The following is a 57,671-nucleotide window of genomic DNA, read 5'->3' as shown; positions in this document are numbered from 1 at the left end:
AGCCGATAACCAATCTCAAAAACAATTAAATGAACCGTTAATAGAACGTAAATTCAACATTAAAGCTTCGGTGGGAACACCTCCTGAAACCGAAAGTTTCAGTATGTACTCTAGATCGTAATTAATCGTAAAAGATAAAAGATCCTATAGAGAGTGACTGAAGCCTTGTCAGTGAAGGCTTTCAAACATGCACATTGACAGTGTATGGGAATTTATTCTGATGTCATTGACAGAGAATGGGCATTTTACGACACAGGTTGGGAAATTTAATGACATCTTTTGGGAATTTTAGAAAGGACATATTGGAAGTAATGGCAATCAAAAAAAACAATGAGCAAACAGTGGTAAAGAAAGTGGAATTGCCAGAAGTAGACTCATTTGAATTGAGAACGACTCAGAAGTATGAATCTAAAAAGGTCATCTCACCGACAAACTTCAAACTTAAAAATGAGTGGGTTTTTGCTGATTATAATTTATCCGCCTCAGCACTGAGGTTGCTCTACTTCTCAGCAGCGCACTTTGATGACGAAGTGTTTTATGCTGATAAAGAAGTGCGTAAAAAAAAAGGAAAATTCAGTAAAGTAAGCCAAAAAATCCATTCAACTATTTATAAAAAAAGTGATTCAAGAACTATTTTAATTCCCGCTACCGTTCTAATGAAGGCGATCCGAGGCAGTCGCAGTCAAGTAAAATCGAATAACTATAAACAGCTAAATGATGCCATCCTTGAACTTAACTCAGCTAAGGTCACACTGAACTCGAAAAAATACGGTAAGTCGACATCAAAAACGATTCCAATTTTTGACAAAGTTGAGATGTTTAGACTACACGAAGTTGGAATCAGTAAGAAAATTTTTGTCAAGCTGACTTTTAGTATCAAGTTCATGCCTTTAGTAATTGCTTGCTCTGCTTTTACGACTGTTTCATTCGATACCATAACAAACTTAAGTAGCTCTTATGCGATGCGTTACTACCACTGGTGCCTTTATGAACTCAAAAAAGGAGCATCTGGAAGGTTCTCTGTTTCTGTTAGTGAAATCCGAAAGCGTTTCAAGATTGCTGATGACGAGTTTCGACATCACTTTGACTCCCGATTGATTCAAAAGCCCATTGATGACGTGATGGCGAATACAGATCTTGAGATATACATAGAAGAATTGCAGCGAGCAAGCAAAACAAAACGTCGAGCAAGGATTGAGGTAGCTAGCTTCAATGTAACTCGACTACCCGAGGGGATTTAATCTAATTGATCACTTTAAGTTCAAACCATCCCCCATATTCAAAGCAACTGAAGTTGCCGATGCTGATGCATTGGCAACGATGAAAGAGATAAAGAAAATTGCTTGCTGCCATGCAGTTTAAATTCCCATCAAAGTTGTTATCCTTATAACAAAACACTTATGGAAAACATTCCTTTCTCTAGAAAAAATAATCCTTTCTCATATGAAGCTCTTGATAATGAAGCTAAAGAAAAATACCACAATCTGAGAGTTGAGGATTTGGTGATTGAACACTGCATCGAAACAGGATTCATTACATCAACCGACGTCACCAACAAGACAAGGAAGTTCTTAGTTCTCAAAGAGGCTATAGAAACGACTCTTAATGCATTCAAATTGGTTGATGACTTCGATGACACGAATATCACTATAGACAACCTTGACGCTTGTATCGAGTACAAAAAGAAGCTAAAACGGCGTGTCATAAAGGTAATATCGGATAAGTTACTGGCTGGTTTACCTAACTTCCGGCGCTAGAAATTAATTAACTTATTATAACCCTATACGTTGCATGACGTTTTGACTCTAACGTTAGTGCAACGCATCACATTGATGAGAAGATAAGATGCGCGATGTAGTATCCACAGAGCTGCTTTCAGTATTAGTACAAACTGAGCGATTGAAAGGACAGGGGTACATGATCATGTTTATCAGTGCGTTTTCCGCAACGTTGTCGTATTCGATATTTCCTTTTTTGAATGAATTTTGGTGGTCAAGAGTGATCACAGGCTTGCTTTCAGGTGTGGCTGCGTTCTGTATTTCTGCCCTGTTTTTCACTATTTGGCTGGTTGAGTGGCGCACCGATAAAGCTTTGGCTCGCTTGCAGCCATCAACCAAAGACATTGAAAAGCTATTAAGCACGGGGGTGATTTTCTCATCAGAGCAACGCCGTTCATTTGAACGCTACTTAAAGACGCTAAATTGCTAGTGAGTTACCGCTCTAACGGTGTCATCAAGATGATGCTCTTTGAAAATGTATACATAAAACAAAACCCACATTTGTGTGGGTCTAAAAAGCGAGTTCCAGTTCTTACACATTTTGATTAAGAACTTTGATAGCAATACGCAACTCATCAGCGTTGGCATCAAGCTTTTTAGCCAAGCTCAACAAATTATTTCCATCGAGTTTAGTACACCAACCCAAGCATTCGTGCTTGGTCATTTTTTCCATCTCAAGCATTTTCTCTTCTGCGTAGGCTGTGCCGACATTGTCAGCTAGAACCTCATAAATTGCATTTGCTACATAAATAATTTCTCATTTATTTACCTTGTGAACGTGGTTACCAATTTTTAATAGTTAGCATTCTTGGTGCTGAACCAGTTTATTCTTTTGCTTGCGGCTTTGGGCAGCTTTCTTCGCACCATCTTTTCGATTCTTGGCTTTCTCTTTTTCAAAACGTTGTTTGATGTTATCAAACTTATCCGTCACTGCTGCCATCGAATCTAATGTCGCGTAATCAACCCAACCATACTTGAAAGAACATCCATAACCAATCTCTAAGTAACCCCGTTCAAATAGTTTTTTCCGTTCTGACTTCGAACAATTTAATAATCTCTCAACGTCACATGGGTGAACAGACAAGTAATACCGAGCAGCTTTACTCATAGCTTTGGCAACGTCCTTGCTTTTCGCCGCTTTCAGGATGGCTTCAATCATGTGTTCTTGCTTGCTCATCGCCAATACTGATACATGCATTATTCCTGCATCAACCAGATTCTTTGCAATGTATTTAACTTTGAAAAACGAGGCACTTTTCAGTATCGATGACAGTAGTGCTTTGAAGGTTATTAATTTCATATTTCTCATCTTAATATTTCGGCAAACTGAATGCCGTCCAATACCGTGATGATAGCTCGTCATTTTCATCCGTCAACGTGAAATCTTCATAATAAAAACAAATAAATCAATAACTTACACTAACATAAAAGCAAGTATGAAACATTTCCAACTCCTAAAAAAACATGCGTTTAATAAAATTGAAAACTGACTTTACTTAGTAATTCAGTCTAGTTTTTCATCGAAAAAAACAACCAAGAAGTGAGATGAGCATCACATTTATAGCATGCGTAAATATGTGTTAACTACTTGGCTTCTGACCTACAAATAGCAAAAAGCACCTGTTGTTAATCAGATCTTGGTTGAAGGGCACTAATTGTGACTTGGTTGCCGCCACGCTTAAATCTGTGCAACGGCTCTAGCGTGCTTCGTGTCACTCCTCTTTCTTTAAGTATTCGGTCAAGGCGATCACAGTTGAGTTGAGTTGCTTGATAGATGTTTCCAAGCTCTCGCGCCTCTGCTTCTCTTCGGTTAATGCATCCTGCAAGAGATTTAATTGCCTCTCTAAGCTGTGTGAGGACTTCAGATACCCATGTTGAAGGGCTTTTAGATTGGTCAGTATGGTCGTTAGCATATTGGTTTATTGGTTTTTTATTCTTCTCTTCAATGGCTTTGTGATCTGGCAGTACAACTGAGTCGGGTTGTCTTGCGACCTGACTATTTGATGGCAAGGTTGATATGGATTGATTTCGTATTCTAGTGTCAGATATCGTCCCAATATCACTCCTAATAGTAATACCATCAGACTCAATAGCATGGGGAACAGCCAATGCTGACGGCGCTGCCTTGCTAGGTGCAAGTTGATAGATTTTTCGACGTTGGCGAGCGAGGTGCCGATTTCGCTGTTGAAGTTGTTGTTTGTTTTCTTTAATTCGTTCGTGACGCTGGCGTGCAAAGCTCGCAGTTCTTTCTGCCTGTTTTGCTGCACTGTTTTCAATGCCTTTGTAAGATTTGCCATAGAGTTCGCCTTTGAGGCGTATCGGTTTTGGGTATCCGCCTGCTGTAAAAGAGATGGATGATTTAGTATTACGTGTTACGCTGATGCCCTCGATGTCATTCAGTGCACCAATGACATCTTGTTGGTTGTTTAAGGTTCCACCTACTGCAAGATCAAATAGATAATCATCTATTTGTGCCATCAGCTCACGCCTTGGCCTCGGGTTATCCCCCCATGTAAAGGTTCTAGCCTTAGCTGGATCATTGGGATCGGTAAAGCCAAAAGTGTCGTTAGCAATGCTTTTCCATGCATCAATACGAGCCATATCCCGACTATGTACATAAGGAGTTAATGCTTTTCCTGTGGTCAGCTCCATATTCACGATGTGGAAGTTCAATTCCAATCGACCTTTGTCCCGATGCTCAATCCAAACAATATCGTATTGCTCTGATGTCAATCCGGTCAGCAATGTTCGTTCAAATGACGCCATTAGTTGCTGCTTTTGATGTACCGGAATATCCGACTCTTCAAAGCTCAAGCAACCATACGTAAAAGATTTTGAAAATCGGCTTGCACGCTTGAGCCATTCTCTTGTGACGTCTGGATTTCCTGAGAGCAATACAGGTTTTACTTTGCGCCGTTTAGTACCACCTTCCAAATACTTAAGACCGTTCGCTACTGCTGAATGATCGCCTTTGAAAAATTTCACGATCATGATGTCGGTTTGATCAAGCTACTTAGTAGAGTATTCATTTGAACAAGTTGGGCTTGCACCGCCACTGTATCAACCAAAGAGCCTGCTTTATTTACAGTATTTATATAACGAGCGATTTGGTTAATGTTGTTGCCAATTCGCGCTACCTGTCGCACTAGTGCCGGATCTTGTTTCAATTCTTTATAGACGGTTCGGTGAGGATTGGTGTCGGGTTCAAGAGCGATGGTGCGCAGCCAATCCGAAACATTACCATTGGCATGAGCAAAAATTTGAAATTTTTCTTCTTTGGAAACTCGTAACTGAATGCACTCAGTTCTTTTTATTTTTCCGCTGTGGTTCATCACGTTGGGTTTTGTTTTTGATGCTGCGAGGCAGCTTTAGGGAGGGGATTAAAGGGGTAGGAACGCACCTCTTTGCCAGCGATTTGAGAATGTAAGGAACGTCATGACAAATCTATGCTGGCTAGAAAATCACCTCTTTAAAAACATAATACTTTAATGTAGTAAGTACAAATTGAAAGGCAAAGGGAGGATAGCCATAAGACCCCGTAGGGTCTTTACTAATGCTCATGCTAACAGCTTCATAAACGAGCTATGGGCGGCAAATTCATTGTTGTTGCTTTCTTCTAATGCATCTTCAGTGACAGCATGAATAGCGTCAAGCGTCTCAAAGTTTTTAACTAAAGTGTCCTCATCAACATTCAGATTTGTGTCGGCTAAGGCGACTAAATACTCGCCCGAGTCCTGATTTTCAAAAATTGACAGAGAGAAGCCGTTAATGCTTGTGCTGAAAACATCCTCTACATACAAGTGATCTTCACCGTTGATAACAATTGTTTTTTCATCACGCTTGATTGCTAAAATCCCTTTCATTGCATACTTAACCCAGCTTGGATACTTGCCTGCTCGCTTCCACTTGATCGCCTCTTGTTGGGTGATACCCATACGCTCACAAAATTCATCTTGACTAATATCTAGTGCTTTTAGGCTGTCATCAAATTCTGTGGCTTTAATAAAATACCCAATGCGTTTTTGAATATCACAAAGAACATCATCTGCAACGTCACCAGCGTCTAACTCGTCACCGCCTCTTTTTGACGCATACACGTCAATTGCATCACGTAGATCGGAGCCGTAATCATCATCGCTATCAATCTCACATTGACCTTCATCATTCATAGTCACGTAGATTGTGTGATCTATACCAAGAATAGAGATTTGAGTCTCAAGCTGACCATGCTCCTGTGAATCTGCACCATGGACTGCAAGCGTTTCGATGATCTCTTGCGTTACAGCCTCTGCGCTGATGCCGCCTATTTCGATTACTGTGTCTTGATTAGTAATTTGTTCTTTCATGATCGGTTCCGTTTAAGTTCATATATTTTATCGGCTCTCGCACTTCACGAGTACAACACGGTTAAACCCTGTTTAATGCCTGAGCATTTAATGTCTTCTCGAGCCATTGGTTCTTTTCCATATTTTCTCGTTCTCTAGACGTTGGCGTTCGATAAATTTAACCAAGTCGTCAAAGCTAACAAACCAAGGCGACTTCTGTGAGTTGCCCAAACGGACAACAGGAAACGGTAAGTCTTGCTGAGCAGCTTTTCGTTTGATGGTGGTTGCTGCCATACCGAACAATGATCCGGCAACGTCAACAACGGGGATAAAGGGCTGATGATTGAACTGTTGAGCTAAAAGCGATCTTGTGGTCGGTTCAGAACGTGATGTCATTGTTCTCTTCTATTAACGGCTAACGAATACTTAAGTCATAATGTTACAAGCATTAGAAAGGAATAGAAGTATGGCAAAATACTAGCACACAACCATTAAGAAGCTGTTTAATAAGAACAATATGAATTTTCGAGGATAATTTTTTTTTCAAAACACTCAACAAATGTGACTAAAGTCTCCATTCTTCTTGTTATGGCTAATTATTCAAAAGCAATGCTTTCCAAAACGAAGGTGACGTTACGATTTAGACGTTGAGGCTCAAAAACAGAACGCTGATAATTGCAAATTTATTGATGGGGAATACAATGGAGATCTGAAGGCAAAGACGAATGCAAGGCGATAACTTTCTACCCCTATTTTCCCCTTCTTTTTCACACGATGACTCAAGTTGCTGATTTTAAAAGGTTAAAGTCTGTTATCAGTCCAATCTAACATTGGTGCTACGGAGAGCCTGCAAGAATGAGTCATGATATAAACACCCGTTTTTATGTTGCCAAGGTCGAGCGCAGCAGTACGCTCAAAAAATAAGTCGGGTATTGTATACCCAAGCACCTCTGGGTGCTAGTTTCAGCGAGAATGATTTGGTTGGCTGACTAGCCAAGTGCTTAGGAATACGCAGAAGTAATACGAATCTGTCATTCGTTGATTCATTCTGTGATGATTATTCCGCCTTCACACCACCACCGACTTGCTTTAATTCATGATTTTCGTTTTGATAGTGGGTAAAATGAAGCATTTCTAAACGAACTTCGTATAGAAATGATTTATCATAGAGCACGTCCGATAGTTATGGTGAAAGGTTTGAACCCAACAATCATTGAACAAATTGAAAGTATCTGCGCAGAGCGTGGAGTACGACTGACTCCGCAACGCCGACGCGTATTTGAACTCATTTGTTCTAATCGCCGCGCCTCAAGTGCGTATGAGCTATTGGAGCAACTAAAAGAGAGTGAGCCTCAGGCTAAGCCGCCCACTGTTTATCGAGCATTAGATTTTCTCCTAGAGCAAGGCTTCATCCACCGAGTGGAATCGACAAATAGCTTTATTACTTGTTGTTCTTTCAATACTCAGCAGCACTTTTTCCAATTACTAATTTGCGATAAATGTGGTGATGTCGTTGAACTCGAAGATGAGACGCTGATATCCTTGTTAGCCGAAAACGCCGAGAAGCATGGATTCAAACTGACCAACCAAGTTATTGAAACTCATGGTGAATGCCAGGCCTGTTCCTCCGAGACGAAAGAAAAAGTATAGAAGAACGTTATGCGCGCTGAATTTGTAAACCCGTTTTTAGCTTCTTTAATGAACGTGCTAAAAACTATGGCTTCTCTTGAGCTGAAGCCACAAAAACCGCGAATCAAAAAAGATGAGATCGCACGAGGTGACGTTTCTGGTCTGATTGGTATGGTAGGCCCACAAACTCGTGGTTCAATGTCGATCACCTTTGATGAAGCACTCGCCCTAGAAATCATGCAGAACATGCTTGGTGAACGTCCAAATGGGCTCAATGAAGAAGTGACCGATATGGTGGGTGAGATCACCAACATGGTTACTGGTGGTGCGAAACGCATTCTGGCGGAAAGTGGTTTTGACTTTGATATGGCAACACCGGTTGTGGTTTCGGGCCGAGGTCATACGATTCGCCACAAGTGTGAAGGCTCAATTATTATCATGCCTTTCTCTTCCCAATGGGGAAATGCCTTTATCGAAATTTGCTTCGAATAAAAGAGAAAAAATAGGTTGGCACTGGCCAACCTATTTTGTTTTTGCCTCAGGCAATAAAAAGGTCAGCATTTGCTGACCTTTTCTTTATCTATTCAAACATTAAGCTTTGAACGCTTTAAATGCGTTGATTAGACCATTTGTTGAGCTGTCATGCGAGCTGATTTGAGACTCGTCTGCAAGCTCAGGTAGGATTTGGTTAGCCAGTTGTTTACCTAGCTCCACGCCCCACTGGTCAAAACTGAAGATATTCCAGATAACACCTTGTACGAAAATTTTGTGTTCGTACATTGCGATCAAGTTACCTAGCGTACGAGGCGTGATTTGCTTCACTAGAATAGAGTTTGTTGGACGGTTACCTTCAAACACTTTGAATGGCGCAATCGCTGCCACTTCTTCAGCATTCTTACCTACTTTCACCAACTCTTCTTTCACGGTTTCTTCATTTTTACCAAACGCTAGAGCTTCAGTTTGCGCGAAGAAGTTAGACATCAGTTTTTGGTGATGATCGCTAGCTGGGTTGTGGCTAATTGCAGGTGCAATGAAGTCACATGGGATAAGCTTAGTACCTTGGTGAATTAGCTGGTAGAACGCGTGCTGACCGTTGGTACCTGGTTCACCCCAAATGATTGGGCCAGTTTGGTAAGTTACAGCATTGCCGTCACGGTCAACGTATTTACCGTTTGATTCCATGTTACCTTGCTGGAAGTACGCCGCGAAACGGTGCATGTACTGATCGTAAGGCAGAATAGCTTCTGATTCCGCACCGTGGAAGTTGTTGTACCAAATACCGATAAGCGCAAGGATCACAGGGATGTTGCTTTCTAGATCTGTTGATACAAAGTGCTTGTCCATCTCGTGAGCGCCATCAAGCAGCTCAACGAAGTTGTCGAAACCTACTGCTAGTGCAATTGATAGACCGATCGCAGACCATAGTGAGTAACGGCCACCAACCCAGTCCCAGAATTCAAACATGTTCGCTGTATCGATACCAAATTCAGACACGGCTGTCGCGTTTGTTGAAAGCGCAGCAAAGTGCTTAGCCACATGAGCCTGATCACCCGCCGATTCTAGGAACCAATCACGAGCAGTGTGCGCGTTAGTCATGGTTTCTTGTGTTGTAAACGTCTTAGACGCGATCAAGAATAACGTCGTTTCTGGGTTAACTTTCTTCAACGTTTCAACGATGTGTGTACCATCAACGTTAGATACGAAGTGAAGGTTTAGATGATTTTTGTATGGCGCTAGAGCTTCCGTCACCATGTAAGGGCCAAGGTCAGAACCGCCGATACCGATGTTCACAATATCGGTAATTGCTTTGCCTGTGTAACCTTTCCATTCACCGCCGATAACGCGCTCAGTGAATGATTTCATTTTTTCTAGAACCGCGTTCACTGCTGGCATTACGTCTTCGCCATCTACCATAACTGGAGTATTAGCGCGGTTACGTAGTGCAGTGTGAAGAACAGCGCGACCTTCTGTTTGGTTGATCGCTTCACCACTGAACATCGCTTCAATTGCAGATTTCAGCTCGGTCTCTTTCGCAAGAGCAAACAGGTGCTTCAGAGTTTCCTCATTGATGAGGTTCTTTGAGTAATCGACTAGGATGTCTGAGCCGAAACGTGCAGAGTATTTGTCGAAACGCGCTGCGTCTTGAGCAAACAGCTCTTTAAGATCCATATCTTGTGCAGATTCGAAATGCGCCGTTAGCGCTTTCCAAGCTTGTGTTTGCGTTGGATTGATATTTTTCAACATGGTCTTTATCCCGATGTTACAGTAGGTTCCATTCCTTACAGTCTAGCGAAAACTGTGGAATCCCCGATTTAGCAAATAGAATATAAATTAGATGTTTGGGCAAATTGCCACAAAACAAGTCTTTGTAATTTTTTTTCAGGCGCCAATTATGACCGAGAGCTTTTACACTCACATTGAGTTAGGTCACGTTCCCTGCCCTGAAATTGAACATTCATTTACGATGACAAGAATCATATCATTTACTAATGACAGGCTCTAATTGGAATAGGATAGACGCCAATTTATAAATTTCCAAAGGAACACGTATGTGGGCACAAAAAACACTGCAATTAAAAGCGAGAAGCCGCGGTTTTCACCTGATAACTGATGAAATTGAACAACAATTACCACAAATAAACGAACTTTCAGTAGGTTTATTACACTTATTTATTCAGCACACCTCCGCCAGTTTGACCTTAAATGAGAATGCTGATCCAACCGTGCGTATGGACATGGAAGCGCACTTCAATAAGTTTGTGCCAGAGCGTGCTCCTTATTATCAGCACACCTATGAAGGTGACGACGACATGCCGGCACATATTAAAGCATCACTGCTTGGCAGTAGTGTGACGGTACCAATCCAAAATGGTCGATTAGCTTTAGGAACATGGCAAGGTATTTACTTGGGTGAGCATCGAGACTTTGGTGGCGGCCGCCGCGTTATTGCTACGATTAACGGTGAGTAGATAAAACAAAGGCTAACCTTGGGTTAGCCTTTCGTTGTTTATTTGGAGTATTCCATCTCGACGCGAGGCGTTAGCTTAGTCACGAGTTCATACGCAATCGTACCAATGTGACCCGCCACTTCTTCTACTGGGAGCTCTTTCCCCCAAAGAATCGCTTCGTCGCTGACTTTATCCGTTGCGTCTGGTCCCAAATCGACCGTCAGCATATCCATGGAAACTCGACCTGCAATAGGTACTTTACGGCCATTAACCCACACCGGCGTACCGTTTGGAGCACTTCTTGGGTAACCGTCGCCATACCCTACAGCGATGACCCCAACTTTTGTATCTCGCTCACTGGTCCAAATACCACCATAGCCAACACTTTCGCCCTTCTTCACTTCACGTACCGCAATAAGGTGGGATTTAAGTGTCATGACAGGCTGATACCCAAGATCTTGCGCCGTTTTGTCATCGAATGGCGACACACCATACATGATAATACCCGGACGAACCCAATCTAAATGGCTTTGAGGCCATGCCAATAACCCCGCAGATGCCGCCAGTGAACGTTCCCCTTGGCAACCAGAAGTCAACGATTTAAACAGCTCAATCTGTTGTGGGGTAATATCGCTATCCAGCTCATCTGCACAGCCAAAGTGGCTCATGTAACGCAACGGTTTCGCTACATTTGGACACTCCTTCAGCCGCGTTACAAACTCGTCATATTGTTCAGGACGAACCCCAAGGCGGTGCATGCCACTGTCAATCTTCAGCCACACGACAACCGGAGTTTCAAGGTCTGCTTGCTCCAAGGCGATAAGCTGCTCTTCACAGTGCACCACAGTTTGGATGTTGTTCGTCACAAGAACAGGTAAGTCACCAGGAGAGTAAAAACCTTCTAGCAATAGAATCGGCTTTACTACTCCACAAGCGCGCAGTTGCAATGCTTCTTCAATACGAGCCACACCAAACGCATCCGCATGGTTAGCATGTTTTGCGACATGACGTAATCCGTGACCATAACCATTGGCCTTGACGACAGCCATCACTTTACTTTGTGGCGCTTGAGCTTTTACGCGCTGTAAGTTGTGCTGCAACGCAGACAAATCAATGCACGCCTTGGCCGCTTTCATATAGCTCATGGGATTACTCATCATCAATATCGAATGCAGGACCCGCGTAGTTGTCGAAACGCGAATGTTGACCTTGGAAAGTGAGGCGAACAGAGCCGATAGGACCATTACGCTGTTTACCAATAATGATTTCGGCCGTACCTTTGTACGGACTATCTGGGTGATAAACCTCATCACGGTAGATGAACATGATCAAGTCGGCATCCTGCTCGATGGAACCGGATTCACGCAAGTCCGAGTTTACTGGTCGTTTATCCGCACGTTGCTCTAGGGAACGGTTTAGCTGCGACAGTGCCACAACAGGCACATTTAGCTCTTTTGCCAGCGCCTTAAGAGAGCGAGAGATCTCAGCAATCTCAAGAGTACGGTTATCGGTTAACGAAGGCACGCGCATCAACTGAAGGTAGTCAACCATGATCATCGACAGACCGCCATGTTCACGAGCGATACGGCGAGCGCGCGAACGCACTTCGGTCGGAGTTAGACCAGAGCTATCATCAATGTACATATTCTTCTTCTGCATCAGGATACCCATAGTAGAAGAAATACGCGCCCAATCTTCGTCATCTAGCTGACCCGTACGGATCTTGGTTTGGTCAACACGAGACAAAGAGGCCAACATACGCATCATCAACTGTTCAGCTGGCATCTCTAACGAGAAAATAAGTACGGGCTTTTCTTGTTGCATGGCCGCATTTTCACACAAGTTCATCGCAAAGGTCGTTTTACCCATCGATGGACGCGCTGCGACAATCACCAAATCAGAGCCTTGCAAACCTGCGGTTTTCTTATTGAGATCGGTGAAACCGGTATCGACCCCCGTAACACCATCTTGTGGCGTTTTATACAACAACTCGATACGTTCTAACGTCTTTTCGAGGATGTTGTCGACGTTTTGTGGTCCTTCGTTTTCACTAGTTCGAGACTCGGCGATAGCAAAAACTTTACTCTCCGCCATGTCTATTAAATCTTCAGAACTGCGACCTTGAGGGTCATAGCCCGCGTCCGCAATTTCATTCGCGACACCAATAAGGCCACGAACAATCGCACGCTCAGCGACAATATCAGCATACGCATTGATGTTAGCTGCACTTGGCGTATTCTTCGCCAAGTCAGCGAGGTAAGCAAAACCGCCTACATCTTCTAACAACTCGTGACGCTCTAGATATTCCGATAAAGTAATAAGATCGAGAGGTTTACCCGCTTCAAGAATGGTTTTTACACCTTCAAAAATCAGGCGGTGTGGACGACTATAGAAATCACTGCTCACAACACGTTCGGCAACGGTGTCCCAACGTTCATTATCCAGTAAAAGACCACCAATTACTGATTGCTCGGCTTCTAGTGAGTGAGGTGGCACTTTGATTGCGTCGACCTGACTGTCTGAAGGTTTGCGATTTCTGTTTTCCGCCATGACTTTGCTCGATAACTACTATTGACCCACGATTATAACCTTAACCTAACTGAGATGCTTCCCCGAAGCGACAATTACTTGTTAAGAAATCATCATGTGAACCACCCAGGTAATAGCCTGGTTCTTCCGCCTAGCTCTAATAAAAATTAACCTACCATTGACCCAACCAAATATCTGTATCAGTATCATGCCCCTCCTTTTTGATTACGTTCGAGGTTGATGTGTCCCGATACTGGTTACTTAGCTTTAGCCTACTGTGCGCTAGTGCATCGTATGCTGACGAATCAGTACAGCCAGAGCAAAATATTGATGTACCCGACCCACTAAAAACCGAGGTGGAGTTCGGCTATCAAGCTCACACAGGTAACACGGACTCTCGTTCCCTGAATGCTCGTTTGAGTGCTGAATATACGTCAGGTCGACACCGTTCTAATGGTGAATGGAAGTACTACAACTTGTACAAAGACGGTGAAGAAGACAAACGCTCATCCACCTACTCCCTACAGAGTGACTACAAGTTAGGCCCTAAGACATATTTGTATGGCAGCTTTAAAGGGGTGGATTCTCGCTACAGTGCTTATTTTAAAGACTATACGTTGTCAGGTGGTTTGGGTTACCAGTTCTCCTACACTGAGAACTTCATTTTAGAGGTAGAAGTAGGCCCTGGTTTTCGCTATCAAGAGCCAAACTTAGACGAAATAGATGATGACGATATTGTCTTTCCCGATATCGTTAGAGAAGGCATTTTTCGAGGAAATATCAACACAACTTGGCATGCGTTGGATAATTTAAGTTTCGCAGCTGATATTACGTTGGTAACAGGTAGAAGTAACACACGTACTGATAGTGAACTCAGTGTAACCAATGATATTACTGAAGATATCGCACTGAAACTGGCGCACTCTCGTCAGTATCACGATAAAGTGCCTGAAGGCTTAAGCAAAGCGGACAGCGTATTTTCCGTTAATTTACTTTTCGCTTTTTAACCCTTTTTCTCTCAGTTTTAGAAATAAAAAAAGCACCTCCGAGGAGGTGCTTTTTAGTATTTCGTCTTGATACTGAATTACTCAGCAGCAACAACTTGTAGGTTAACTGTCGCGAAAACTTCAGAGTGAAGTTGAACGCTGATCTCGAACTCACCAGTGTTACGTAGAGCACCTTCAGGAAGGCGAACTTCGCTCTTAGCAACTTCAACGCCTGCAGCTGTGATAGCGTCAGCGATGTCACGAGTACCGATAGAACCGAATAGTTTGCCTTCGTCACCAGCTTTAGAAGCGATAACTACCGCTTCTAGAGCGTTAACTTTCTCTGCGCGAGCTTCTGCAGCAGCTAGTTGCTCAGCAACTTTAGCTTCTAGTTCAGCACGACGAGCTTCAAACATTTCAACGTTAGCTTTAGTTGCCATAACTGCTTTACCTTGTGGGATAAGGAAGTTACGAGCGTAGCCAGATTTAACGTTTGCAGTATCGCCAAGACCACCTAGGTTACCAATTTTATCAAGTAGAATAACTTGCATTGCTTAATCCTCTTTCTTAATAAAATGAACCGATTACTGATGCTTGTCAGTGTACGGTAGTAGAGCTAGGTAGCGTGAACGCTTGATAGCACGTGCTAGTTGACGCTGGTACTTAGCGCTTGTACCAGTGATACGGCTAGGTACGATTTTACCAGCTTCAGTGATGTAGTTTTTAAGAGTTGCTACGTCTTTGTAATCAATCTCTTGTACGCCTTCTGCAGTGAAACGGCAGAATTTACGACGACGGAAGAAACGAGCCATGGGCTATCTCCTGATCTTAAATTTGAGTAATGTTGTCGGCGTGTAACACTAATTTTCCCACGCCATTTCGGCCGGTTTGATAAGTGACAAAACCACTTACCTTAATGTTACTGCCTTGAACTAAATTCTGAGTTAGTGCTTGTGACCCAAGCCCGCTGACGACTACCGGCATACGACAATAAACTTGTCGAGGTAAGTCAGCTTCGATAATAGTAGAGCGATGCTCCAGCCAAAACCGACAGTGTTCAATGCCACCAGGGCTTTTACTACGAATGGGCGGTTTGGCAATGGTGCCGCTCAGCTCCATTCGATTGGCCATAAGAAAACTTACTCAGCAGCTTCTGACTTAGCTTCAGGCTTAGCTTCAGAACGCTCTTCACGACGTGGAGCACGCTCTTCTTTTTGCTTAAGCATGATAGATTGCTCAGTGATCGCTGCTTTAGTACGCATGATCATGTTACGTAGAACTGCATCGTTGAAACGGAAAGCAGTTTCTAGCTCATCAATTACAGCTTGGTCAGCTTCAACGTTCATAAGAACGTAGTGAGCTTTGTGAAGCTTGTTGATTGGGTAAGCCAGTTGACGACGGCCCCAGTCTTCTAGACGGTGGATTTTACCGCCAGCTTCAGTGATTGAACCAGTGTAACGCTCGATCATGCCAGCAACTTGCTCGCTTTGATCTGGGTGCACCATGAATACGATTTCGTAATGACGCATTGGTTGCTCCTTACGGATTATTCAGCTTCCACAAATGGCTCAGTCGTCCAGAGGAAGCAAGGAACTAAAGATAATTGACTGAGTTTAAGGAGCACGAATAGTACAGAAAGGGCGTAAAATAGGCAAGTGATTATTTGCTCAGCGCAGTGGATATTTAATTTCTTCTAATACTAGAAAACACAAAGGCTGCCAACAAGCTGGCAGCCTTTAAAATCAGCGTGTTATTGCGCTGGCTTATCGGTGCTTATTTAACTTCAGCCAGTTCAGCGCGCATTTGATCGATCACTTGTTTGTAATCTGGCTCACCGAAAATCGCCGAGCCTGCAACAAACATGTCTGCGCCCGCTTCTGCAATTTCACGAATGTTGTCAACCTTCACACCGCCATCGATTTCTAAGCGGATATCACGACCAGACTCGTCAATCATCTTACGAACGGCACGCAGTTTATCTAGTGTATGAGGAATGAATGATTGACCACCAAAACCAGGGTTTACCGACATCAGTAGAATCATGTCGACTTTATCCATAATAAATTCAAGACTTGCAAGTGGCGTTGCTGGGTTTAGTACCACACCAGCCTGACAGCCGTGCTCTTTAATTAACTGCAGTGTACGGTCTACATGATCAGAAGCTTCTACATGGAACGTAATCATCGACGCACCCGCTTTTGCGAAATCAGGAATAATACGGTCAACGGGTTTCACCATTAGGTGAACATCGATTGGCGCTGTGATGCCATAATCGCGTAGTGCTTTACACACAGGCGCACCAAAAGTCAGGTTTGGTACATAGTGGTTATCCATAACGTCGAAATGCACCACATCCGCACCCGCTGCGAGTACTTTTTCTACATCTTCACCGAGACGAGCAAAATCTGCCGATAAAATGGATGGAGCAATAAGAAAATCTTTCATACCTGACCTCAGTAGTAATGAGCAAACAATCTGCGCGCAATTCTACCGAAGCCAGTGGGGAGATCCACTATTTAGATATAATAGTGTGAGAATTAAGAGTTTGATTTATCCATGTCTGGGGCATGAAAAAGCGCAAGTAGCTCATCAACTTTATTACGACCGTTACCATTACGGCTAATGGTACGCTTTACTTTTACCACATTAAGATCCGCACCGTGATACAACCGACGTGTCAAGGTAGTGTCGTGGTTAGAAATCAACACAGGAATGCCACGTTCAGTCGCTGTTCTTTCAGCAATGTCGGCTAATGCAGCTTGGTCGTCCAACGTGAAACCATTACCTGCGTATGAGGTGAAATTTGCCGTATTTGAAAGCGGCGCATAAGGTGGATCGCAATACACGACGCTCCCTTTGCGCGCACGACGAAATGTTTCAGGATAACCTTCACAAACGAACGTAGCTTTTTTGGCTTTTTCTGCAAAAAACTCCAGTTCCGCCTCAGGGAAATACGGTTTTTTGTAAGAGCCAAACGGTACATTGAAGCCACCTTTTTTGTTGTAACGGCATAGGCCATTAAAACCAAAGCGGTTCATGTACAAAAACGCTAAAGAGCGGTACATCACGTCATCGGTTTTATTAAATTCAGCGCGAATGTGTAGGTAGGCTTCTTTGCGGTTGTTCTCAGCGACAAACCAACGCTTCGCTTCAGAGATATACTCTTCAGGGCGTTCTTTCAGCAGGTTGTACAGATTGATCAAATCTGGATTGATATCTGCAAGTAGATAATGGTCATAATCGGTATTCAGGAACACTGAGCCCGCACCAACAAAAGGTTCAACTAGCTTTCGAGCCGGCGGCAAATGACGTTGGATGTCTTCAACCAGTCCGTATTTTCCTCCAGCCCATTTAAGAAAGGCTCGTTGCTTTTTCATCTACTGCTCTATCTATCGACCAAAAATTAAGGCTGCGGAATGTAACATATTTTTCAGGGAAGCTCAGGTTTATTTCACTCGTTCAATTTCACGGTGAACCTGACGGAGTGATTTTGCCCAAGGACTCACCGACTTAACCGAATCTGGCAAGCTTGCGACGGCATCACGAGCCATTTGAATTGTCGGATAATCTTGATATGTGATGATATACCACTCGGTGTCATTACGAACGGTAGGATAAATTCGCACTTGATTATTCAGTTGATGCTCATTGAGAAAGGATTGTACATCTTCCATTGAGGTCATAGCTGCGAGTTGTAAAGTATAAGCTCTTGGCGATAGCGCTTTTAGTTCTTCACGAGCAAATGAAAACTTCACAACAGGTTGGTTTGCCTCACCCTCTTCTGACTGAGCAGGTGCTTGCGTCATATCTTGATTCGGTTTTACGACTTTAATCAAAGGGGAGCTAGTTTCATCGGCGGTTTCTGTCTTCTCAGTACCTACGACATCATCAATCGCTTTTGTGTCTGCTGAATCAGCTTTACCTTCAAGCAATGCATCGACCACATTCGACTCAATCACCACTCTTTGTTGATTGTCATCACTGCCTACGCTCGCTACTTCTTCTGTCACAGCTGGCGGTAATGAATCAGAATCATCAACCGCACCAGACTTATCAAGACTGCTAGAGCCATCGGTTACAGGTTGCAGTGAAGACTGCGCTGCACTGACTCCTGACTCTTCAAAAGTTGGAATAGCCGTTTGCTCTAAACTGCCAGCAATTTGCTGCGCTTTATCATCAGGACTTGGTTGACTAAGCATCCACCAATAGCCACCAGCAGCAAGCAACAGTAAGACTAATACCACCAACGCAATATTCAGGGGTGAACCGACAATCGAGCGGATAATGATCCTTTTTTCCACTTTCATCTCTCCTAACGCCATGATGTCACCCGGTACTGGGTCGACTTTTTTAAATGCATCTCGAACCCGTTTCTCAGACTCATCATCGACGTAGCGCGCAACAAGTGACTCAAAGAAACGACGAGCTTCCACTTCGGACAACATATCAATATCAAGCTCAACAGGCTTTATCTCTTGTCCATAACTGAGACGTGCTAGCAAACCGTCTAAACGTCCAGACTGTGTAAACAGTAAGACATTGATGGTCCAATTTGGCTTATGGTGCGCCTCTAAGACCAGCATCCAAAGCTCAGAGATAAGTGTCTCACTCAATAAATGCGCATCATCTACAACAATTGCAATGTCACACGCCTCATCACCTAAAAGCCTTTCAAGGCTATCAAGTAAAGGCTCTTGCTGATTAAACAATGCGTCTGAAACCAGTTGACTCAAAATAAGGACGCGATGCTGCACATCGTCTTGATTAGAATGACAAAGTAACAAACATTGATTCTTGTTACTGGCACCCACTTCAAGGTATCGCTGCGCTAACCAAGATTTCCCGTACCCATCATGACCATTAATCGCAATTAGATTGGAACCAAAGTTAGTCAGTAGACCTAATCTATCAAGCAACTCGATTTGAGAATCTAATTCCAGTACGTGAGCAACACTCATCTAATAACCTTAATACACTACAAGAATGACGCCCAAAGGCGCCATTACAAGGTTAAATATCGCGACCGAAGTCTATTGCCTGTTTGAGTACGTCTTGTGTCGTATCAGCAATTACCTCGGCAGTGCCAATGCCTGTAGGCAAAACCAATCGTAATTGACCAGAGAGGACTTTCTTATCTCGCATCATGTGCTTGATGAAGTCATCGAAATTCATACTGTCTGGAGTATGCACAGGCAGTTTTGCACGACGCAAAATCGCAACAATACGCTCAAATTGCTCTTCCGAGATCAGACCGCGTAGATGCGACGTTTTGGCCGCCATAACAGTGCCGGAAGATACCGCTTCACCATGCAGCCAATTGCCATAGCCAAGTTCCGCTTCAATCGCATGACCAAAGGTGTGACCTAAGTTAAGCAAAGCACGGATGCCCGACTCTTTCTCATCCTGAGCCACCACTTCCGCTTTTATTTCACAGCAACGTGCGATCGCATAAGTTAGTGCTTCTTCATCCAACGCATACAAGCGCTCAAGATTGTCTTCTAACCATACAAAAAAATCTGCATCGTAAATAATGCCGTACTTAATGACTTCGGCGATACCCGCAGCGAACTCACGTTCAGGCAACGTCGACAGGCAGTTGGTATCAATGATCACTGCTTTAGGTTGGTAAAACGCGCCTATCATGTTCTTACCCAACGGATGGTTAACCGCGGTTTTTCCACCAACCGAAGAGTCCACTTGGGATAGTAATGTGGTCGGTATTTGAATAAAGTCGACCCCACGCTGGTAACAGGCAGACGCAAAACCCACAAGATCGCCAATAACACCACCACCTAACGCGATGATCACAACATCACGAGCATAACTCCCTTCCAGTAAGAAGTTCATTACTTGATTAAATACATCCAAGTTTTTGTACTGTTCACCGTCAGGCAATTCTAACAAGGATGCACTACAACCGAGCTGCTCGAGTTGCTTTAAAATTTTGTCTGCATACAAAGGTGCCACTGTGACATTACTGATCACAACAACTTTTTGTTTTGCATTTTTGTTTGAGAGAACTTGAGAGAGGTACGCCGGGTCCTCAAATAACCCGGCGCCAATAGAGATTGGGTAGCTACGCTCAGCTAGGTTGACCGTAATCCGTTCCATCGGTTTGCTCCAATTAAAAAAAAGATAAAGACTTATCTCTCTTCTAGCATTTTTACGATCTGGTTGGCTACCACTTTTGCACTTTGATCGTCAGTGCGAACAGTGTAATCCGCTACTTCTTCATATAAAGGATTACGTTCTTCAGCTAATTGCTCCAGTACTTCGCGAGGGTTATCCGTTTGAAGTAAAGGACGCTTCTTGTCGCGGTTTGTACGCGCAAGTTGCTTTTCAATCGTCGTTTCTAAGTAAACAACAACACCACGTGCCGAAAGACGATTGCGGTTTTCTTTGCTCTTAACAGAGCCACCGCCAGTCGCAAGCACGATGCCTTGCTCTTGTGTTAGGTCTTCAAGTACCGCTTCTTCACGCTTGCGGAAGCCTTCTTCACCTTCTACATCAAAAACCCAAGAGATGTCTGCACCAGTGCGTTCTTCGATCACTGTATCGGAGTCAACAAACTCCATATGCAGTTGCTGTGCTAGATGTCTACCAATTGTACTTTTGCCGGCGCCCATTGGGCCAACAAGGAAAATATTACGTTTCTCAGCCATGTTTAGCAGTAATTTACAACATTGATTCAATAAGATCGCCACAAGAAAACACAGCTAAACTGCTGTTCTACAAGGCTTGTGGCACCAGTTCCTCACAGATAATTCGTGATAAGACCCGAAATTATCCAAGCATGGTGCCACTATTGCAACTTTATTTTTGATTTAATCAGTTTTTCCCGAGACAGAACTACTGAATCACCACCTTAGGCGTGACGAAAATTAACAGCTCACTTTTGCCAACATTTTCATAGCTTCGACGAAAAAGCGCACCTAATAGCGGCAGATCGCCCAACAAAGGCACTTTGTCCACCGAGTTAGTAATGCTGTGCTGAAAAATACCACCAAGAACGACCGTTTCACCATTATTCACTAACACTTGCGTCCCGATACGTTGAGTATCAATCGCAACAGCTTCACCAGTGCCTGTCTTCACGACTTGTCCAGGTCTATCTTGCGTGACACTTAAATCCAACACTAAGCGGTTATCCGGTGTGATTTGCGGGGTCACCTTCAAACTTAATACCGCCTTTTTGAACGTCACCGTCGTTGCACCACTTGATGATGACTCTAGGTAAGGAATCTCTGTACCTTGTTCGATATAGGCTGGTTTCTTATTGGTAGTGATCAAACGTGGGCTCGAGATAATCTCAGCTTTAGACTCTTGTTGCAGCGCAGAAAGTTCCAAATCAAGTAGTGTGTCTGATCCTAACTTCGCAACTTGGAAAGCAAGACTGGTCGCATTCGGGCTGGTTGCAGCTAAGTTTACATTTAGGAAGTCATCGATCCCCACTCCATCACCGTCACCACCGTCGTCGCCCCCTTCTCCATTATAAAGACCGATCGTGGCGAGGTTGTTCTCAATAGAACCGCCCACTGTATTACTGCCATTAATAGATGTAAAACCCCAACGAATCCCTAACTCGTCCATGTTACCTTCATTGATGGTCACAATACGCGCCTCAATTTGAACCTGTTTAACTGGAATATCCAAAGACTCAATAATTTCTCGAATCACCTCGATGTTTTCAGGTAACTCTCTAATCAATAACGAGTTAGTTCGCTCATCAATGGTCATACTGCCGCGCTCTGACAGCATGCTGATATTTCCTTCTCCATTGATCATCTCCGCAATATCTGATGCTTTAGCAAAATTAACTTTGATGATTTCAGATGAAAGCTCTCCCATTTCTTCCGTCAATTTTTGTTTTTCTAACTGCTGCTTCTCACGCAAGTCCAACTCATCAGTCGGAGCAACTAAAATCACGTTGCCATCAACACGCTTATCTAACCCCTTAACTTGCAAAATAATATCCAGCACTTGCTGCCAAGGGACACCATCAAGACGAAGCGTGAGGTTGCCTTCTACAGAGTCGGAGACAACCAAATTGAATTGGTTGTAATCAGCAATAAGCTGCAAGACGTTTCGCACAGGAATATCTTGGAAGTTAATCGAAATAAGCTTACCTTCTCTTTCTAAAATGCTTTTATCTGGGGCTTTCTCATTGGGTTTGATCTTCGCTACTTTGATTTCCAAAAAACGCCCCGTTAAACGGTAATCATGCATGTATTCTTCATTGATGTGCGCAACCAAGCGCGTAGTTGAGGTATAGCGAAACACTTCTACGCTCTCAACCACAGTCGAAAAGTCTTTCACGTCTAGGAGATACAATTGCTCGTCTTTTACTGAAGTGTTAAGCAAATCGATACTTAACCCTTCCTGTACACGCTTGATATCTACAATCGCGGCCGGTGACGCCAATTCGACGACAATCACGGCGTCTTTATCTTTATTAGTTCGAAAGTCGATACTTTTTAGGGCATTGGACGAAACTTCTTCAGCTGCCGCTAAAGGGGCTAAAAATACAAACAACCATAAGGAGAAGAGCCCAGTAAGTATCCTTGGTGTACGTGTTAATCCTTGTCTCATTTTCATTACTCAATATCAAAAATAAATGGGGCTATCTCAAAGCCAACTTAACTTTACGTTTTTGCCAACATCCTAAGCCGTCGGGCAACGTTTCATTAATCAACAAGTAGGAGTGGCTGACATGGGTCACTTTGCCATTATTGCGTCCGAGGTATTGACCCGGCTTAACTTTATAGACGGTGCCATTGGGAGCCTGAACAAGGCCAGAAACCGTGTTATCCATGCCCATGACACCTTTCAAACGTAATTGGCTTAATGGGAATTTTTCTAATTTACCAGTTCGCCTTCTTGAGGGCGGTTGCCAACAATCTTTTCTTGCAACTGGCTGAGTCGCGATAGTGGCTTCTTTGGGTAATTCAAAGGGTGCACGCTGTACTTCCGGTGCGTACGTGACTGCAACATATTTGTCTGCGGGCTTAAGCTTCTCGACCTCTCGACGCGCCTGTGTTTCCACTCCTCGAATAAAATCCGTCAATGATTCATCATTCGCCTGGCAACCCATCAATAGAGAACCCATCAGTACCAGCAACAAAGACTTACTTGTCATTTTTCGTCTCCTCCGGCTTAAACTGATAGGTGTTAGCGCGCACCCGAAAGTGCAGGGTTTCACTCTCTTGGCTGACACGTTGCCAAGTCACATCTTTAAACGTGATGATTCGAGGTAGCGTCGCTATCGCCTGAGAAAAATGGCCGATGTCATGAAAGTCGCCCGTTAACTCTATGTTTAAAGGAAGACGATAAAGGAAGTGCTCTGATTGTTTTTCGCCCCAGTCGATTCGGGTGAAAGTCAGCTTATTGTCGATGCCAAGCTCATTCACTGAAGCGAGCATTGTAGCCAGCTCTTTTTGCGCAGGCAGTTGTTGCAGTAATAACTCGTAACGAGTGGTAAGTTCATCCAATTGAGATTGAAGCTGAGGCAACGCTGCCACTTTGTTCGCTTTGATCTTCAATGCCACCTTGAGTGTCTGCTCCTGCTGGATCAAGTGATTCAACTGTTCTTCTTTCGGTTTAAGGTAAAACCAATAACCTAAGCCTTGAATCGCCATGATCAGAAGCGCGATTACTACAATCTGGGGCAACAATGGCCACTCGGCCATTTCATCTATTTCGAGATCCTGCCAATCAACCACGTTGAGCCTCCAATTTCTTCTCCGTTACTTTGAACATGAAAGACACTTTGAATGTTTGAAACTCTTTCCCAAAACGGGCTTTGCCGTGAACGATGGAATGCATTTCTACGTCGTTCAACTTGGCCGAGCGCTCCATGTTGTCCAGCATCGTGGCAAGTTTTGGAGTGCTATCTGAGATCCCAGAGATCTCAATTTCCAGATCATTCATTTTGATCTTGTCGACATATACACCTTCAGGGATAACGGCAGGCATTAAGTTCATGAACTCGGTCGTTTTGTTTCGTCCGTTTTGTAAACCTTCAACGACCTTTAGACGTTCGAGGATTTTGCTGTGCTCTTGCTCTGCAATTTTCATTGCTTCAATACGCTGGTCGAGTTCGGCAATGTAGTGAGTGAGGTAATCGAGCCGATCCTGTTGTTGATCTTGTTGGTACTCAAAAAACTTTCCAATACCCCACTGGATGCCAACAGCGACCAACATGCCTAATGCGACCAAACTGATGAAACGACGTCGGTGCTCTTCTCTTTGATTCTCTCGCCAAGGAAGTAAATTAATGCGATAAAGCACGGGCGCCTCCTAGCCAATGAATGCCACGAACGGCCAGTCCGGCTGCTGTTGAGAAATGCTGCCAATCCACAGCACGACGCTTACGCTTAGACACCTTCATCTCAAATAGCCCTAGCGGATTTAGCAATTCACACTCTAACGACAATTGTTGAGACAACTCCTCTGCGAGCATGGGAGTGGAGGCCCCTTCCCCTGATAACCAGATACCCTTGATGTTTTGTGAGCCATTGATTGAGGTATAGAGCTGCATCTGGCGCTTTACTCGCTCTATGATTTGACGGTTAAACAGCTCTGTTTTCTCCTGAGCATCATCGGACAGAAAATCGACTGGAGAAGCGCTGTTTGCTCCGCGTGTGCCGTAAGCAAACTCTTTGTGAAACAGTTCACCTTGTTCGGTAAACATGGTGAAGGAGCTCGATAAGGTGCCAATATCGAGTAAGCAGTATTTGTTTTTGTCAGGAAAGCGATCGGCGGTGAGCTTCCAGATATGACCAAGGCTTTGCGAATGCACGTCCACTAAAACAGGTTTTAGTCCGGACTTTTGTAATGCATCGACTCGGCCTTCTACCACATCTTTTCTTGTCGCAAACACTTGATAGCTATCACTGCCACTCTGCCCGCCCTCAGCGCGAAGACGAACGAAGTCTAAACTCAGCTCTTCGACAGGGAATGGCGATTGATGAGAAAAGGCTTGTATCACTGCAAACTCAACTTCACTCTCTTCAAGATTTTGTTCTATTTGCAGTTTCTTGCTAATTACCGAGTTATCAGGAACTGAGATCGCAACTTTTTTAGCGCCAAAAGGCAGTTCTTTTTTTATCTGCTTGAGGGTCTTTACAATTTCTTGATGATTTATGGTGTTATTTTCAGCGACAATACCTTCCTTTAGTAATATTTCTTTGTAACCCAACAGAGCGTAATTGTTGCCTGTGGGTTTAAGTACTACGGCTTTGAGGCTGTTATGGCCTATATCGATGCCGGTAACGATTAGCTTATCCATCTCTTACTCTCGCTCCGAAATTTCTTCGTGCAAAGGTTGTTATTAGCATCCAAATAAGAGTTAATATCTCTTATGTGCTAAATTTTTGACCTAAGAGTACAAGGGTTTGCCGTTACACAGCCTCAACCAATCAGGGATTCTCCGGTGAAGTTCATAAAGCGTTTATTATTTTTAACATTGATTTGCATAATTCTTGGAGTCACCACAATATTTGGCTTCTATCAGTACGTGAAGCCTGAATTGCCAGATGTTGCAACTCTAAAAGACGTTGAATTACAAACACCTATGAAGGTGTTTAGTCAAGACGGGAAGCTGATCGCACAGTTCGGTGAAAAGCGTCGTATTCCTGTTACTTATGACGAAATTCCTCAAGACTTAATTCACGCGCTCATCGCAACCGAAGATAGCCGTTTCTACGAGCATCCTGGTATCGACCCTATCGGCATCACTCGTGCAGCTGTTGTTGTTGCGGTTTCAGGCTCGGCTAAACAGGGTGCAAGTACGATTACGCAACAGCTAGCTCGTAACTTCTTCTTATCTAATGAGAAGAAGATCATGCGTAAGATTAAAGAGATTTTTATTGCTATCCATATTGAGCAGCTTTTAAGTAAGCAAGAAATCATGGAGCTTTATGTCAATAAAATCTTCCTTGGTTACCGCTCATATGGCTTTGGTGCTGCCGCTCAAGTGTATTTTGGCAAGAGCCTTGATGAATTGACGTTAAGTGAGATTGCAACACTCGCTGGTATGCCAAAAGCGCCATCAACCATGAACCCAATTTACTCTCTTGAGCGCGCAACAAAACGCCGTAACGTTGTATTAATGCGAATGCTTGATGAGAAATACATTACACAAGAGCAGTATGACGAAGCACGCAATGAACCTATTGTGGCGCGTTATCATAGCGCTGAAATTGAGCTTTCAGCGCCTTACGTAGCAGAGTTGGCTCGTGCATGGGCAGTAAAAGAGTACGGTGAAGAAGAAGCTTACACCTCTGGCTTGAATATCTACATGACTGTGGATTCTAAACTGCAAGATGCTGCAAATACGTCTGCGGTAAATAACCTCTTGTCATACGATGAACGTCATGGCTACCGTGGTGCAGAAAGTGTGCTTTGGAAAGAAGGGGAAGCAGCCTGGGGCAATGAGCAAATAGAAAAGCACCTGAAGAAACAGCCAACTTATGGTGACCTTTACCCTGCGGTTGTGACGAAAGTCGATGATAAGACGGCGCAAGTATGGGTTAAGAACCATGAAGAGCAAACCATCCCTTGGACTGGAATGCACTGGGCGCGTAAGTACATTACCGATAACCGCCAAGGCTCAACACCAAAGTCAGCGCATGATGTGCTAGCGACAGGTCAACAAGTTTGGGTTCGCGAAGTAAGTGAAACCGATGAAGATGACAACACAACACTGAGCTGGAAACTGAGCCAAGTGCCGACAGCAAACACCGCGTTTGTTGCGATGAACCCAGAAAATGGCGCGATATTGTCGCTGGTTGGTGGTTTCAACTTTGTTCACAGCAAGTTTAACCGTGCAACCATGTCAGTGCGTCAGGTTGGTTCAAGTATCAAGCCTTTCATCTACTCGGCAGCAATTGACAAAGGACTGACTCTAGCCACTTTGATTAACGATGCGCCGATTAACAAGTGGGATGCAGGTTCTGGTTCAGCTTGGCGACCAAAAAACTCACCACCGACTTATGGTGGTCCAACGCGTCTTCGCCTCGGCTTAGCTCAATCAAAAAACGTCATGGCAGTACGTACACTCCGTGAAGTTGGCCTCGAGGAGACACGTCAGTACCTTACTCGTTTCGGTTTTGATATTAACCAAGTACCACGCTCTGAGACCATCGCACTCGGAGCTGGCAGCTTAACACCAATGAAAGTGGCACAAGGTTACTCTGTGTTTGCAAACGGTGGTTATTACGTTGAACCATTCTATGTAGAACGCGTGGAAGATGCATTCGGTGAAGTACTGTTTAAAGCCAATCCAAAGAGTGTTTGTCATAAGGATTGTCCACAAATGAGCGAGCAGCCAGAAAATCGCTACGCTGATGAATTTGGCGAACAAGACGTCGCAATTGACGGCCTTGCAACAGACAATGCCCTTGAAAATGATGAACCTCAATATGCACCGCAAGTTATCTCCGAACAGAATGCATTCTTAATGCGTGAGATGATGTACAGCAACATTTGGGGTGGCGGTAACTGGCGTGAAGGCACAGGTTGGAATGGTACAGGCTGGCGCGCGCAAAAACTTGGTCGTCGTGATATCGGGGGTAAAACGGGTACAACGAATGATTCCAAGGATGCTTGGTACAATGGCTATGGACCTGGTGTCGTTGCGATAGCTTGGGTTGGCTTTGATGATCACTCACGTGCACTTGGCCGCACCACTGTTAACAGCAACCTAGGGCAAGGCCAAATTTCTGGTGCCGAGTCGGGTGCGAAAACCGCAGAGCCTGCTTGGATTGACTTCATGCGTGTTGCGCTAGAAGGGACGCCGGAGCAAGGTAAAAATATTCCAGAGGATATTATTCGAGTTCGTATTGATCGCAACAGCGGTATGCTAACGCACAAGGTAGATAGCACATCAATGTTCGAATACTTTGAAAAAGGCACGGAGCCTACCGAATACGCTGGCGACCGTTTAGAAGATAGTATTTACTCTTCAGGCTCTGGCGCAGAAGAACTGTTCTAAATCACAAAAGCACAAGGGAGAGCATCAAGCTCTCCCTTTTTTATGTCTGCTTCTTATGCTGCAGCATTCAATGATGGATAAGAAGCCAACACCTCTTTAATCTTCGCTGCTAAAGCTTCAAACCTAGCTCGTAATGGTGAGCCCGGACGATATACGAGAACGATATTACGCGAGGGTGTTGGGTTAACAGCTGGTACGTAGCATACGCCATCTTTTTGCTTCTCATTAGGGATAGAAAGCTGAGGCAATAACGTAATCCCCGCACCGGCAGCAACCATATTGCGTAACGTCTCCAAGCTGGTGGCTTTAAAACGCTCATCGTCTTTTGCACCAGCGGCAAAACAAAAACCTAACGCTTGATCTCGCAGACAGTGGCCGTCTCCCAACGCTAAAACGGTTTTACCATTCAGCTCCAACATATCAACATGGTCGAGAGAGGCCCACTCGTGGTCACATGGCACTGCGACACTTAATGGCTCTTGATACACTTCGATCTCTTTAAATGGCGCAGTTTCATCAACCGAAGCTAAAACTAAGCAATCTAGTTTGCCTTCTTCCAATTGACGCACTAATTGATGTGTTTGAGCTTCGTGCAGAAATAGCTCCAGCTCAGGAAATGCTTCTTTTATCTGCGGCAGAATTTTGGGTAGTAGATAAGGCCCAACCGTCGGGATGAAACCAATATGCATCGGTCCAGTCATGGCTCCGCTTTGACCGCTTGCCATATCTCTGAAGGTTTTCACTTCACTTAAGATGCGTTTAGCCTGCTCCACCAGCTGTAACCCTGAATCGGTAAACAAAACACGTCGGCTGCTTCGCTCTAAAAGCGTGGTCCCGAGTTCGTCCTCTAGTTTACGAATTTGCCCACTCAATGTTGGCTGGCTAACAAAACATGCCTCTGCCGCTTTGCGAAAGTGCTTATGTTCCGCAAGTGCAACTAAGTACTCAAAATCTCGAATATTCATACTTCACGCTTCGCTTCTTTAACAATAGCTAATACCTATCAAAACCATAACACCAAACGATTAGAGCTATCAAAGGATTTTTACAATAATGGGCTCAACAAAACGAAACAGAGCGACGAAAAACGCTAAGCTCTATACGCATAATTTAAAATAGTTAAAGGAAATCATTATGTTTGTATCTAAAGAAGGTCAACAAGTCCCTCAAGTTACTTTTCCAGTTCGTCAAGGTGACTCTTGGGTGAATGTAACGACCGATGAGCTATTTAAAGGTAAGACCGTTATCGTATTTAGCTTACCGGGTGCATTTACTCCAACCTGTTCATCAAGCCATCTACCTCGTTACAACGAATTGTTCCCTGTATTTAAAGAGCACGGAGTGGATGAGATTATTTGTATCTCGGTCAATGATACGTTCGTGATGAATGCATGGAAACAAGACCAAGAAGCAGAAAACATTACCTTCATCCCGGATGGTAATGGTGAATTCACCGATGGCATGGGTATGTTAGTGGATAAAAACGACATCGGCTTTGGCAAACGTTCATGGCGTTACAGCATGTTAGTAAAAGATGGTGTAGTGGAAAAAATGTTCATTGAGCCAAACGAACCAGGCGACCCATTCAAGGTGTCAGACGCAGATACGATGCTGAACTACATAGCGCCTGACTACAAAACGCAAGAATCCATCACGGTGTTCACTAAACCAGGCTGCCCTTTCTGTATGAAAGCGAAACAAAATCTGATTGACCACGGTCTTCAATATGAAGAAGTGATTCTGGGTAAAGACGCAACAACAGTTAGTCTACGAGCTATATCTGGTCGCACGACTGTTCCACAAGTCTTTATCGGTGGCAAGCATATCGGCGGTAGCGAAGAGCTAGAAGCGTATCTAGGCTAAGCTGTCCATAGCCTACACCCTCGGTCTCCGGTGCCTTTTGGCTCGGAGGCCAACCCTAAACCACTTCTTCTACTAGTCTAGATAAGTAGTCATCTGCCACTAAGGTGACTACTTATCCAGATTCAACTATCCAATTCACTCTCCAAGCTCAATGTAGCTAGCTTGGCTTAAAACAAAAGCGAGAGTTCACGATGAAACAAGTAAATGTCGACGTAGCGATTATTGGTGGCGGTACGGCTGGTCTTGGTGCTTATCGAGCAGCAAAAGCTCATACCAACAGCGTGGTAATGATTGAGGGCGGTCCCTACGGAACAACCTGTGCTCGTGTCGGATGCATGCCGTCTAAGCTGTTAATTGCGGCAGCAGAAAGTGTTCATCAAATCGAAAAAGCACCTGGATTTGGGATACACCCGCAAGGTGAAGTACGAATTAACGGACGAGAAGTTATGGATCGTGTAAAGCGCGAACGCGATCGTTTTGTTGGCTTTGTGCTTGAAAGTGTCGATGATATTCCCGCTGAAGACAAACTATCGGGCTACGCGAAGTTTGCCGATGACCACACTCTCATCATAGATGATCATACTCAGGTCACCGCACAGCGCATTGTTATTGCGACAGGATCTCGTCCAGCATATCCGGCAGCTTGGAATGAACTGGGTGATCGCCTAGTGATTAACGATGATGTATTTGACTGGGATGACTTACCAGAGTCCGTTGCAGTATTTGGCCCAGGAGTCATCGGCCTTGAATTGGGTCAGGCTTTACACCGCCTAGGAGTAAACGTGAAGCTCTTTGGCCTTGGAGGACAAGTGGGCCCACTGACAGACCCAGAGGTGATGGCGTATGCAGATAAAGCCTTTAAGGAAGAGTTCTACCTAGATGCAGATGTAAAAGTCGAAAGCATGAAACGCATTGCTTCGTCAGACAATGACGGCGAAGACAAGGTCGAAATCCAATTCATCAACCATGATGGTGAATTAGAAACTTTCGTTGTCGATTACGTATTGGCCGCAACGGGTCGTCGTCCAAACGTCGATAAGCTGGCGATCGAGAACACCAATGTGGCTCTCGATGAACGTGGCGTACCAACGGCGGATCACTACACATTGCAAACTTCGGTAGAGAGCATCTTCATCGCAGGTGATGCAAGTAACCAAATTCCACTGCTGCACGAAGCCGCTGACCAAGGCCGTATTGCTGGAGACAACGCAGGCCGTTTCCCAGATATTCGTGCGGGTCTGCGTCGCTCACCAATTTCAGCCGTGTTCTCCGACCCTCAAATTGCTATGGTTGGAGAAACATATAAACAACTAGAAACACGTCTAGGCACATGTGGATGTTTCGCAACCGGTGAAGTCTCGTTTGAAAATCAAGGACGTTCGCGCGTCATGCTTCGTAATAAAGGCATTCTGCATGTCTACGGAGAGCAAGGCACTGGACGTTTTTTAGGTGCAGAAATGATGGGCCCGAATGCAGAGCATCTTGCGCACCTTTTAGCGTGGGCGCACCAAAATAGGATGACGATTTCTGAGATGTTAGATATGCCCTTCTATCACCCAGTGATTGAAGAAGGCGTCCGCACCGCTCTACGTGATTTGAATGCAAAACTACACTTAGGGCCAGAAATAGTGAAACATTGTCTTGACTGCGGCCCAGGCTGCTAACGCTTTCAGGCTTCTATCTAAATATAAAGCAAAGCCTCGTCATCAACGAGGCTTTGCTTTACTACTTTGGCGCAATGAAATCTCTCTTACGCTGCCATCATTGCATAGCGGCTGACCATACAAATCGCGACAACACCGATCATAAAGAACCCACCAGCGATACTCAGCGCAAGTTTCAACTCTGTCGACATCATTATATTTCCTGTTAAAGACTGACAGCGCACCATACATCAATTACGTGCCACAAAGCTTTTACAAAGCTAACTTTCCATTTTTGGTTGTGTCATGGCGATCTAAGCCCGTGTAAGAAACGCTTTCCACCATTTAGTTAGATATATAATCTGAAGCAACACTAATGGTTTGGAAAACACTATGACTTGTCGCCGCTGCGAAGAACATTGGTTTTGGAAAAAACTTGGACGTTGCCAACGATGCTTGGATCAATTGACGGTACTTTCTGTACTGTGTTGGATTGTATGGTGGTTTACGCTCAAAGATGATCCACAAAGCATCGAGTCGATCGCTTTGATCTTTGCCGGCTTCGCTTTCAACGTTTTGTTGTTTTTACACTTATGGATGCGTTTTGTCATCTTGCCTTGGCAGCGTCGACGGGGACAAAAAAAGGCGAATAAAAAAGAGAAAAGTGACAGATAGAAAAAAGCCCCAAAACCAATGTCAGTTCTGGGGCTCTCTTAGATTCTTCTAAGAAAAAGCAGTGGTACTTTAATAGACCGGGCTTCCTCTCAAAGGTTCCAAATTTTTTCGATTTTTTTAGCGAATACTGATGTAAGTAAACAGGAAAATGACTATGTCATTGAATGCTAATAAAATCACTCCACAACTTCAGTTCATGCCACATGCGTTTTTTGGATCACTTGCTCCATTAAATTGATCTCAAGCGCTACCTCATCACATGCATGTTGACGTGGGCACTGATCGCAATCTTTCAGAACTTTCTCCGGCAGTAATGACTTCGATGTCGGTAAAAAGCTTTGCTTCATAAAGAACTCAGGCGTTCGCGTTAGAACAAAGACTTTCTTGATCGCCATCTGGCGCGCTTTCTCAACCAAATAGTTCACAATCGCACTGCCCTGCCCTTGGCCTTGCCAGCCCGCTTCGATACCAAGAGAGCGTATTTCAGCCAACCCTGAGTCATACACATATAGAGAAGCGCAACCCGTCACTTCACCATGATGCTCAGCCACCGCGAAAGAGCCAATATCTCTCACGAGCTCATTACGAGAGCGCGGAAGATTCTCACCAAGGTTCGCCCAGTAAGCAACCATACCTTCCAACGTTTCAATGTCCGTCAAACGTGCAGGACGCACTTTCACCGCCGAGCTGTCACGCTGGCTCAGGCGCTTATCCGCTTGTTCTACCGCGTAAGCGACCTGGTGAGGCGAAACACCCCCCAAAGCACAACGCTTTTCCAAACACGAATCGATAGTCAGAATGTCATACACATCATCTTCAATCACCTCAGAGAAGGCTTTTAGCTCTTGCAGAGACAATTCTTCCAGCGCACAGCCTTTAGCAATAGCACCAACGACCGCGACACCGACGATGTGGTGAGCTTCACGGAATGGGATGCCTTTCGCCACTAGGTAATCAGCCAACTCAGTCGAGTTTGCGTAACCTTGTTTCGCCGCTTCTAGTGTGCGCTCGCCATTCACTTTAATACCGTCAAAACACAGAGCTGCCATTTCCATGCAGTCGTTCCATGTATCTAAAGCGTCAAACAACCCTTCTTTATCTTCCTGCATGTCTTTGTTGTACGCCAATGGCAAGGCTTTAACTGTCATCATCATGCTCGATAATGCGCCATAGACACGCCCTGTCTTACCACGGATCAACTCAAGTGCATCTGGGTTTTTCTTCTGTGGCATTAATGACGAACCAGATGTCACCGTATCCGCTAACTCAATGAAGTTTGACTCGCCTGAATTGTAGAAGATCATATCTTCTGCAAGACGAGAAAGGTGAAGCATAGAAATCGACGCCACCGACATCAGTTCCATCACATGATCACGATCTGAAACCGAATCGAGTGAATTACGCGTAGCACGGTGGAAACCGAGATTATGTGCTAATTGTTCGCGATCAATCGGATAAGCCGTTCCCGCTAACGCACCCGAGCCAAGTGGACAAGTGTCGAGACGCTGTAAGGCATCATTCAGACGAGAGTAGTCACGCTCGAACATTTCAACATAAGCCAAGCACCAGTGAGCAAAGGTTACAGGTTGAGCACGCTGAAGATGAGTATAGCCTGGCAATACGGTGCCTTGGTGCTGTTTAGCAACATGGACCATTTGTGCTTGTAGGCGATCTAAAGCAATCAATAATTGCTGACCTTGCTGACGACACCAAAGTTTCAAGTCTGTGGCGACTTGGTCATTCCGAGAACGCCCAGTGTGGAGTTTTTTACCTAAATCTCCCACTTTACTGATTAGCTGCTGTTCAACCCAAGAGTGGATATCTTCTGCATCAGAGCGAAGAATTTGGTGAGGGTCTTCCATCACTTCTAACTTCAGCTCATTTAAAGCAAGTTCCAGTTTCTGCTGTTCTTCTGCCGATAGCACATCAACAGAAAGCAGAGCTTTAGACCATGCGATTGAACCTACGATGTCTTGCTCAGCCAATCGGTAGTCAAAACGCAACGAATCATTGAACTCTTTAAATCTGGTGTCTGCCGCTTGGGTAAATCTTCCGCCCCATAATGCCATTGCGTCTCTCCTGATGACTATTGCTTACTCTAACGTTCTCGAATGAGTAGTAACCAATTTGATGGTCATTTGCTCACTTTTTCTTATGGGTCAACGTTACGGCAATTTCGATAAAAAATAAAGTATAAATTCAATATTTTTACATATATATTCAAACTAACTTTAGATACCCGCTTTTAGAAACCAAAAGACCCGCCTATAAATGGCGGGTCTTTATTCAATCCGAGATGGATGTTAAGGGATTATTTCTTCTGGCTGTTCAATGCACGAATACGGCTTGATAGCGAGTAAAGACGGATAAACCCACCTGCATGGCTTTGGTCGTAAACTTCATCTTCACCAAAAGTCGCGAACTCTTCTGAATACAAGCTGTTGTCAGAACGTTTTTGCGTCACTGTCGCTTGACCTTTGTAGAGCTTAACAACCACTTCACCGTTAACGTCTTGCGCTAGCTCTTCTGAAGCGGCAAGGATCGATTTACATAGTGGCGTAAACCAACGGCCATCGTATACAAGGTGAGACGCTTTTAGACCTAGCTCCTCACGGAATTCGAATGATGATTTGTCTAGCACAAGCTGCTCTACAGCACGCAGCGCTTCCATCATGATGGTGCCTCCCGGTGTTTCATAACAACCACGAGACTTCATCCCAACAAGACGGTTTTCCACGATATCGATACGGCCAACACCGTGCTTAGCGCCCTTCTCGTTTAGGTAAACCAGTGCGTTGTATGGTGTCATCACTTCACCATCAACTTCGACCACTTCACCTTTTTCTACTTTCAGCGTGACGTATTCCGCTTCATTTGGCGCTTGCTCTGGGTCGACAGTCCACACCCAGCAGTCTTCGTTTGGTGCGTTCCACGTATCTTCTAAAACGCCGCCTTCCGTCGAAATGTGCCATGCGTTTGCATCACGTGAATAGATCTTAGTAAGAGACGCAGAGCAAGGAATATTACGCTCAGCTAGGTAATCCAAACACTCTTCACGGCTCACTAGGTCCCACTCACGCCAAGGTGCAATCACTTGTAAGTCCGGTGCTAGTGCTGCGAATGCGCCTTCAAAACGTACTTGGTCGTTACCTTTACCTGTACAGCCATGACACAGAGCGTCCGCGCCCACTTTACGTGCCACTTCAACCTGCGCTTTGGCAATGATTGGACGCGCCATTGATGTACCTAGCAGGTACTTACCTTCGTAGTACGCGCCGGTTTTTAGCGTTGGGTAAATGTAGTCTGCGACCATTTCTTCTTTCAAGTCAGCGATGTAGCACTCAGAAGCACCAGAGGCTTTTGCTTTCGCTTCAATGCCTTCTAGCTCTTCGGCACCTTGACCAACATCGGCAACGAAAGCCACTACTTCACAGTCGTAGTTCTCTTTTAGCCACGGGATAATTACTGAAGTATCTAGACCGCCTGAGTATGCGACTACCACTTTATTTACGTTCACTTTGCTCATGTTTTTTCTCCAAACTTAACTGGCGCTGCGCTCGGCGGTCAGTGCCAACTACGACTTCCTAATATTGAATTCTTTTGCTGATGCTTATTGAGGCAAGAATTGAGTACCAATACTTTCACCAGCGAATAACTGTGCTAATTTTTCTGGGTAACGCCAGGTCGCGACTTCAATTGGACGGCCAAGATCATTGGCGGCCTCCAAAGCGGCTTTAACTTTGACGATCATGCCATCGGTGATCACATGTCCATCGATCAACGAGTTAGCTTGCTGCTCTGACAGGGTTTTGATCAAATGGCCTTTTCCATCTAATACACCACTCACGTCTGATAACAGGACTAACTCCGCATCTAATGCGCCCGCAACCGCGACTGCTGCTTGATCAGCATTCACATTCATCATCTGGCCATCTTTGGTTAAACCAATTGAACTGATGATCGGCAGTGCACCTGTGTTTAGCACCGCTTGTAATAGTGCTGAGTCACCCGGTGATGCTTTGCCTACCGCGCCGAGTTCTGGGTCAAGTTCTTCAACAAGACACAAACCACCATCCGCAAGGCTAAGGCCCACAGCGTTAAGACCGTCCGCAATCGCTTGACCTTGAAGTAACTTATTCGCAGTGCCTGCAAGCGCGCCTGCAATCACAGGAATTTGATCGTAAGGCGTTACGCGTAAACCGTTTTTCTTTACGGTTTCAAGCTGAAGCTTTGCCATCAACTCATCAACTAGGTAGCCACCGCCATGAACGATGGCGATTTGTCGCTGTGCCGATTTTTGGTAAGCCGCAATGGCACCAAACAGTTGGCTTAAGGTTTGAGTGCATGATAGAGCTGCACCACCTAGCTTAATGACTAAAGGAGCTTGATTGGTTTGCGTCATCGCATTTCCCTCTTTCAACGACTACAGCAACGCTGTCAGTTCTGGGTAACCGTAATGAATATTGAGACATTGCATCGCTTGACTCGATGCACCTTTAAGTAGGTTGTCGATAGCTGAAATCACAATGATGTGTTCGCCTTGTACCTTCCAGCCGATATCGCAGAAAGGGGTATTTTCGACATCCTGAATACGTGGAATACCGTCGCCTTTAAGACGCACCGCAGGCTTGCCTTGATAAGCTTGTTCAAACGCCTGTGCCACTTGTGCTTCTGTCACACCTTGCGCAAGCTTCATGGTGATAGTGGCAAGAATGCCGCGTTTAAAGTTGCCGAGGTGCGGAGTAAAAATCACATCGCAACCCAAGTGCTGAGCAATCTCTGGCTGGTGACGATGGTTAAATACACCATAAGGTTGCAAGCTCACTTCACAGAAGCTGTTAACCATGGAGGCTTTACGCCCTGCACCAGATACACCACTGGTTGCGTTGATCACTGGCCATTGGTTGGTATCAAGCAACGCATGTTCTAATAAAGGTTTGATTGCAAGCTGTGAAGCGGTTGGGTAGCAACCTGCTACTGCAATCAAAGGAGTGGTTTTTATTGATTCTTGGTTCCACTCTGCTAAGCCGTATGCTGCTTTATCTAACCAGTTGTTATGTTGATGTGCGAAGCCATAAAAAGTGTCGTAAAAGCCTTCACTTTTCACACGGAATGCACCCGATAAATCGAATACCTGACAGCCTGTCTCCAAGAAAGTTGGGGCTAAATCATGGCTGACTTCGTGAGCCGTTGCCAAAAACACCACGTCCGATTCTTGAGCGATTTGCAGTGGATCCGTTAGTGGTAAAACTGGCATATCAATGATGCCCGCTAGCTTACCGTGTAGCTGCGCGATGCTCTTTCCCGCATCAACACTGTTGGCGGAAACGTATAAACCTGATAGCGTGAGTTGTGGGTGTTTATTAACCATTAACGCTAACTCTGCGCCGGTGTAACCGCTGGCTCCAATAATCGTGGTTTTTAGCATTGTGTGACATCCATATACTTAAAGGCTCAAATGACTATTCATATTTAATTTTTGCTTTATTTTGATTTTTTATTCATTAAATATGATTTAATATGTGTTTTACATTTTTGTGGTCTGTCTGTCAACAGGAGATTTGAAGAATCCATGCAATTACCAACTTTTCTAGAGGTCTATGAAGGACTCATCAGCACCTCTTCTATCAGCTCCACGGATCCGAGCTGGGATCAGGGCAATGCAAAAGTCATCGAAAAACTCGCATCTTGGTTTAAAGATCTGGGTTTTAGCGTTGAAGTGATCGAAGTCGAGCCAGGCAAGCACAATATGATCGCACGTATGGGAGAGGGAGAAGGTGGCCTTTTACTTGCTGGCCATAGTGATACCGTGCCATTCGATCAAGGGCGATGGAATTTTGATCCGCATAAACTGACGGAAAAAGACAACCGCTTCTACGGTTTAGGCACAGCAGACATGAAAGGCTTTTTCGCCTTTATTTATGAAGCAGTGAAGAAAGTCGATTGGAGCAAGCAGAGCAAACCACTTTACGTATTAGCCACTTGTGACGAAGAGACCACCATGTTGGGCGCGCGACATTTCACAGCAAACGCCCCATTTAAGCCGGATTACTGCATCATTGGTGAACCCACCAGCCTTGTACCAATTCGAGGTCATAAAGGGCATGTGGCAAATGCCATTCGCGTAACAGGCAAGTCCGGTCACTCATCGGACCCAGCGCTTGGCGTTAACGCTATTGAGATCATGCATGAAGTCATGTTCGCCATGATGCAACTGCGTGACAAATTGATTAAAGAATATCACCATCCGGGTTTTGCCATTCCAAGCCCAACCCTAAATCTTGGACACATTCATGGTGGTGACAGCGCTAACCGTATTTGTGGTTGCTGCGAACTGCATTACGACGTGCGTCCTCTTCCCGGCATTAGCCTTGATGGTTTAGAGAACATGTTGCGCGGAGCATTAAAAGAAGTCGAAGCGAAATGGCCTGGGAGACTGGAGATTATTCCATTGCATGAGCCTATTCCGGGTTACGAATGCCAACATGACCACCCATTTATTGGTGGTGTTGAAGAGATCTGCCAAACCAGTTCAGAAACCGTGAACTACTGTACTGAAGCACCATTTCTACAGCAGTTGTGTCCAACCTTGGTGCTCGGCCCTGGGTCAATCGACCAAGCCCATCAACCGGATGAGTTTCTATCCTTCGACTTTATCGACCCCACAATTGATGTGCTTTCAAAGGCGATGGTCAAGTACTGCTGTTAATACGCGTTTAAGCTCAAAAGTCTGTGCAGCTCGATTGAGCTGCATCTTTTTATCTTCACAATTTAGCGCTAGTCTTAACACTTATTTAACTTGTTATTTTGTAATTAATTTTCACTTCTTACTCTATGGCTGCCGTAAATTTGCTCTAAATCAGGAGACAGCGGAATAATTGCAAACTTAGTCTGCTTTATTTGACTATAACTGGTGCTTTTCGCTAGATTGGAGTCTTAACAAGGACAATGGATGTAGTTTTTTTACGAGGCAGGACGACAATGAACGAGAAATACGCCGCACTCAAAAGTAATGTGCGCATGTTAGGCCACTTATTGGGTAACACCATTCGCGATGCCCATGGCGAAGAAATCTTCGAGAAAGTGGAAACCATTCGTAAATTATCCAAATCAGCTCAAGCAGGGAATCAAGCAGACAGGGACAGCTTGATCGAAGAAATCAAACATCTACCTGATGAGCAGCTAACGCCCGTTACTCGCGCGTTTAACCAATTTCTAAACCTCACCAATATCGCTGAGCAATACCACACGATTTCACGCCATTGTGAAGAGCACATTTGTGAACCAGACGCGATTAACTCGCTGTTTTCTAAACTGGTACAAAACGATGTGAGCAAACTGGACACTGCCCAAGCGGTTCGTGATCTAAATATTGAATTGGTATTGACGGCTCACCCAACAGAAATTACGCGCCGTACGATGATCAACAAACTGGTCAAGATAAACGAGTGCTTATCAAAGTTGGAGCTAAGCGATCTTTCTTCTAAAGAGCGCAGAAAAACCGAACGCCGCCTAGAGCAACTGATTGCCCAAGGCTGGCATTCAGACGTGATTCGACAACAACGCCCTACTCCGTTGGATGAAGCAAAGTGGGGCTTTGCGGTCGTTGAAAACTCGCTATGGGAAGCGGTACCGGACTTCCTACGTGAGATGAATGACCGTCTAAAATCTTACCTTGGAGAAGGTTTACCCATTGATGCTCGCCCAGTGCACTTCTCCTCTTGGATGGGCGGTGACCGTGACGGTAACCCGTTTGTTACTCACAACGTTACGCGTGAAGTCTTACTATTGTCTCGTTGGAAAGCCGCCGATCTTTATCTCAATGACATCAACGAGTTGATCAGCGAGCTGTCAATGACAGTTTCAAACGATCAAGTCCGTGAACTTGCTGGCGAAGATCAGCACGAACCATACCGTGCGATCCTGAAGCAATTACGCACTCTGCTCAATGAAACCAAAGATATTCTCGATGCTAAGATCCACGGTCAAAAGCTGGCTGTTAAAGCACCACTGCAAAAAGTCGAGCAACTTTGGGAACCGCTGTATGCCTGCTACCAGTCACTAAACGAATGTGGCATGGGTGTAATAGCCAACGGCTCACTACTGGATACACTACGCCGCGTAAAAGCATTTGGTATCCATCTTGTACGTCTTGATATCCGCCAGGAGAGCACGCGTCACTCAGACGTCTTGTCTGAACTGACTCGCTACTTAGGTATTGGTGATTACGAACAATGGAGTGAGCAAGATAAGATTGCTTTTCTAACTAACGAGCTGGCATCTAAACGTCCGCTTCTCCCTCGTGATTGGGAACCGTCTGAACCCGTCAAAGAGGTTTTGGATACCTGCAAGATTGTTGCAGCACAACCGCGTGAAGCGTTTGGCGCTTACGTTATTTCAATGGCACGTACCGCCTCTGACGTACTAGCCGTTCATCTACTGCTACAAGAAGCTGGTTGCCCTTACCGCATGGATGTGTGTCCTCTGTTCGAAACGCTAGACGATTTGAACAACGCGGAATCGGTCATCAAGCAGCTTATGGGGATTGACCTTTACCGTGGTTTTATCCAAAACCACCAGATGGTCATGATTGGTTACTCTGACTCAGCGAAAGATGCAGGTGTTATGTCTGCAGGTTGGGCTCAGTATCATGCGATGGAATCGTTAGTTAAAGTGGCTGAAGAAGAAGGCGTTGAGCTAACTCTATTCCATGGTCGTGGGGGCACAGTCGGTCGCGGTGGCGCACCTGCGCATGCTGCGCTTTTGTCGCAACCACCAAAAAGCTTGAAAGGCGGTTTACGTGTAACAGAGCAAGGCGAGATGATCCGCTTTAAACTGGGTCTCCCAGATGTCGCAGTAAACAGCTTTAACCTATACGCAAGTGCGATTCTGGAAGCCAACTTGTTACCGCCACCGGAGCCAAAACAAGAATGGCGCGACTTGATGGAAGTGCTATCAGAAGTAAGCTGTGAGTCTTACCGAAATGTGGTTCGTGGCGAGCCAGATTTCGTGCCTTACTTCCGCCAAGCAACACCAGAACTCGAACTCGGTAAGTTGCCACTTGGTTCTCGTCCTGCAAAACGCAACCCTAAGGGCGGAGTAGAAAGCTTACGTGCAATCCCGTGGATCTTCTCATGGAGTCAAAACCGTTTGGTACTTCCTGCATGGCTAGGCGCAGGTGAAGCGATTCAATACTCGATCGATAAAGGCCACCAAGCATTGCTCGAAGAGATGTGCCGCGAATGGCCGTTTTTCTCTACTCGTCTCGGCATGCTAGAGATGGTGTACTCGAAGTGTAATATTGATATCTCTCGCTACTACGATGAGCGATTGGTGGATGAGTCGCTCCGTCCACTCGGTGAAAAACTTCGTGCTCAGCTTCAAGAAGACATCAAAGCGGTACTGAATGTAGAGAACAATGAAAACTTGATGCAGCATGACCCTTGGGGACTCGAGTCGATTCGCTTACGCAATATCTACGTTGAGCCATTGAATATGCTACAGGCAGAGCTACTATACCGCACGCGTCAAACCGAAGAAGCTTCTGCAAACTTGGAAGAAGCGTTGATGGTGACGATTGCTGGTATTGCTGCTGGTATGCGCAACACAGGCTAATCGTTTCATTTTTAATAAAAAGCTGGGCAAATGCTCAGCTTTTTTTTATCACAGGATAATCGCACCAAAACAAAGGCAGTTAAATATACCACTATAGACCCAAAAAATACCAAAATAAAAGAATAAAAAACCACAAGTTAACACTATTGATTATTATGTTAGTTTTTTAGGGTAATTTTGTCCTACTATTCCACTTCATGCTTATTATTTATATACTACTTGCCTGCTGAGAGCTCATAAATCCAATCATACCTGCTCCAGCCTTGATGGGACTCCCCATCTCTCTAGGTGATAAACGGCTTTAAGGTGACAGGACCAACATTGTTGGTGCTACTTATACATTAAAAAACTCAAGTGCCAGTAAGAGCGCAGCTGAAAGTATAAGTAGCTTGTTTACAAGTTTATTGACCATTTGGATTGAAGACATGTCATTACCACACGTAATCTTAACTGTTCTTAGCACTCGCGACGCAACCGGTTACGATATCACTAAAGAATTCTCTGCTAGCATCGGTTACTTCTGGAAAGCAAGCCACCAACAGGTGTACCGTGAACTCAACAAAATGGCTGAGAAAGAACTGGTTACTTGCGTATTAGAACCCCAAGAAGGCAAACCAGACCGCAAGGTTTACTCCATTACAGACGCTGGTCGCAGCGCTTTAGGAGAGTGGTTTGATCAACCAACTGCACACCCAACAGTTCGTGATGAGTTTTCAGCGAAATTGATGGCATGTGCCGTTCAACCAGCGGCTCCATTCCGTGACCAACTCGCCGAGCTAGTTGAAGAGTCTCGCAAACTGGTTTCTCACTACAAAGAAATTGAAGCGGCTTACTACGCAACGCCGTCAACTTTAGATAAACAAGCTCGCCTAGAACGTCTAACGCTTCGCCGTAACCTACTGTTACGTGAAACTTGGATCACTTGGGCAGAAGAAGTTCTAACTGAACTTGAAGTGATTGGTTAAACTCCTTTTGCTTTGATAAAACGAAAAAGGCTTGCCACTTGGCAAGCCTTTTATCTTTTTGAAACTAGGTTTACGCACCGACTACTGCGCGAGGACGAACACCCAACGTATGGCATAACGCGTAAGTCATCTCTGCACGGTTTAGTGTGTAGAAGTGAAAATCCTTAACCCCTTCACGACTCAGTACACGCACCATATCAATAGCTTGGCTAGCTCCTACAAGCTGGCGAGTCACCGGATCATCATCCAAGCCATCGAATTGTTTGCTCATCCATCCTGGTACTTTCACATTGTTCTGTGCCGCAAAGCGAGAAGCTTGCTTAAAGTTCGATACAGGCAAAATTCCTGGCACAATTTCTACGTCAATTCCTGCTGCGACACAACGGTCACGGAATCGCAGGTAAGACTCAACGTCAAAAAAGAACTGAGTAATAGCACGGTTTGCACCTGCATCTACCTTACGTTTTAGGTTCAATAAGTCAGACTGAGCGCTTTTAGCTTCAGGGTGAACCTCAGGGAATGCAGCAACGGAGATATCGAAATCGTGGCGTGATTTCAGCAGCTCAACCAAATCCGAGGCATACATATCAGGCGCACCGCCACCTGGAGGAATATCACCACGCAGAGCGACGATATTTTCAATACCATTGTTCCAATAATCATCGGCAATATTAATCAACTCTTCACGAGTCGCATCAATACAAGTGAGATGGGGAGCGGCAACCAATCCGGTTGTTGCTTTAATTTCTTTAATGATGGAGTGTGTTCTGTCACGCTCGCCGGAGTTCGCACCGTAAGTCACAGAAACAAATTTAGGTTGAAGCGTTTTAAGACGGTGCACTGAATTCCAAAGTGTTTCTTCCATCTTAGCGCTGCTTGGCGGAAAAAACTCAAACGATACATTGATGTTATCTGATAACTCAGCAATATTCTGGTTCAAGGCGTCGATATGGCCTGCGTGCGTATATCCCATCTTACTCTCCCTGCGGCACTCCGCCACGAAAACAAATCCTTAAAATCGACGTTTAGACGTCTATATGTCTACAGAATGTATTGAATACGATTTAATGTCAACCTTGTAATTATGAATTTTTCTCAAGTTAATAATGAAGATAGTTCAAGTTTCTACTTGAGCATCATCTCGCCATTTTGCACGGGTTATGACTTCAGTATGGCACTGATAGGGGAATAAAAAACCCTGGATTAATTCCAGGGTTTTTAGGTCAATCGCAACTTTAAAATAAACCAGCCAATCGGTTGAGGTCGGATTGAATAGCGCCGGCTGTCACTTCTCTGCCTGCGCCTGGTCCTCGAATGACCAGAGGGTTATCTTTGTACCACTTGCTCTCTATGGCAAAAATGTTATCGCATGGCAATAAGTTGGCGAGCGCGTGCTCACGAGATAACGCTTCGACTCCCACCGTTGCTTTACCATTTTTTTCTAAACGCGCCACATAGCGAAGCACTTGATCGTTTCTCTGTGCTTTTGTCAGACGCTCTTGAAGTATTTCACTCAACAACGCTCCATTATCGAAGAAATCATCTAAGCTCAGTTCTCTTAATTCTTCTGGCACCAAAGACTCAACTTTAACGCTGTCTGGTTCAATATCTAGGCCCGATTCTCGAGCCAAGATGACTAACTTACGCATTACATCGGAGCCATCTAAATCAGAACGAGGGTCAGGTTCGGTTAAACCTTGCTGCCAAGCAAGATCGACTAAATCATTAAATGGCACAGAACCATCAAACTGTTGGAACAGCCATGATAACGTCCCCGAGAAAATCCCCGATAGAGCAACGATTTCATCCCCACTTTCACGAAGATCTCGCACGGTATGGTTTATCGGTAACCCAGCACCAACCGTTGCGTTGTATAGCCAATGACGACCAATTTTAGCGAATGCATCTTGAACCTGATGGTAGTACTGACTATCTGCGGAACCGGCCACTTTGTTAGCGGAAATCAAATGAATGCCTTGCTGTGCGATTTCTACGTAGCGCTGAGCTAACTCTTTACTCGCGGTAACATCAAGCACGACGGCTTCATCATAGCTTTTAAGCGCTCCCAAACGTGCCAGCCAATCCCCATTGTTGGCTATGCTTTCATCATCAAATCGTTCAGCAACACTCGCCGCCTCAATACCTTGCTCATCGAACCAATAGGTTTGGCTATCCACAACCGCGACAAGATCAAAGCTCATACCATGACGTTTTTCGAGCTCACTTTTTTGCGTCGCAAATAAATTTAACCAACTAGAACCAATATTACCCTTGCCACATAAAGCCACTGCCACGCGTTTTTGCGCTTGGAACAACTGGCTATGAATCGTTTGAACCAACGCCTCGGTATCAGTACGGCGCAAAACAGCGACTAGGCTCAGCCCTGAGTCTGTTTCAGAGATAAATTCTACCGGAGAGTGCTTTAGCTTCTGATAAAAGCCAAAGCAATGATTGGCGTTTTTCGTAACGCCTGCACCTACCGCAGCTAAGAGCGAGTAACCTTCTTTTAGCTTAATTTCTGCCTCTACCGCAAGCTCTTGCAAGTGTTTCAATGCACCACCGGCGATTTCTGCGGTGTAAGCCAAGCGTAGCGTATGCTGATCGGATTGAGCTTCAAATGCCAGTGGCTCTAATTGCGCGCGCTGCAACGCTTGTAATACATCACTCTGTGTTTTTTCGAAGTCGTGCCCATGCATGAAAGACAACTGCACCAATAAAACATCATCCAGTGAAGTAATAATTTTAGCGCCACGACCAGATGCCAATACACGCTCAATACGAGTAGAACCCGACTCTGGCAGATAGCTACACTTGAGATTAAGGTCCATGGTACTTTGCGCCACAGGCTGAAGCGTACGACTGTGTAGCACTGGGGCAGCTAAGCGAGCAAGTTCACTGGCTTCATCCAATCGAAGTAACGGTAATAAACAAGCGTCAGACACCAAACGTGGATCGGCACTATAGACACCAGCAACATCACTCCAAATCGTGACAGTACTGACTTCAGCAAGCGCGCCTATGACCGTTGCAGAATAGTCAGAGCCGTTACGACCAAGTAGAATGGTTTCTCCTGCCTCGTTCTGAGCCATAAAGCCAGTAATTACCACACGTTTATGGTTATGCTGCGCGAGGATCTCTTTAATTAAAGGGTATGAACGAGCACGATCAACCTCTGGTTGAGTTCCCGCTTCTGCACGTAAAAACGCTCGTGCATCTTGTGCAACCGCAGGGATAGAACGTTGAGATAATAACGCGGCCAATAGGCGAGCAGACCATACTTCTCCGTGCCCCAGTACCGCGGCTTTTTGCGCATTAGTGAGTGGTGCAGTCAGCTCCGAGAGAGTACTGAACTCATCATGTAATAAAGCTAACAGCTCTTCTTTTGTTTCACTCTCCAACAAGCTTTCTATTAGCTCAGTTTGAAACTGTCTTAAGCTTTGAAGCGCTTCATGCGCAATTCGGCCATCTTTATTTAACCCTTCCAAAAACTCAATCAAGCGGTTAGTGGTTTTTCCTGCAGCAGAGACGACCACCAGATCATTTTCTGTCGAATACTCCTTGAGAATACCCACAACGCGTAAGTAGCATTCTGGGTTTGCTAAGCTACTGCCACCAAACTTATGCAGCTGACGTTGTACAGTCATTGTTATCGTCTCCTATTACTGGGTAGCTTTAGCGAACGCTTGTTCTAAATCTGTGATGAGGTCTTGTACATCTTCCAAACCGACAGACAAACGCAATAGTTGATGAGAGACCCCAGCCTCCGCCAGCGCCTCCTCACCCATTGCACGGTGCGTCATGGATGCTGGGTGGCAAATCAAACTTTCTACACCACCTAATGACTCTGCTAATGAAAACAGTTGGAGCTCTTTCACAAACACCTTTAACTGCTCAAACGAACCAGCAAACTCAAAACTCAACATAGAGCCAAAGCCCGTTTGCTGCTTTTTAGCAATGTCGTGACCTGGATGTTCCGGCAGGCTTGGATGATAGATAGTTTTAACTAACGCTTGTTTCTGTAGGTAAGCCAGTACCTGCTGTGAGCTCTCTTCATGTACTCTCATACGAGCAGCAAGCGTACGAATACCTCGCAGTGTCATGTAACTATCGAAAGGTGTGCCCGTTGCACCAATACAATTACCCCACCATGCAAGCTCTTCTGCATGCGCTTCTGTGTTGGTGATGATTACCCCACCAATTACGTCCGAATGACCGTTGATGTACTTTGTTGTGGAGTGGATAACAAAATCCGCACCTAACTCTAAAGGTTTTTGGTACACGGGTGTCAAAAAGGTATTGTCCACCGCAACTAACGCGCCGATTTGTTTCGCTTTTTCACAAGTAGCTGCAATATCCACTACGCGAACCAGAGGGTTTGACGGAGTTTCTAGCAAAATGAGTTTTGGTTTTTGTGCCAATGCAGCATCTAAAGCCTGTTCGTCTGATTGATCGACAAACTGAACCTTAAAATCGCCTTTGTTAGCTCGGGTATTAAAAAGACGATAGGTACCACCATAACAATCGTGAGGAGCAATAATGAGATCATCTGGGCCGAGAAAAGCGGAAACCCATAAATTTAATGCCGACGTACCGCAGTTAGTAACAACCGCTCCTTTTCCAGACTCAAGTTCAGATAGCGCACTTTCCAACAGTCCGCGGTTTGGATTACCAGATCGTGTGTAATCATACTTGGGCACTTCACCAAAAGCAGGAAAACCATAGTTAGTGGAAAGATAAATAGGTGGAACGACAGCATGATATTGGCTGTCTGATTCAATACCAGTGCGTACTGCAATGGTCGCAGGTTTGCGAGTGCTCATGGGTGTATCCTTTCACGGGTAATGACTTCTAAATAGGAATGCGCTATATCTAATGAGTAACATAAAGTGATCAACACGCTTCCTTTGCTGTTATGTTCACTTTACTCGTCAAAAAATGAGACGTCAACACTTCTAGACGTCTATATGTCTTTGCTTATGGCGGTAAATGCAGCTAAAATCAGCACCTAAATTATTTTTAACCGATTACATAAATGAAGGTGTGCAATGGCTGACTGGAATGGCGAATACATTAGCCCATATGCAGAGCACGGCAAAAAAAGCGAACAAGTAAAAAAAATTACCGTCTCTATCCCGCTAAAAGTTTTAAAGGTGCTAACTGATGAGCGTACTCGCCGTCAGATCAATAACTTACGCCATGCAACCAATAGTGAATTGCTATGCGAGGCATTTTTGCACGCGTACACAGGTCAGCCACTTCCGACAGATGAAGACCTTCGTAAAGACCGTCCTGATGATATTCCAACAGAAGTAAAAGCGCTGATGACGGAAATGGGCATCGAATTTGAGTCATTCGACGAAGAATAAAAAAGCCTGATAAGAGGTTTCAGGTAATAACTCTTGCCTCGAGCCAAATGAATGACATAAAAAATGGGACGCAATAGCGTCCCATTTTTGTGTATCACATCTGAAAGATATATTACTCTGCCATGTAGTTTTCAGGCATCTCGATACGAGCTACACCTGAATTAACCGCCGCCTGAGCAACCGCTTTTGCAACACGTGGTAGCAAACGTGAATCCATTGGTTTTGGAATAATATAGTCCGCACCAAACTCTAGCTTATCAACACCTGCAGCCTTCAATACGGCTTCAGGTACAGGCTCTTTTGCTAGCTCACGAATCGCCTCAACGGCTGCAAGTTTCATTTCATCATTGATTTCACTTGCACGCACATCAAGAGCACCGCGGAAAATGAATGGGAAACACAATACGTTGTTAACTTGGTTAGGATAATCACTACGGCCAGTACCCATGATCAAGTCATCACGAACTGCGTGAGCAAGTTCCGGCTTGATTTCAGGATCCGGGTTAGAACATGCGAATACGATTGGCTTATCTGCCATCAACTTCAACGCTTCCGCTGGCAATAGGTTTGGACCAGATACACCTAGGAACAGATCTGCACCTTCAATCACGTCTTCTAGTGTGCGCTTATCTGTATTGTTCGCAAATAGCTGCTTATATTCATTAAGATCATCACGACGAGTGTGAATCACACCTTTGCGATCTAGCATGTAGATTTTTTCGCGCATTGCGCCGCATTTGATCAGAAGCTCCATACACGCTACAGCGGCAGCGCCGGCGCCAAGACAAACAATTGTTGAATCTTCAAGTTTCTTACCTTGAAGTTCGATTGCATTCAGCATACCCGCTGCCGTTACAATAGCAGTACCATGTTGATCATCGTGGAATACTGGTACATCACAACGTTCAATCAGACGCTTTTCAATCTCAAAACAGTCTGGTGCTTTAATATCTTCAAGGTTGATACCGCCAAAAGTGTCTGCAATGCTCGCAACAGTATCAACAAATTCATCGATCGTGCGGTGCTTAACTTCAATATCAATAGAGTCAAGACCTGCAAAACGCTTAAACAGTAACGCTTTACCTTCCATCACTGGCTTAGATGCAAGTGGACCTAGGTTACCTAGACCTAGAATAGCGGTACCGTTAGAAATAACAGCAACCATGTTCCCTTTTGCAGTGTACTTGTACACGTTATCCGGGTTTTGTGCGATTTCACGCACTGGCTCTGCAACACCAGGGCTGTAAGCAAGGGCAAGATCACCCGCCGTTTCCGCAGGCTTTGTCAGTTCGACAGCAATCTTTCCTGGAGTTGGATAAGCATGGTAATCCAATGCTTTTTGGCGATGTTCTTCTTCTGGAGTGGCTGCTTGGTGGTTGTCTTCAGACATGGACGTTTCTCTTTTTTATTTTTAGGTAAGGGGGCATAAATTCTATCGGATAGAAATCAAACTTCATAGGCAAGATTGCGAGCAATATCCTTAAAAAGCCGATAATAAAAGAGATTAGACCAGATAACGGGGTTAAGCACCTGATTTTCGAGTCAGGTGCTCTTTCTTCTTACTATTATTGGAGTATGCAAACTCAGAAAGTATCGTTACTCTTCGTCCACGTATTGCGCTTGGAGATAATTCTCAATACCAGACATTTCAATCAAGCCAAGTTGCGTCTCTAGCCAATCAACATGTTCTTCTTCATCTTCAAGAATATCTTGGAAGAGATCTCGAGACACATAATCTCGAATGTCTTCAGCGTAGGCAATCGCATCTTTTAAATCTGGAATAGCCGCCATTTCAAGCTTTAAATCACACTCGAGCATTTCCTTGGTATCTTCACCAATCATCAACTTACCTAAATCTTGTAGGTTCGGTAGGCCTTCAAGGAACAAAATACGCTCAATTAGATGATCGGCATGCTTCATCTCATCGATAGATTCGTGATATTCCTTGTCTGCTAGGTGCTTTAAGCCCCAGTCTTTATACATTCGGGCGTGAAGAAAATACTGATTAATAGCGACGAGCTCGTTACCGAGCACTTTATTGAGATGTTGAATGATGATTGGATCGCCTTTCATGACAAAACCCTCCTCTTTGGCTTCATTTAAATGTAGAAGCAAATGAGAAGGTGTCAAAATGTAAGGCAAATAATTACTGCATACTTACAGCAATTAGCTGGCTTGTTTAAATTCCGTGTAACTAGTTTCCGCTAAAATTTCCTTGGCCTGTCTGATGCACTTACCACATTGGCTGCCCAATGCCGTGCACTTTTTGATTCCTTTAATATCTGTTACGCCTTCATCTATCGCCAACTTCCTAATTTTTTTGTCGGAGACACCATGGCAAAGACAAACGTACATACTCAAAAAACCTATAAAACTAATCTGTGACAAACAATATAAACAAGAATAGTTCTTGTTACCAGTCGCATTATGGTGTCCGCTCAGAATATTTGGTTATAACGATTTTACCGCTGCAGGAAAAGATCAAAGGGTTAAGAGGGGTGAGTAAAAGCGTTAAGAAAAAAAGCCGGTAAAACTCTGTTTTTAAATCGAAAAAGTGACGTCTTTTATTTCAACACTTATAACTAAATGTAATCTAGAAATGAAAAAGGGAAGCCTAAGCTTCCCTTTTCGATGCGCTTTCTTCAAAAAGAAGAACAGTGCAAGATTTCGTTTAATTCGTTATGAATTAGTCGAAGATCTTAGCAACAACACCAGCACCTACTGTACGGCCACCTTCACGGATCGCGAAACGTAGACCTTCGTCCATTGCGATTGGTGCGATTAGCTCTACAGTCATCTGTACGTTGTCGCCTGGCATTACCATTTCTACGCCGTCTGGTAGCTGGATGTCACCAGTTACGTCAGTTGTACGGAAGTAGAACTGTGGACGGTAGCCTTTGAAGAATGGAGTGTGACGACCACCTTCATCTTTAGACAGTACGTATACTTCTGATTCGAACTTAGTGTGTGGAGTGATTGAACCAGGCTTAGCTAGTACTTGACCACGTTCAACTTCGTCACGCTTAGTACCACGTAGAAGTGCACCAACGTTCTCACCTGCACGGCCTTCGTCTAGAAGCTTACGGAACATCTCAACACCAGTACATGTAGTTGTAGTAGTGTCTTTGATACCTACGATAGCAACTTCGTCACCTACAGTTAGGATACCACGCTCGATACGGCCAGTTACTACTGTACCACGACCTTGGATTGAGAATACGTCTTCGATAGGCATTAGGAATGGCTGATCTACCGCACGCTCTGGCTCAGGGATGTAAGTATCTAGAGCTTCTGCTAGTTCAACGATTTTCGCTTCCCACTGCTCTTCGCCGTTTAGTGCGCCTAGTGCAGAACCTTGGATAACTGGTAGGTCATCACCTGGGAAATCGTATTCAGATAGAAGTTCACGAACTTCCATTTCTACTAGTTCTAGTAGCTCTTCATCGTCAACCATGTCACATTTGTTCATGAATACGATGATGTATGGGATACCAACCTGACGGCCTAGTAGGATGTGCTCACGAGTTTGTGGCATTGGGCCATCTGTCGCAGCAACAACTAGGATACCACCGTCCATCTGTGCAGCACCAGTGATCATGTTTTTAACATAGTCAGCGTGTCCTGGACAGTCAACGTGTGCGTAGTGGCGTGATGGAGTGTCGTACTCAACGTGAGAAGTTGCGATTGTGATACCGCGCTCACGCTCTTCTGGAGCGTTATCGATAGATGCGAAGTCTTTAGCTACACCGCCGTAAACTTTAGCAAGAGTAGTACAGATAGCTGCAGTTAGAGTTGTTTTACCGTGGTCAACGTGGCCGATAGTACCAACGTTAACGTGCGGTTTCGTACGTTCAAATTTTTCTTTAGACACGATCGTGTTCCTTCCTAGTTATGATTCGTCGTGATCATTATTGATCGACGACGCGCCAGAAATTGTTATTTTATGCGCCAACGCCCGTTAGCGCAATATTTGGACGCCCTGATCTCGCAAAAAGTCGTAAACTTTTTGCAGTTCAATCGTCAATTAGTAACCACGCTCTGCAATAATTTTATCTGCGAAGTTTTTCGGCACTTCAGCGTACTCGTGAAACTCCATAGAGTAAGACGCACGGCCTTGAGTTGCAGAACGTAGATCAGTTGCGTAACCGAACATTTCGGATAGTGGTACTTGAGCACGGATGATCTTAAGACCAGCCACACCTTCGTCCATGCCTTCAATGATACCGCGACGACGGTTTAGGTCACCAACAACGTCACCCATCCAGTCTTCCGGAGTGGTTACTTCGACATTCATCATAGGTTCTAGAATCACAGGTTGTGCTTCTAGTGCACCTTTCTTGAATGCCATCGAGCCAGCGATCTTAAACGCCATCTCGCTTGAGTCTACATCGTGGTAAGAACCATCAAATAGTGTAGCTTTAATATCTAGTACAGGGTAACCCGCTAGAACACCACTATTCATTTGCTCTTCGATACCTTTCGATACCGAGCTGATGTATTCCTTAGGAATCACACCGCCCACGATTTCGTCTACGAATACGAAACCTTCACCAGGCTCAGAAGGCTCAAGTTTGACCCAAACATGACCGTATTGACCACGACCACCTGATTGACGAACAAACTTACCTTCAACTTCCGCTTTACCACGAATGGTTTCACGGTAAGCAACCTGAGGTTTACCAACGTTACAATCAACGCTGAATTCACGCTTCATACGATCAACGATAATGTCTAGGTGAAGTTCACCCATACCTGAGATCAGAGTCTGACCTGATTCGTCGTCCGTTTCCACGCGGAATGATGGATCTTCCGCTGCTAGTTTACCTAGCGCGATAGCCATTTTCTCTTGGTCTGCCTTAGAACGAGGCTCTACAGCAATCTGAATAACTGGTTCAGGGAACTCCATGCGTTCTAGAATCACTTTGTGGTTCTGATCACACAGTGTGTCACCTGTTGTTACGTCTTTCAGACCGATAGCAGCTGCAATATCACCAGCGCGAACTTCTTTCACTTCTTCACGCTTATTCGCATGCATCTGAACGATACGACCGAAACGCTCTTTCTTCTCTTTTACTGAGTTGTAAACAGCGTCACCCGAGTTTACAACACCGGAGTAAACACGCATGAAAGTTAACGTGCCCACGAATGGGTCAGTCGCAATCTTAAACGCTAGCGCAGAGAAAGGTTCGTTGTCGTCAGCATGACGCTCAACTTCATTTTCTCTTTCGTCGACACCTTTAATTGCAGGTACGTCAACTGGCGATGGCAAGAACTCAACTACTGCATCCAGTACCGCTTGAACACCTTTGTTCTTAAACGCACTACCACAAGTAGCCAGTACGATTTCGTTATTTAGTGTGCGAGTACGTAAAGCTTGTTTGAGCTCAGCTTCAGTCAATTCACCTTCTTCAAGGTACTTGTCCATCAGCTCTTCGCTAGCTTCAGCAGCGGATTCAACCATGTGGTTGCGCCACTCTTCAGCAAGTTCAATCATGTCAGCTGGGATGTCTTCGTAAGTAAACGAAGTGCCTTGATCGGCATCATTCCAGTTGATCATTTTCATCTTGATAAGGTCGATGACACCTCTGAACTCATCTTCCGCACCAACGTTCAGCTGGATTGGAACAGGAGTCGCACCAAGACGATTCTTAATTTGGTTCACAACGCGTAGGAAGTCTGCGCCCGCACGGTCCATCTTGTTTACAAATACCAAACGTGGAACGTGGTATTTGTCTGCTTGACGCCATACAGTTTCAGACTGAGGTTCAACACCAGATGAGCCACAGAACACAACCACAGCACCATCAAGTACACGAAGAGAACGCTCTACTTCGATAGTAAAGTCAACGTGTCCAGGGGTATCAATGATGTTTACGCGATGCTCAGGGAACTGTGCTTCCATACCACGCCAGAATGTAGTAGTCGCAGCGGATGTGATAGTGATACCACGCTCCTGCTCCTGCTCCATCCAGTCCATGGTTGCTGCACCATCGTGAACTTCGCCGATTTTGTGAGAAAGGCCAGTGTAGAACAGAATACGCTCAGTTGTGGTTGTTTTTCCTGCATCTACGTGAGCACAGATACCGATATTACGGTATAGCTCAATAGGAGTTTTACGAGCCACGATTGTATCCTCTTACTAAGGTGTACCTTAGAGTATAGAAAAGTGCTGCGAGAGAACCTCGCAGCACAGAAGGTATTACCAACGGTAATGAGCGAACGCTTTGTTTGCGTCAGCCATGCGGTGAACGTCTTCACGTTTCTTAACCGCAGTACCTTTGTTCTCAGACGCGTCTAGCATTTCAGCAGCTAGGCGTTGAGCCATAGATTTTTCACCACGCTTGCGCGCAGCTTCAACCAACCAACGCATAGCAAGTGCGTTACGGCGAACCGGACGTACTTCTACAGGTACTTGGTAAGTTGAACCACCAACACGGCGAGATTTAACCTCTACCGCTGGGCGAACGTTTTCAAGAGCTTCTTCAAAAATAGCTAAGTGGTCTTTACCAGACTTTTCAGCCATAGCATCTAGTGCAGTGTAAACGATTTTCTCTGCAGTAGATTTTTTACCGTCAACCATTAGGATGTTAACGAATTTTGCCAGCAATTCAGATTTGAATTTTGGATCTGGAAGGATCTTACGCTGACCAATGACGCGACGACGTGGCATGGATTTATCTCCGTTGTCTTCTTCAGGTTTTATCCAAAACTTTTCAGTTTTTTCAAAAAATTAAAAATAATTTAGTGTTTGGCCTTACTTAACGGAATCCATTAAGACTTAGGACGCTTCACACCGTACTTAGAACGACCTTGTTTACGGTCATTTACGCCAGCACAGTCTAGTGCGCCGCGAACAGTGTGGTAACGCACACCTGGAAGGTCTTTAACACGACCACCACGGATTAGAACAACTGAGTGCTCTTGAAGGTTGTGACCTTCACCGCCGATGTACGATGTAACTTCGAAGCCGTTTGTCAGACGTACACGACAAACTTTACGAAGTGCTGAGTTAGGTTTTTTAGGTGTAGTAGTGTAAACACGAGTACATACACCACGTTTTTGTGGGCACGCTTCTAGTGCAGGCACGTTGCTTTTAACAACTTGCTTTGCACGTGGCTTACGTACCAACTGGTTAATAGTTGCCATTAACTAGCTCCTGATTTACTTGAAAGTAAGCTTTGTGAAAAATCTATCCCCAACTGCCAATGCAGTTAGGGACGCAAAATTCTATGCAGCAGTGAGAGGTGTGTCAAGAAATATACGGATCTTTTTTGTTCAATTAGAACAATTCATCCGTAAAGCTTTGTCGACAGCAAATCTTGTTCAATCCCAAGTTAGGGATTTATCCTGTTTTGCTGTTAGTTCAACGAAGCCTGAGTAATTCACAATCGTCAGCGATGGACTGATACGATTTGCAATACCGCGAGCTTGCGCATCGCTCTCTAACACAAATACGCTGCGATTTTTTAGATGGGAAAATGCTTTATGTTGCGAGTTAGCAGCGTACACTGCATCTTCTATAAGTAAGATGTCATCCTGTTCACTGCATAAAGGCATAGCGTCTTCTAGAGCAGAGACTGTTTTTATGATGTGTAACATAACTTCCTCAAAAAGACAGTAGCTTGCCAGCGTGTTGTAACTTAGCTTTGAGCTGTTCTGAGCTTAACGCTTGGGCTTCAATGACTAAATCCGCTTGCGCCAAACCTCGCTGGGTTAACGACTCTGAACACACAAAGACTTGTTCGATGTCGTATAAATCGAAAAGCTTTAACATCGGCGCGTAATCTTTACTCAAAATATTGTTGGGGTCTTGCCCGAGTAGAAGCTGGTATACCCCGTCACCCATGAAAATGACGCTGATATCTTCACAGTAAGCCGACGCGGCTAACAGTGCATCCACACCTTCACGACCAGCTGCACAGCCATGTGGCGCACTACGAAATAGATAAGTTAACTGACTCAAAACTGTACCACTCTGTCTTGGGTTAACATCGCTTCAGCTAGGCTACCTAAGCCTGCTTGTTCAAAACCATCGGCTAGATTGTTCTGAACCAAACCATGTTGATTCGCTTCTTCTTCACTTACAATCCCGCGACGCAAAGCGGCCGCGACACAAGTTTCTAGGCGAACACCATGCTCTTTAGCCAAAGACTGCCACGCCTTATTGAGATCAAATTCATCGTTGGCTGGCACACTCAAAGCAGTACCATTAGTCACACCATCTTGATAAAAGAAGACGCTCACTAGCTGATGGCCTTGCTCTATCACCGCTTTGGCGAACTGATAAGCACTGCGCGCTGACTGGCTGCCATAAACGGGACCATTCACCACTAACGTGTAAGTCAGTTTACTCACCTTTCATCATCCTCGGTTTTACGTTGACGAATGTACAAGTAAACGGTGTGTTTTGAAATATTAAGGCGATCCGCGACACGGTTGATGGCATCTTTAATATCGAAGATACCTTTGTCGTACAACTCCATCACGATCTGGCGATTTTTGGTGTTGTTAGACACGGATTTATCCGCATTGATCTCTTCGATGGTGCGTTCAACAGTTTGGTCCACCAGCTCTTCTACGTCACTAGCAAAGTTGACCGAGGAAGCCGCTTCTTTCGCTTCTTGCGTCGGCATGAAAGACTGAAGGACTTGCGAGAAAGGCGCATCCAAGTTGACGTTGATACACAACAAACCAATCACGCGATTTTCGCCATTACGAATGGCGACAGTAATCGACTTCATCAACACGCCACCTTTTGCACGGGTAAAGTACGAACGTGAGAAGTTGCGCTCCGAGCCTTCGATGTCTTTTAGCATCTTAAGCGCTAAATCAGTGATTGGTGAGCCGACTTGGCGCCCCGTGTTTTCACCGTTAGCGATTTTAATTGCAGAGGTATTTAAGTCTTCTAGAGAGTGAAGAACGATTTCACAAAATGGACCTATCAGGCTGGCGATACCATCCACGACCGCCTCATAAGATCTTAAAATGATTTTGTCGTGCTCGGTAAACGGCATCACGTTAACGGATTCCATTTCGAGCAACATCTCCGCGTTTATTGTTTCTGTAGTTGTCATAAGCCTTCGAGCGAAAAATCAACAAATTGGTGTAAGTTTATCAGAAAATTTGAAAAGCAACCTAGCAAACTCACCAACTAGTGACCTAGAACAAAAAAGGCCCGTTAAACGGACCTTTTTCAATAACTTATCGCAGCTTATTGTTATTGCTCTGCGTTGTCGTTCTCAACTTTTAGCAGCTCAACTTCAAATACTAGCGTTGAGTTAGCAGGAATGCTTGGTGTGTCTTGGTCACCGTATGCTAGCTCTGGCGGGATAACGAATTTGAATTTAGAACCCACA

At 44.7% G+C, this 57,671-nt stretch carries 58 protein-coding genes (1 of these 58 only partly in view); 15 read left to right on the top strand and 43 right to left on the bottom strand.

Features of this window, described 5'->3' with window-relative positions; translation table 11 throughout:
• Nucleotides 1-269: 269 nt before the first annotated feature.
• The 3 genes from J4N40_RS01965 (at nucleotide 270) to J4N40_RS01955 (ending at nucleotide 2,208) form a co-directional block, all read left to right on the top strand.
• Nucleotides 270-1,241, top strand: coding sequence for a replication initiation protein (locus J4N40_RS01965; RefSeq protein WP_250654344.1), 972 nt, complete (start codon nucleotides 270-272; stop codon nucleotides 1,239-1,241).
• 159 nt (nucleotides 1,242-1,400) lie between these two features.
• A complete protein-coding gene (locus J4N40_RS01960; RefSeq protein ID WP_072832903.1) occupies nucleotides 1,401-1,757 on the top strand; it encodes a hypothetical protein in 357 nt (118 codons plus the stop codon).
• Between the two features lie 88 nt (nucleotides 1,758-1,845).
• Nucleotides 1,846-2,208 carry a hypothetical protein gene (locus J4N40_RS01955; RefSeq protein ID WP_140283931.1) on the top strand — a complete coding sequence of 121 codons (363 nt, stop codon included), beginning with the start codon at nucleotides 1,846-1,848 and terminating at the stop codon, nucleotides 2,206-2,208.
• Between the two features lie 102 nt (nucleotides 2,209-2,310).
• Here J4N40_RS01955 and J4N40_RS01950 read toward each other — a convergent pair whose 3' ends face one another.
• The 6 genes from J4N40_RS01950 to J4N40_RS01925 all read right to left on the bottom strand — a co-directional run bounded on the left by J4N40_RS01950 (nucleotide 2,311) and on the right by J4N40_RS01925 (nucleotide 6,499).
• The gene (locus J4N40_RS01950) at nucleotides 2,311-2,460 is read right to left on the bottom strand and encodes a hypothetical protein (RefSeq protein ID WP_225458230.1); all 150 of its coding nucleotides are present in this window, start codon (nucleotides 2,458-2,460) and stop codon (nucleotides 2,311-2,313) included.
• A gap of 117 nt (nucleotides 2,461-2,577) precedes the next feature.
• Entirely contained in the window at nucleotides 2,578-3,078 is a 501-nt protein-coding gene (locus J4N40_RS01945; protein ID WP_025517075.1) for a hypothetical protein, read from the bottom strand.
• A 326-nt stretch (nucleotides 3,079-3,404) separates the two neighbouring features.
• The gene (locus J4N40_RS01940) at nucleotides 3,405-4,769 is read right to left on the bottom strand and encodes a relaxase family protein (protein WP_250654343.1); all 1,365 of its coding nucleotides are present in this window, start codon (nucleotides 4,767-4,769) and stop codon (nucleotides 3,405-3,407) included.
• The gene (locus J4N40_RS01935; RefSeq protein ID WP_250654467.1) at nucleotides 4,766-5,110 is read right to left on the bottom strand and encodes a MobC family plasmid mobilization relaxosome protein; all 345 of its coding nucleotides are present in this window, start codon (nucleotides 5,108-5,110) and stop codon (nucleotides 4,766-4,768) included. The genes J4N40_RS01940 and J4N40_RS01935 overlap by 4 nt, the downstream gene beginning before the upstream one ends.
• 225 nt (nucleotides 5,111-5,335) lie before the next feature.
• The gene (locus J4N40_RS01930; protein WP_250654342.1) at nucleotides 5,336-6,124 is read right to left on the bottom strand and encodes a hypothetical protein; all 789 of its coding nucleotides are present in this window, start codon (nucleotides 6,122-6,124) and stop codon (nucleotides 5,336-5,338) included.
• 87 nt (nucleotides 6,125-6,211) lie between these two features.
• On the bottom strand, nucleotides 6,212-6,499 hold the full coding sequence (locus tag J4N40_RS01925) for a pyocin activator PrtN family protein (protein WP_065765534.1): 288 nt from the start codon (nucleotides 6,497-6,499) through the stop codon (nucleotides 6,212-6,214).
• 789 nt (nucleotides 6,500-7,288) lie between these two features.
• On the opposite strand from J4N40_RS01925, the gene zur reads away from it, so the two are divergent.
• Together zur and J4N40_RS01915 are read left to right on the top strand one after the other, a co-directional pair.
• Nucleotides 7,289-7,753 carry a zinc uptake transcriptional repressor Zur gene (gene zur, locus J4N40_RS01920; protein ID WP_005381268.1) on the top strand — a complete coding sequence of 155 codons (465 nt, stop codon included), beginning with the start codon at nucleotides 7,289-7,291 and terminating at the stop codon, nucleotides 7,751-7,753.
• Between the two features lie 9 nt (nucleotides 7,754-7,762).
• Nucleotides 7,763-8,224: a chemotaxis protein CheX gene (locus tag J4N40_RS01915; RefSeq protein WP_005381269.1), complete on the top strand. Its 462-nt coding sequence runs from the start codon at nucleotides 7,763-7,765 to the stop codon at nucleotides 8,222-8,224.
• 99 nt (nucleotides 8,225-8,323) lie between these two features.
• Here J4N40_RS01915 and pgi read toward each other — a convergent pair whose 3' ends face one another.
• Entirely contained in the window at nucleotides 8,324-9,976 is a 1,653-nt protein-coding gene (pgi, locus tag J4N40_RS01910; RefSeq protein WP_005381270.1) for a glucose-6-phosphate isomerase, read from the bottom strand.
• A 305-nt stretch (nucleotides 9,977-10,281) separates the two neighbouring features.
• Between pgi and J4N40_RS01905 the strand changes: the two genes are divergently transcribed.
• Nucleotides 10,282-10,701 (top strand): secondary thiamine-phosphate synthase enzyme YjbQ, encoded by a 420-nt coding sequence (locus J4N40_RS01905; protein ID WP_005381271.1) that lies wholly within the window; start codon nucleotides 10,282-10,284, stop codon nucleotides 10,699-10,701.
• A 38-nt stretch (nucleotides 10,702-10,739) separates the two neighbouring features.
• On the opposite strand, the gene alr is transcribed toward J4N40_RS01905, so the two are convergent.
• Complete coding sequence (alr, locus tag J4N40_RS01900; RefSeq protein ID WP_031777284.1) at nucleotides 10,740-11,816, bottom strand: alanine racemase; 1,077 nt, start codon at nucleotides 11,814-11,816, stop codon at nucleotides 10,740-10,742.
• A gap of 13 nt (nucleotides 11,817-11,829) precedes the next feature.
• Nucleotides 11,830-13,230 carry a replicative DNA helicase gene (locus J4N40_RS01895; protein ID WP_005382759.1) on the bottom strand — a complete coding sequence of 467 codons (1,401 nt, stop codon included), beginning with the start codon at nucleotides 13,228-13,230 and terminating at the stop codon, nucleotides 11,830-11,832.
• Nucleotides 13,231-13,451: 221 nt separating this feature from the next.
• On the opposite strand from J4N40_RS01895, the gene J4N40_RS01890 reads away from it, so the two are divergent.
• Nucleotides 13,452-14,216 carry a DUF481 domain-containing protein gene (locus tag J4N40_RS01890; protein WP_005381276.1) on the top strand — a complete coding sequence of 255 codons (765 nt, stop codon included), beginning with the start codon at nucleotides 13,452-13,454 and terminating at the stop codon, nucleotides 14,214-14,216.
• 77 nt (nucleotides 14,217-14,293) lie between these two features.
• On the opposite strand, the gene rplI is transcribed toward J4N40_RS01890, so the two are convergent.
• The 14 genes from rplI to pilM all read right to left on the bottom strand — a co-directional run bounded on the left by rplI (nucleotide 14,294) and on the right by pilM (nucleotide 25,482).
• Complete coding sequence (gene rplI, locus J4N40_RS01885) at nucleotides 14,294-14,746, bottom strand: 50S ribosomal protein L9 (protein WP_005382760.1); 453 nt, start codon at nucleotides 14,744-14,746, stop codon at nucleotides 14,294-14,296.
• A gap of 33 nt (nucleotides 14,747-14,779) precedes the next feature.
• Complete coding sequence (gene rpsR / locus J4N40_RS01880) at nucleotides 14,780-15,007, bottom strand: 30S ribosomal protein S18 (protein ID WP_000090472.1); 228 nt, start codon at nucleotides 15,005-15,007, stop codon at nucleotides 14,780-14,782.
• Nucleotides 15,008-15,023: 16 nt separating this feature from the next.
• Complete coding sequence (priB, locus tag J4N40_RS01875; protein WP_005381298.1) at nucleotides 15,024-15,326, bottom strand: primosomal replication protein N; 303 nt, start codon at nucleotides 15,324-15,326, stop codon at nucleotides 15,024-15,026.
• Between the two features lie 8 nt (nucleotides 15,327-15,334).
• Nucleotides 15,335-15,724, bottom strand: a complete 390-nt coding sequence (gene rpsF, locus J4N40_RS01870) for a 30S ribosomal protein S6 (RefSeq protein ID WP_005381299.1) — start codon at nucleotides 15,722-15,724, stop codon at nucleotides 15,335-15,337.
• Between the two features lie 244 nt (nucleotides 15,725-15,968).
• Nucleotides 15,969-16,640, bottom strand: a complete 672-nt coding sequence (gene rpe, locus J4N40_RS01865) for a ribulose-phosphate 3-epimerase (protein WP_005381300.1) — start codon at nucleotides 16,638-16,640, stop codon at nucleotides 15,969-15,971.
• A 92-nt stretch (nucleotides 16,641-16,732) separates the two neighbouring features.
• Nucleotides 16,733-17,572, bottom strand: coding sequence for a Dam family site-specific DNA-(adenine-N6)-methyltransferase (locus tag J4N40_RS01860; protein ID WP_005381301.1), 840 nt, complete (start codon nucleotides 17,570-17,572; stop codon nucleotides 16,733-16,735).
• A 69-nt stretch (nucleotides 17,573-17,641) separates the two neighbouring features.
• A complete protein-coding gene (locus J4N40_RS01855; RefSeq protein WP_033907307.1) occupies nucleotides 17,642-19,153 on the bottom strand; it encodes an SPOR domain-containing protein in 1,512 nt (503 codons plus the stop codon).
• A gap of 52 nt (nucleotides 19,154-19,205) precedes the next feature.
• The gene (gene aroB, locus J4N40_RS01850) at nucleotides 19,206-20,306 is read right to left on the bottom strand and encodes a 3-dehydroquinate synthase (RefSeq protein WP_005381318.1); all 1,101 of its coding nucleotides are present in this window, start codon (nucleotides 20,304-20,306) and stop codon (nucleotides 19,206-19,208) included.
• 32 nt (nucleotides 20,307-20,338) lie between these two features.
• A complete protein-coding gene (gene aroK, locus J4N40_RS01845) occupies nucleotides 20,339-20,857 on the bottom strand; it encodes a shikimate kinase AroK (RefSeq protein ID WP_005381319.1) in 519 nt (172 codons plus the stop codon).
• 187 nt (nucleotides 20,858-21,044) lie between these two features.
• On the bottom strand, nucleotides 21,045-22,790 hold the full coding sequence (locus J4N40_RS01840) for a type IV pilus secretin PilQ (RefSeq protein WP_033907306.1): 1,746 nt from the start codon (nucleotides 22,788-22,790) through the stop codon (nucleotides 21,045-21,047).
• Between the two features lie 25 nt (nucleotides 22,791-22,815).
• A complete protein-coding gene (locus J4N40_RS01835; RefSeq protein WP_005382766.1) occupies nucleotides 22,816-23,331 on the bottom strand; it encodes a pilus assembly protein PilP in 516 nt (171 codons plus the stop codon).
• A complete protein-coding gene (locus J4N40_RS01830; protein WP_033907305.1) occupies nucleotides 23,321-23,914 on the bottom strand; it encodes a type IV pilus inner membrane component PilO in 594 nt (197 codons plus the stop codon). Before J4N40_RS01830 ends, J4N40_RS01835 begins: the two co-directional genes overlap by 11 nt.
• Entirely contained in the window at nucleotides 23,907-24,482 is a 576-nt protein-coding gene (locus J4N40_RS01825) for a PilN domain-containing protein (protein ID WP_054577259.1), read from the bottom strand. Before J4N40_RS01825 ends, J4N40_RS01830 begins: the two co-directional genes overlap by 8 nt.
• Complete coding sequence (pilM, locus tag J4N40_RS01820; RefSeq protein WP_017821733.1) at nucleotides 24,466-25,482, bottom strand: type IV pilus biogenesis protein PilM; 1,017 nt, start codon at nucleotides 25,480-25,482, stop codon at nucleotides 24,466-24,468. Before pilM ends, J4N40_RS01825 begins: the two co-directional genes overlap by 17 nt.
• A gap of 144 nt (nucleotides 25,483-25,626) precedes the next feature.
• Between pilM and J4N40_RS01815 the strand changes: the two genes are divergently transcribed.
• On the top strand, nucleotides 25,627-28,188 hold the full coding sequence (locus J4N40_RS01815; RefSeq protein ID WP_025768081.1) for a penicillin-binding protein 1A: 2,562 nt from the start codon (nucleotides 25,627-25,629) through the stop codon (nucleotides 28,186-28,188).
• 53 nt (nucleotides 28,189-28,241) lie between these two features.
• Here J4N40_RS01815 and oxyR read toward each other — a convergent pair whose 3' ends face one another.
• Nucleotides 28,242-29,153 carry a DNA-binding transcriptional regulator OxyR gene (oxyR, locus tag J4N40_RS01810; protein ID WP_005381326.1) on the bottom strand — a complete coding sequence of 304 codons (912 nt, stop codon included), beginning with the start codon at nucleotides 29,151-29,153 and terminating at the stop codon, nucleotides 28,242-28,244.
• Between the two features lie 169 nt (nucleotides 29,154-29,322).
• On the opposite strand from oxyR, the gene J4N40_RS01805 reads away from it, so the two are divergent.
• The 3 genes from J4N40_RS01805 (at nucleotide 29,323) to J4N40_RS01795 (ending at nucleotide 32,369) form a co-directional block, all read left to right on the top strand.
• Nucleotides 29,323-30,051, top strand: a complete 729-nt coding sequence (locus J4N40_RS01805; protein WP_054866559.1) for a redoxin family protein — start codon at nucleotides 29,323-29,325, stop codon at nucleotides 30,049-30,051.
• A 191-nt stretch (nucleotides 30,052-30,242) separates the two neighbouring features.
• Nucleotides 30,243-31,715 carry a dihydrolipoyl dehydrogenase gene (locus J4N40_RS01800; protein WP_115386338.1) on the top strand — a complete coding sequence of 491 codons (1,473 nt, stop codon included), beginning with the start codon at nucleotides 30,243-30,245 and terminating at the stop codon, nucleotides 31,713-31,715.
• A 372-nt stretch (nucleotides 31,716-32,087) separates the two neighbouring features.
• On the top strand, nucleotides 32,088-32,369 hold the full coding sequence (locus tag J4N40_RS01795; protein WP_017633527.1) for a DUF3624 domain-containing protein: 282 nt from the start codon (nucleotides 32,088-32,090) through the stop codon (nucleotides 32,367-32,369).
• Nucleotides 32,370-32,563: 194 nt separating this feature from the next.
• On the opposite strand, the gene argH is transcribed toward J4N40_RS01795, so the two are convergent.
• The 4 genes from argH to argC form a co-directional block, all read right to left on the bottom strand.
• Nucleotides 32,564-34,438, bottom strand: coding sequence for an argininosuccinate lyase (gene argH, locus J4N40_RS01790; protein WP_017633526.1), 1,875 nt, complete (start codon nucleotides 34,436-34,438; stop codon nucleotides 32,564-32,566).
• Nucleotides 34,439-34,680: 242 nt separating this feature from the next.
• Nucleotides 34,681-35,895, bottom strand: a complete 1,215-nt coding sequence (locus tag J4N40_RS01785; RefSeq protein ID WP_005381332.1) for an argininosuccinate synthase — start codon at nucleotides 35,893-35,895, stop codon at nucleotides 34,681-34,683.
• A gap of 84 nt (nucleotides 35,896-35,979) precedes the next feature.
• Entirely contained in the window at nucleotides 35,980-36,771 is a 792-nt protein-coding gene (argB, locus tag J4N40_RS01780) for an acetylglutamate kinase (RefSeq protein WP_005381333.1), read from the bottom strand.
• Between the two features lie 21 nt (nucleotides 36,772-36,792).
• Nucleotides 36,793-37,797 (bottom strand): N-acetyl-gamma-glutamyl-phosphate reductase, encoded by a 1,005-nt coding sequence (gene argC, locus J4N40_RS01775; RefSeq protein WP_053350729.1) that lies wholly within the window; start codon nucleotides 37,795-37,797, stop codon nucleotides 36,793-36,795.
• A gap of 144 nt (nucleotides 37,798-37,941) precedes the next feature.
• Here argC and argE point away from each other — a divergent pair, with 144 nt between their 5' ends.
• From argE to J4N40_RS01760, 3 genes are all read left to right on the top strand, one after another.
• Nucleotides 37,942-39,078, top strand: coding sequence for an acetylornithine deacetylase (gene argE, locus J4N40_RS01770; protein ID WP_005381335.1), 1,137 nt, complete (start codon nucleotides 37,942-37,944; stop codon nucleotides 39,076-39,078).
• Nucleotides 39,079-39,350: 272 nt separating this feature from the next.
• Nucleotides 39,351-41,984, top strand: a complete 2,634-nt coding sequence (gene ppc / locus J4N40_RS01765; protein WP_005381336.1) for a phosphoenolpyruvate carboxylase — start codon at nucleotides 39,351-39,353, stop codon at nucleotides 41,982-41,984.
• Between the two features lie 425 nt (nucleotides 41,985-42,409).
• Nucleotides 42,410-42,949: a PadR family transcriptional regulator gene (locus J4N40_RS01760; protein ID WP_005382791.1), complete on the top strand. Its 540-nt coding sequence runs from the start codon at nucleotides 42,410-42,412 to the stop codon at nucleotides 42,947-42,949.
• A 70-nt stretch (nucleotides 42,950-43,019) separates the two neighbouring features.
• Here J4N40_RS01760 and metF read toward each other — a convergent pair whose 3' ends face one another.
• From metF to J4N40_RS01745, 3 genes are all read right to left on the bottom strand, one after another.
• Entirely contained in the window at nucleotides 43,020-43,922 is a 903-nt protein-coding gene (gene metF / locus J4N40_RS01755) for a methylenetetrahydrofolate reductase (RefSeq protein WP_005381345.1), read from the bottom strand.
• Between the two features lie 262 nt (nucleotides 43,923-44,184).
• Nucleotides 44,185-46,593, bottom strand: a complete 2,409-nt coding sequence (locus tag J4N40_RS01750) for a bifunctional aspartate kinase/homoserine dehydrogenase II (protein ID WP_171343379.1) — start codon at nucleotides 46,591-46,593, stop codon at nucleotides 44,185-44,187.
• Between the two features lie 15 nt (nucleotides 46,594-46,608).
• Complete coding sequence (locus J4N40_RS01745; RefSeq protein WP_171343380.1) at nucleotides 46,609-47,769, bottom strand: O-succinylhomoserine (thiol)-lyase; 1,161 nt, start codon at nucleotides 47,767-47,769, stop codon at nucleotides 46,609-46,611.
• A 225-nt stretch (nucleotides 47,770-47,994) separates the two neighbouring features.
• On the opposite strand from J4N40_RS01745, the gene metJ reads away from it, so the two are divergent.
• The gene (metJ, locus tag J4N40_RS01740; protein ID WP_005381353.1) at nucleotides 47,995-48,315 is read left to right on the top strand and encodes a met regulon transcriptional regulator MetJ; all 321 of its coding nucleotides are present in this window, start codon (nucleotides 47,995-47,997) and stop codon (nucleotides 48,313-48,315) included.
• Between the two features lie 112 nt (nucleotides 48,316-48,427).
• Here the strand turns inward: metJ and J4N40_RS01735 are convergent, their stop codons facing one another.
• The 12 genes from J4N40_RS01735 to fkpA form a co-directional block, all read right to left on the bottom strand.
• Entirely contained in the window at nucleotides 48,428-49,705 is a 1,278-nt protein-coding gene (locus tag J4N40_RS01735; RefSeq protein WP_005381358.1) for a malic enzyme-like NAD(P)-binding protein, read from the bottom strand.
• A gap of 206 nt (nucleotides 49,706-49,911) precedes the next feature.
• Nucleotides 49,912-50,388 (bottom strand): bacterioferritin, encoded by a 477-nt coding sequence (gene bfr, locus J4N40_RS01730; protein ID WP_005381359.1) that lies wholly within the window; start codon nucleotides 50,386-50,388, stop codon nucleotides 49,912-49,914.
• A 93-nt stretch (nucleotides 50,389-50,481) separates the two neighbouring features.
• Nucleotides 50,482-50,670 carry a (2Fe-2S)-binding protein gene (locus J4N40_RS01725; protein WP_005381360.1) on the bottom strand — a complete coding sequence of 63 codons (189 nt, stop codon included), beginning with the start codon at nucleotides 50,668-50,670 and terminating at the stop codon, nucleotides 50,482-50,484.
• 331 nt (nucleotides 50,671-51,001) lie between these two features.
• On the bottom strand, nucleotides 51,002-52,186 hold the full coding sequence (tuf, locus tag J4N40_RS01720; RefSeq protein WP_005381361.1) for an elongation factor Tu: 1,185 nt from the start codon (nucleotides 52,184-52,186) through the stop codon (nucleotides 51,002-51,004).
• A gap of 153 nt (nucleotides 52,187-52,339) precedes the next feature.
• Nucleotides 52,340-54,439 carry an elongation factor G gene (gene fusA / locus J4N40_RS01715; RefSeq protein ID WP_005382794.1) on the bottom strand — a complete coding sequence of 700 codons (2,100 nt, stop codon included), beginning with the start codon at nucleotides 54,437-54,439 and terminating at the stop codon, nucleotides 52,340-52,342.
• Between the two features lie 75 nt (nucleotides 54,440-54,514).
• Nucleotides 54,515-54,985 (bottom strand): 30S ribosomal protein S7, encoded by a 471-nt coding sequence (rpsG, locus tag J4N40_RS01710; RefSeq protein ID WP_005382796.1) that lies wholly within the window; start codon nucleotides 54,983-54,985, stop codon nucleotides 54,515-54,517.
• Nucleotides 54,986-55,086: 101 nt separating this feature from the next.
• Complete coding sequence (gene rpsL, locus J4N40_RS01705; RefSeq protein WP_004399892.1) at nucleotides 55,087-55,461, bottom strand: 30S ribosomal protein S12; 375 nt, start codon at nucleotides 55,459-55,461, stop codon at nucleotides 55,087-55,089.
• 177 nt (nucleotides 55,462-55,638) lie between these two features.
• A complete protein-coding gene (gene tusB / locus J4N40_RS01700; RefSeq protein ID WP_005382799.1) occupies nucleotides 55,639-55,914 on the bottom strand; it encodes a sulfurtransferase complex subunit TusB in 276 nt (91 codons plus the stop codon).
• 7 nt (nucleotides 55,915-55,921) lie between these two features.
• Complete coding sequence (tusC, locus tag J4N40_RS01695; RefSeq protein WP_053307378.1) at nucleotides 55,922-56,278, bottom strand: sulfurtransferase complex subunit TusC; 357 nt, start codon at nucleotides 56,276-56,278, stop codon at nucleotides 55,922-55,924.
• A complete protein-coding gene (gene tusD / locus J4N40_RS01690) occupies nucleotides 56,275-56,670 on the bottom strand; it encodes a sulfurtransferase complex subunit TusD (protein WP_017821752.1) in 396 nt (131 codons plus the stop codon). Before tusD ends, tusC begins: the two co-directional genes overlap by 4 nt.
• Nucleotides 56,667-57,389, bottom strand: coding sequence for a helix-turn-helix transcriptional regulator (locus J4N40_RS01685; protein WP_005382804.1), 723 nt, complete (start codon nucleotides 57,387-57,389; stop codon nucleotides 56,667-56,669). Before J4N40_RS01685 ends, tusD begins: the two co-directional genes overlap by 4 nt.
• Before the next feature lie 143 nt (nucleotides 57,390-57,532).
• Nucleotides 57,533-57,671: the end of an FKBP-type peptidyl-prolyl cis-trans isomerase gene (fkpA, locus tag J4N40_RS01680; RefSeq protein ID WP_017821751.1), read on the bottom strand. 644 nt of this gene lie beyond the right edge of the window; the window shows 139 of its 783 coding nt (coding positions 645-783); the start codon falls outside the window, past its right edge; its stop codon occupies nucleotides 57,533-57,535.

Origin of the sequence: Vibrio sp. SCSIO 43097 (assembly GCF_023650755.1) — a bacterium.
Classification (GTDB): Bacteria; Pseudomonadota; Gammaproteobacteria; order Enterobacterales; family Vibrionaceae; genus Vibrio; species Vibrio alginolyticus.
The sequence above is the reverse complement of the archived record's forward strand: the minus strand, read 5'-3'. Positions and strand labels throughout refer to the sequence as shown.

Coding starts and splice junctions, on each gene's coding strand:
- J4N40_RS01965 (WP_250654344.1), top strand. CDS start 270: ATGACATCTTTTGGGAATTTTAGAAAGGACATATTGGAAGTAATGGCA.
- J4N40_RS01960 (WP_072832903.1), top strand. CDS start 1,401: ATGGAAAACATTCCTTTCTCTAGAAAAAATAATCCTTTCTCATATGAA.
- J4N40_RS01955 (WP_140283931.1), top strand. CDS start 1,846: ATGCGCGATGTAGTATCCACAGAGCTGCTTTCAGTATTAGTACAAACT.
- J4N40_RS01950 (WP_225458230.1), bottom strand. CDS start 2,460: ATGCTTGAGATGGAAAAAATGACCAAGCACGAATGCTTGGGTTGGTGT.
- J4N40_RS01945 (WP_025517075.1), bottom strand. CDS start 3,078: ATGAAATTAATAACCTTCAAAGCACTACTGTCATCGATACTGAAAAGT.
- J4N40_RS01940 (WP_250654343.1), bottom strand. CDS start 4,769: ATGATCGTGAAATTTTTCAAAGGCGATCATTCAGCAGTAGCGAACGGT.
- J4N40_RS01935 (WP_250654467.1), bottom strand. CDS start 5,110: ATGAACCACAGCGGAAAAATAAAAAGAACTGAGTGCATTCAGTTACGA.
- J4N40_RS01930 (WP_250654342.1), bottom strand. CDS start 6,124: ATGAAAGAACAAATTACTAATCAAGACACAGTAATCGAAATAGGCGGC.
- J4N40_RS01925 (WP_065765534.1), bottom strand. CDS start 6,499: ATGACATCACGTTCTGAACCGACCACAAGATCGCTTTTAGCTCAACAG.
- zur (WP_005381268.1), top strand. CDS start 7,289: ATGGTGAAAGGTTTGAACCCAACAATCATTGAACAAATTGAAAGTATC.
- J4N40_RS01915 (WP_005381269.1), top strand. CDS start 7,763: ATGCGCGCTGAATTTGTAAACCCGTTTTTAGCTTCTTTAATGAACGTG.
- pgi (WP_005381270.1), bottom strand. CDS start 9,976: ATGTTGAAAAATATCAATCCAACGCAAACACAAGCTTGGAAAGCGCTA.
- J4N40_RS01905 (WP_005381271.1), top strand. CDS start 10,282: ATGTGGGCACAAAAAACACTGCAATTAAAAGCGAGAAGCCGCGGTTTT.
- alr (WP_031777284.1), bottom strand. CDS start 11,816: ATGAAAGCGGCCAAGGCGTGCATTGATTTGTCTGCGTTGCAGCACAAC.
- J4N40_RS01895 (WP_005382759.1), bottom strand. CDS start 13,230: ATGGCGGAAAACAGAAATCGCAAACCTTCAGACAGTCAGGTCGACGCA.
- rplI (WP_005382760.1), bottom strand. CDS start 14,746: ATGCAAGTTATTCTACTTGATAAAATTGGTAACCTAGGTGGTCTTGGC.
- rpsR (WP_000090472.1), bottom strand. CDS start 15,007: ATGGCTCGTTTCTTCCGTCGTCGTAAATTCTGCCGTTTCACTGCAGAA.
- priB (WP_005381298.1), bottom strand. CDS start 15,326: ATGGCCAATCGAATGGAGCTGAGCGGCACCATTGCCAAACCGCCCATT.
- rpsF (WP_005381299.1), bottom strand. CDS start 15,724: ATGCGTCATTACGAAATCGTATTCATGGTGCACCCAGATCAAAGCGAG.
- rpe (WP_005381300.1), bottom strand. CDS start 16,640: ATGAAAGATTTTCTTATTGCTCCATCCATTTTATCGGCAGATTTTGCT.
- J4N40_RS01860 (WP_005381301.1), bottom strand. CDS start 17,572: ATGAAAAAGCAACGAGCCTTTCTTAAATGGGCTGGAGGAAAATACGGA.
- J4N40_RS01855 (WP_033907307.1), bottom strand. CDS start 19,153: ATGAGTGTTGCTCACGTACTGGAATTAGATTCTCAAATCGAGTTGCTT.
- aroB (WP_005381318.1), bottom strand. CDS start 20,306: ATGGAACGGATTACGGTCAACCTAGCTGAGCGTAGCTACCCAATCTCT.
- aroK (WP_005381319.1), bottom strand. CDS start 20,857: ATGGCTGAGAAACGTAATATTTTCCTTGTTGGCCCAATGGGCGCCGGC.
- J4N40_RS01840 (WP_033907306.1), bottom strand. CDS start 22,790: ATGAAAATGAGACAAGGATTAACACGTACACCAAGGATACTTACTGGG.
- J4N40_RS01835 (WP_005382766.1), bottom strand. CDS start 23,331: ATGACAAGTAAGTCTTTGTTGCTGGTACTGATGGGTTCTCTATTGATG.
- pilM (WP_017821733.1), bottom strand. CDS start 25,482: ATGGATAAGCTAATCGTTACCGGCATCGATATAGGCCATAACAGCCTC.
- oxyR (WP_005381326.1), bottom strand. CDS start 29,153: ATGAATATTCGAGATTTTGAGTACTTAGTTGCACTTGCGGAACATAAG.
- J4N40_RS01805 (WP_054866559.1), top strand. CDS start 29,323: ATGTTTGTATCTAAAGAAGGTCAACAAGTCCCTCAAGTTACTTTTCCA.
- J4N40_RS01800 (WP_115386338.1), top strand. CDS start 30,243: ATGAAACAAGTAAATGTCGACGTAGCGATTATTGGTGGCGGTACGGCT.
- J4N40_RS01795 (WP_017633527.1), top strand. CDS start 32,088: ATGACTTGTCGCCGCTGCGAAGAACATTGGTTTTGGAAAAAACTTGGA.
- argH (WP_017633526.1), bottom strand. CDS start 34,438: ATGGCATTATGGGGCGGAAGATTTACCCAAGCGGCAGACACCAGATTT.
- J4N40_RS01785 (WP_005381332.1), bottom strand. CDS start 35,895: ATGAGCAAAGTGAACGTAAATAAAGTGGTAGTCGCATACTCAGGCGGT.
- argB (WP_005381333.1), bottom strand. CDS start 36,771: ATGACGCAAACCAATCAAGCTCCTTTAGTCATTAAGCTAGGTGGTGCA.
- argC (WP_053350729.1), bottom strand. CDS start 37,797: ATGCTAAAAACCACGATTATTGGAGCCAGCGGTTACACCGGCGCAGAG.
- argE (WP_005381335.1), top strand. CDS start 37,942: ATGCAATTACCAACTTTTCTAGAGGTCTATGAAGGACTCATCAGCACC.
- ppc (WP_005381336.1), top strand. CDS start 39,351: ATGAACGAGAAATACGCCGCACTCAAAAGTAATGTGCGCATGTTAGGC.
- J4N40_RS01760 (WP_005382791.1), top strand. CDS start 42,410: ATGTCATTACCACACGTAATCTTAACTGTTCTTAGCACTCGCGACGCA.
- metF (WP_005381345.1), bottom strand. CDS start 43,922: ATGGGATATACGCACGCAGGCCATATCGACGCCTTGAACCAGAATATT.
- J4N40_RS01750 (WP_171343379.1), bottom strand. CDS start 46,593: ATGACTGTACAACGTCAGCTGCATAAGTTTGGTGGCAGTAGCTTAGCA.
- J4N40_RS01745 (WP_171343380.1), bottom strand. CDS start 47,769: ATGAGCACTCGCAAACCTGCGACCATTGCAGTACGCACTGGTATTGAA.
- metJ (WP_005381353.1), top strand. CDS start 47,995: ATGGCTGACTGGAATGGCGAATACATTAGCCCATATGCAGAGCACGGC.
- J4N40_RS01735 (WP_005381358.1), bottom strand. CDS start 49,705: ATGTCTGAAGACAACCACCAAGCAGCCACTCCAGAAGAAGAACATCGC.
- bfr (WP_005381359.1), bottom strand. CDS start 50,388: ATGAAAGGCGATCCAATCATCATTCAACATCTCAATAAAGTGCTCGGT.
- J4N40_RS01725 (WP_005381360.1), bottom strand. CDS start 50,670: ATGTACGTTTGTCTTTGCCATGGTGTCTCCGACAAAAAAATTAGGAAG.
- rpsG (WP_005382796.1), bottom strand. CDS start 54,985: ATGCCACGTCGTCGCGTCATTGGTCAGCGTAAGATCCTTCCAGATCCA.
- rpsL (WP_004399892.1), bottom strand. CDS start 55,461: ATGGCAACTATTAACCAGTTGGTACGTAAGCCACGTGCAAAGCAAGTT.
- tusB (WP_005382799.1), bottom strand. CDS start 55,914: ATGTTACACATCATAAAAACAGTCTCTGCTCTAGAAGACGCTATGCCT.
- J4N40_RS01685 (WP_005382804.1), bottom strand. CDS start 57,389: ATGACAACTACAGAAACAATAAACGCGGAGATGTTGCTCGAAATGGAA.